The following is a 54411-nucleotide window of genomic DNA, read 5'->3' as shown; positions in this document are numbered from 1 at the left end:
GCAGCACCACGCCGAACAGCAACAAGATTAAACCAGTTCCAAGGTAGACAGTTTTAGTCGCTTTCTTCCCTTCGCCAAGCACCGGCTGACCATGAACCAGGGCAGCGTATACTGCCATGCCGGTTACAGCCAACGCCCCAATGCCAAATATTGAAAATCCAACGCCAGGGCCCATCCGCTCACACAACACCGGAAACAGCCAGCCCCACCCAGCCAAAGCCAATCCCACGACAGGCGGAATCGCACTCATGCCGTACAGAAAGCCTTCCAATCGAGTGAAGGACCTCATGAACCCAGAGTATCCTATACCAAGGACCGTCGCAGGGAAAACCGAGGAGAGGTATTTGTGCCGATCACCATCTCCCAGCCCCTGAAGTTCGAGCGCCGCCATTCCCGCCCATAGGGACAAGACAAGCAATCGCCACACACATGCCGAACGCGATCTCGCATACCCGCTCACGACTAATTCTTTCATGAAGGCTTTCCCAAAAAGAATATCGTCCTATGAGGCCGACATGGAAGCAAGGCGCTCCGGAAAGCCGATAAGGTCCGTTATCAGCTCAACGCGTCATCGCTGTTACCCGATTTCTACCATCTCACCAGTACGCTTGAGCCAAGCTTGAGGTTGTGTAACGATCTCCACAACAGGAGCCCTCAAATGCTTTACTACACCATATTCGGAATCGATGAAAACGGACTGGCCTATAGCTTTTCCAACGAAACCCAGGATTGGGCCCTCCGAGGAGCGCGAAGCAGTTCCCAGTGCTTCGGCCTGTGCGAAATGTCCTCCTACCAAGGCGAGCGCAGTAGAGTGGCTGTCCGATACGCATGGAATCCAATAGACGGCTATCAGTTCGACCCTTGCGGCGACATAGCGAAGGCTTACGATGATAGAAGTGCTACACAAATGCGGATTTAACCTATCGTCACGGGTGAACCCTTAAAAAGCTTCTCCGCGCGTGTAGCTGCGGCGCTACAGATCGGTGCATTGCCAAACAGCAAAATAGGCCCCCGCAGGCAAGCTTGTCGTATTCACGGTTCGTTGAGAGGATTGAGAAAAGCTCTTCAGCGAGAAGTCATTCATGAACGACCTCAAATTCGACCACTATTTCGGCGTGGCAATCACCCTGAACACCGACGGCCTCGCTATCTACAAACACGCGCTAACGTCTTCAGGGCTTTGTGTCGGCGCTCTTTTAAAGAGCGACGCAGATGGTTGGAAGGGGCTCGTGCAAGCTCCTTACCTAACGCGCACCGTCTCGGACGAATTCAAAACTCAGGAGCAAGCACAAACCTGGATCACATCTGAGATTGCCAAACAACACGCGGTCCAGGCAGCTGATCCAGACCTCGAACAATACCATTTCTTCAAAATTCGCAATGGATGCCGGGCGTCGGAGATCATCGAAATCCTTAAAGTGTTTGAGGAATTCGGCGCGAACGTTGGCTACCTTGCCGATGCCGACGAATACGAAGGCACCAGTGCCATGGTGTTTACCGCTCCCCGTATGGCTTTGCGCTTCATCCCCGATGCCATCAACCCCGAAATCGACAGTTGGGGTGTACGCGGGCGTTCCTACCTGTGCGACAAGCCGGAAGCTATCGAAGCGGCGATGGCTGCATTCCCACACGATGTCACAGCGGAACAAGACATCTATCTACCCCTCAGCAGTCTTTCCGACCTCCGAGCAACAAAGTCCTCGATTGCGGCACTTCATCAAAGCTTCCTGGATAGGGAAACCGAAAAGAAGACTCCGAAGCTATAGTCACTGCATCCCCGAGTGACGGTCGATAACACCCGTTATCAAGGCTTAATGAATCTTGATAACGCGAAAGACATGGACCGACCGGAACACGTCACCCTTTCGACCCCAAAAGGGCTCCGGTCTTTCGACGCTTAACCATTGCTGGCCCACATTCGGTCGTTGCCGCATACGCCGCCATAGATGACATTAGAGTCCTTACACTCTGGTATATCTATGGCTGAAATCATTCCCTTCAAAAAACACGTTCAAAATCATGAAACAGACGAATTCGGCGGCCTACCCGACAAGTGGAGGCTTCGCGAGTTCTCACACGCCAGCGCCGCGAAAGCCGACAAAGCCGTGATCGCACTTTTCTGCGACGTCGAGGACCTGCATGAATGCCGCTTATTTCACGTTATCAACCCGCTTGGAGAAATGGCTGCCTCTTTTGCTGTCTTGCCGTCCAGAAAATGGGTCGAGCGTACCGCCTTCAATAGCAAGATAAATGCAGGTGACACACTCCAGGCGCTGGCGGGATTGTACCGTTATAATGGCTGGCTAACGGAGTTCGAGTGGTCACGTGGATATATCTTCGGCGAAGATGGAAAATCCTACTCCGTGAATGCTCTTCCGGATGCAATCGAGGTTTACGGGAGCGTGTCCATCAAAGATAAAACCGGACTTTTCTTACCGCCGATGTTCTCCACAATGGGGAACTTGGAGATTTCCAACACCACGATAGCGAGAAGCCCTCGCTACATAAGATGCTTCGATCTCCGCGTTTCCGGCTCGTCCATGTACGAGATCGCAAGAAGGATCGCGGTTATAGGCACCTTGGAAGTAGCCGACAGTGCTATCAAGCGACTCTGCCACACCGCAATCATCAATAACGACCTGAAGCTCACTCGCCTCAAACGAAGGATTGCGATGCCGGAAGCCTGCACCATCGCTGGCAACCTGACGCTCGAAGATGTGAACCTGGACATTTTCGACCAAAACATCGTTATCGGCGAAATCAGAGAGCACTACAGCAACGGCAATTCCGCATACCTTGGCAAGGATTTCCTAGGTCAGCTGCTCGCGCCAGGAAGTGCGGTGAAGTTCCTCAATTTGATCGAACGCGACCGACACGGCTACCCAATCAACGTTCAGAACACAAACGGCACCTACGGAACGTTCGTTGGTCGGAATGATGATGGCAGCTACCTCTGCATTATTGGCTCTCAACAAGAGCCCAGGCAGTTCGTAGACGTCTGCCGACTGGATGTCATCGGCGTTCGGAAACCTCCGGCACTGCCCACCCTGTAACCCGCCGACCGAGCGCCTTACGAGACTGTTATCGTCGGTAGGCGTCCAGAAAGGACTTGACCTAATCACCAGCTAGATCGACTATGAAACTGGCTACCATATGGGTGTGGCCATGCCTTCCAACTTGCGCCACGGCGCATGCGACGCATGGTGTAATCGCCGGTAGTGTCTGCCCCCGCCATAGAGCGGGGGTTTCCATTTCTGATATCCGCCCATGTTTGTGAAGAGACGACTGATGACACATGAGACCGCCATAGAGGCCGCCTGCAGAGCCCTACACGAAGCCCAGGGGACCGGCGACGCCGACGCACCACTCCACAGCCCTTACCAAAACAGCTGGGAAGAGCCCGATACAGTTCGTTGGAAACAATGGATAGAAACCTGCGAAGAAGTCATTTCCGCATATTTGAAAGCGCGTAGCGCCATTCTCTGTGACGAGAAGCCTATCGCCTGGTCAAACCCCGAGCACATGTTTCTTGATGACCGGGTGAGCACGTTGACTGCTTCGAGATGGCGGCCGAATGAGAAAGATCACGTCGCGCTCTATGCCGCTATCCCTGACACCCAATTAAAATCTTAAGTTCCACGCCTAACAGGCGGCATAGAGATGCAACCGCAACCTACCGCGTTCCAGGGCCTGGCACTGACCCGATATCCTCAGCAGGTTCGACACCATTATCCGGAGCGAGCCAGTAGCCTTCGCGTTTGAAGACAGCTTCGTCGCCAGCCACGATGAGCCTTTGTATTTCCCGAACGCAATTGGCAACATCCCGACCGCACCCGTCGTATAGCCGTCCTTCGTATATTTTGAAGTTTTGAAACCCCTCGATTGTCGCAGTGAACCGCGCCAGTCGTGGTGTTGAATGATCTTCTGGATCATAGCTTTCTGTAATCGTGCATCCAGAAACCCAGCGCTTATTCCGACTGATAACTTTCCACATTTCATGCTCCGCCAGCTGACAACTGAATACCGCGAATATGCCGCCCGATGCTAGCAAAAGACAAAAGGCGGCTCGCGGGCCAGCGGGCCCAAAGTCTATTCACTCACCGCTCAAATTCAAAGGCACATAAGGTCGATAAGCACGATTATCGGCCGATAGCAGGCACAACGGCTTCCATTGTCCCGGGGAACTCCTAGATATCGAGGAGCGTCACGATCTCGCGCCGGTTCACCACAGGCTTCCACGGGTCGTCCGTGGGTGTCTCAACGGTTCCGAACGCGCGGGTGATCACTTCATTATCCAGCTGCACAGTAAGCGTGACTCGCTCCTCCGTTCCCGTCATAGCAGCAGGGTATTGATACCCCACGTGCTGCGGACTGCCGGAGATCGCGTGAAGACCCATCGTGAGGATTTTTGAATGCACGTCAGTGATCTTGCTGCCTACCAGGTTCATATCTGACCCTTCCAACTTCGAGAATTACACTTACGCCACGATTTCCAGTGTTTCAAAGCCTGGAAAGTGCCGGGCCAAAAGCTCAACAGCCGGTGCACAATAGAACGTCTTCCCAGCCTTTCCGAGGAGGACACCAACCAACTGACCGCCATCGGCCGCAACGATAGACGATCCACCGTCACCAACCTGAGCCACGGGCGCTCCTTCATCATGATCGGAAATTTCGAACGCTCCCATGTAATGCTGAATTTCATGGCCGGACTTCAACAAAAAGGGACCGTCTATCGACACGAGCATAGCAGCCGTGTGCCCCATAGCTTCAGTCTTGAAGAGACGACGATTGAACACCTTGATTGGATCGACAGTCTCCAGCCGAGGACGCTTACTCACCTCAATAGGCGCGTAGGAGAGGAATTTCACGACTGAAAATGCATCCTCAATTTCCATGTATCCATGCCTAAGCTTACCCGGCGGCTGCCTGATAATGTTGCCGACCAAAAGGCCGGTTCCTGCTTCCAGGACGTTTGCTTCCCCTTCGAAGGTGTGATTGGGCACAAACCCGTACCAGCTCCCTTCAATGAGAACTAAAGGACCAACCTTACTCAGCTTACCCTCAGAGTTTGCGAGTGACGCGCCGGGGAAAATCGCCATTTCTTTACCTTGTCAAAACCGGAGCCCGGCATAGGAGAAGCGGGCACTAAAATATTCGTCACGATAATATAGAAGGAATTCTCGGGGGCGCAATGGACCACGGCGGCTTTGTTGATAGTCGTGGTCGCGAGTGACCCAAATCACGCCTACCAGAAAACATTGATAAAAGCTATTATCGGCGCAGGACTACCCACCTATTCGAACGCCTCAGGCGACCTCAATTGATCTCGATCTTTTTAGGTTTCGACGGGAATGTTCTTTCGTTGATTTGGAACAGAACGACCTGCGCGGCCCTCTCGTCGAGCGGATTTCCATCATCATCGAGGGGGATGAGCTTTGTCCCACTGGGCGACGAGGACACTTTTATGAAATTGCCCAATTTAATTGCCACGGCCTCGCGCCTTTCCCTGGTTGCGCAACAGTTCATCGCATTTAGCTCGCGGCACCAAGGAACTCAAGCCTCTAGGGGCGGCATTACCGAGCGACTAGCACCCCCCTGATGCCGATAAAGGCAAGCCAGCTTCCACCTCTTGCAAGCGCAGCTAGCGCGCACTATCGCCGAATTGACACCGCAGATTAGCTCAGGCGATCATGGAATTGAAAGCAGGGTACCGAGATATGACATACGAACTTGCAGTCGAGATCGAGAACCGAGCATGGGAAGTCGCGCGGAAGCTAGGAATCGACATCGATGATCTCTTCATTGAAAAGCTTGCCGCCATGAAGGCCCTCTACGACAGCGGCCAGTGGCCAAACTGAACTCATTGGCGACACAAACCGCTTACCTCGGCTTTGTGCGGATTCCAATGTGATAGCGGAGAATTGGATGACAGCGGACGAATACAAAGCTGCACTTCAAAGCATCTTGTCGGCTCACGCTCCTGGGACTTTGGAACGTCTCAACGCCATAAAGCATTCCCTTCCGCAAAAAGCCCGACAGGTCAAGGTTGGAGTTCATCCAGGGCAAAGCGAAGAAGGTTTCTTCGATATTGCCGTTCACCTAGAGGGGCCAGACCTTTACGTGCTCAACAAGACGATAGCATCACATCGCTTCTTATTTGAGGTAAAGTGCGTCGACGGTCAAATGCAGCCCGACGTTCCCATGTTTGACCCGGATGAAGTCGCCTTCTCTGTAAACGACGTCATCGTAGACACCTGTATCGAGTGGGTTGAAAGTCTTTGGCAACAGCTCGGCGGCGTTGGCCTACCGGCCGTCATTTTTGGAGATGAAGGGTACGGAACTACAGACAGTAAACCGTTGCTTCCTTGACCGGGCCATCGCCCGATAAAGGTCATTATCACGCAACAATTTCGGCAGATATTTGCGCCACTCCAGAATGCCGGTCATGACGAAGCCCAGTCCAACCAGACCGTGTTGACACATCTACATTCTGCCTTCGTAATTGTGAGACCTCAATACCAGGGATCATCCATGACCAAGTGGGAACAGCTCAGCAAAGAAGGACTCATGGCAATTGCCGAGAGTGTGCGTGAAGGAAATGCATACGTACCGCCGTATCAGGGGAGATATTTCACTGCTCGCCCACAACAATTTGGTCCGCCGCCACACCGTGCCGAACCTTGGACTTTTGAGGGTAACATTCAAAACTTGCCTACAGACGATAAAATTGCAGAAGTTCTCGCTTTTGACCCCCGTGCTGCTGAGCTTATGGCCTTTTGGAGAGAGGTCATTGATCGGTCATTTCCTGGTTGGAGCGACGGTTCTGTTTTCAATGATTTCGAGAACGAGACCTCTGGCACGGACAGGGCCATGAGGCTACTTCAGGATGATCTAGAAAGACACGAACTCACACCAAGGAGAGATTATCTCAATTTCGAGATTTTCCTCAACCGGATGACTCCTGATCCTCGTGATCACAGATTGCATGCCATTGACGATGCCGAAACGATCAGAAGCTTGACCCACCTAAATGCCGGAGAAGCGGTCATTTTCTTAGGCGCGCATCGCCTAACTTATGATGGGCAGGACAAAGACGGATTGCCACGACTCTCAATGGCACTAAGTGAGTTTGGACAGAAGAAAAGAAGCAGAGAAAGCTCAAATCCATATTGGACCTGGCATTTCTTCCAAAAGTACATGCTGCGCAGGTCTGTAACGGTTTCAGGGGACAGCGATCTATTGTGGACACTGTGCGATATGGCCTCTCAGGGATTCCGCAAAGCATTCCTGAAGAACTGCGTCTCCAAAGGAGGCACATGGACGATTGACCTAGAAGGCGTCCGCTTTCTTCGCGACGCAGCGATGCGCGTAAGAAGCGTGGTCTACCCGCATAACCTAGCGATGAAAGCGATGGTTCAAGAACACCTTCCTTTCACTCATGAGCAACGTTTTTTTGTAGTCAACGGCCGCGTTGTCGCGTCAGTATGCTCAGATCGGAACTTCTCTACGCTGGATCAGATTCCAGGTAAAAGACTCGATCATCGGCTAGCGGCTCTGGCGACCCCAGAGATCGAACATGGCGCATTTGATCGAGGCGTTACAAGTCACGTCACAGACCGAAAGATGGCCGCACGTTTTGCCCGACTTGCGCGGAAGATTGCTAATGACGCACGCGGCCATGGCATTCTCGACTATGTCGTCGATATAGGCCTAACATCAAAGGGTCCAGCTGCAATCGAAGTGAACGAACTCGAATTGTCGGGACCCTACAGCCTCAACAGAGACTGGGTCGCGAAAGCGTATGCTCGAAGGCAAAGGTCGAAGCCAAGTAGTGACGTGGCCGCAGCTGCTTAGGCAATAGGGTTTGCGCGCGGAATGGGCTTTTGAACACAAGATAGCACACGTGAACCCGACTGTCAGATCGAGATCACCGGTGGCATCAGCACTCGCACGCGACGTTGCACGCTTCTCGCTGGCGCAAGCCAGGCATCGGCCGAGACGGTGGTCAAATGTGGGAGGACATCGCTGCCAAGTACGAATCCAAGCATTCCGGTGTCGATATTCAGCTGCAGTTCCTGGAAAACGAGACGTTCAAGGAACTGCCGATAAAGGCCATTATCGCGTAATCGGGCCGGGTAAATGTTGGCGATTGACCAGCACCACCCAACGCTTCAAGCTGTAGAAACCTGACCAAGTGCGCGCGATCTCAGATCGGCAACAAGGATAAAATGCCCATCACAATCAATATTTCGGAGAACCCTATTCTCAAACGTCTTTTCGACCAGGGTGTACGCGACGGTGCAGCGGACTTCTGCATTATCTACTCGGAGCGCCGTGGGTTCACCATCAGTCAGGAGGATCGCACGACTATAAAATCCTTTACTGAGGCTCAGTCGGACACCTTCGTGGACGTCCTTACTGACACGAAACAATTCGACATCGCCTTAGCAGCAGCTATTTCAATGTCATGATGCCCTAAACGACGAAATGGCGATAAGGGCCATTATCGCGCCCTGCTGCCTGAAATTGTTCCTTTCGACAAAAGGCGAAACCATTGTCCTAACACCAGGGAGCCGCCGCTGTGAAAGACGCTTTCTCACCCATTTACCAAGAGTATCTAGATGCCTTCCAAGTTGGCTACCACCAAATGGCCGAGCTACAAGTCGTCTGCCCATGCTGTCGCGAAGCAGTTTATCGAGCTGAACGCGAATATCCTACAGGTCCCACAGCGTATTTCTCACACTATGGAGCAGCAAAAGCCTTCAATGCGGAATGCGAACGTCGTGTGGCCTCTATTTCGTCGTCAGACAGAGAGCGGACAAACCAAGAATCCCGCAATCAGTCTATAGCGATCTTTCGAGCAGTTCTGAGAGATGCCGTCGCGCCCATAGCCGTCAAAGGAAGGCTTTTGGCGGAACAAGATCGATCTTGGGAACTAATAGAGTTTGGCCACCGCCTGTCGAGGTTAGTGCTAGCTGTGCTTCGTCAAAACGTTCTGTCTATTGGTCGTGATAAGATGCGCGATCTGACCTTCAGCAACGCCAAGCGTCTTCTCAAAATCCGAGGCATAGATGTTAAGTCAACCGCCAGACCCTCAATTCGCAGCAATATTGCCGCAGACCTTGTGATATCGATGCTTTCCGACCACTCTGACCGCACATCAACCTATCTATTGGCTCGAAGCATTTTTGACTGCTTCGATAAGAAGCCAGGGAAACCAGAAAAAGAATTCCTCGGATGGACTCGCGCGCTGCAGGTCGCACTCCATAATGATCCAATTGAACTGACCCCAGGTATGACATCGAAGGATGACATGGACGTCATAGTAATTCTTGATTGCATGCTGCGCGAACTTGAACGCCTACCGTACGAAAAGATGATCGTGAATGCGCGAAAGGGCCTAAGACCCCTACAGGGCGTTACAATCGACGATTATCTTCCAAAACAGGAAAATCCGGAGCTTCAATATGCCATCGGGAACATCGACAAGATGAAGGTTGCGAAGTTCGACGCAAGCCTTGAAGGTAAGACGACTAGATTCATTCCACCGGGTGAACGTCTCTTTGTCGATCCACCAATCGACGATGATGACTATGTAGCGAGCACTCCGAAAATCTAAGAGGGAGTCTCATCTAAGAAATAACCAGATTTCGACCTGAGCAGAGAGCCGACAGTGCGATACCTCGATATGACATATTATCGAGCCTTAGCGCGCCGCTCCGCTTAAAGCTCACAACAAGACTAGCCGGAATAATCACCTCTAAGAAAACGCTCTTCTTCAGTAGGCTGATCTTCAATTTCAAGCTCGGCCGGGATCGCAAAAAATGTCGCGTTTCTCCACGCAAATTCGCGACCATCAAGAGTGAGAATGCGGGTGGGACTCTCCCGCGAAGTGCGACTACTACGCGAGCCCTTCTCGACGAGGTACCCCACCGCGTCAAGGTGCGCATCATTATTGGCCCAGAAGGTCGTTCCTACCTCGAAGATCAAGTCGCCTAAGTTCGGATGCTTCATCCTCTGGTAGATATCATGCGTTTTGCCACTTGGCGAAATCATCGTCTCGTAGGTGTTAAAACCAAAAAATCGGACCACCTTGGCAAGATGGTTGAGGGAGCAGACCTGACCTTCTGCGGCAAATTCCTTCGCCCTCGAAACTAGCTCATCAGCTTTGCCTACTTCTCGCTCACCTGGAATTGCGTAGAAAAGAGAATTCCTCCATCGTTCCTCCCCACCGTCAAATCTCTGTATCAAAGCCTCGTCATTCTCTTGCTTTATCAAATATCCGACAGCATTGATGTGCTGATCATCAGCCGCCTTGTAAGCTGTGGTAACCTCAAAGACCAGATCACCGAATACCGGCGTTTCCATCCTTTTCGCAAAGCTTCGCAACTTAGGACCCCGGCTAAAACGAGCGACCTCGGAGACATTTGATCCAAACAAGCGGATTGCCTTCGCGGATTGTTGAAGGATTGAGAGTTCGACCATTGAAAACCACGAAACCTTGGAAAGACCAAACAATCATGGTGCCGAACACGACACCTGTCCAGATTTGGCTGGGAAACTGCGCGTGCCCACTGACGATAAGGCCTATTATCGCTTCATTGCCCATCCCAGAGCTTCAGCAGAGAGCGGCTTACACCGCATACTTACTCGCGCCTACGGCAAGAATTTGCAACAGGACAAGAATAGCGACTGTCGGCGTTCCGAAGACAAGCCATAGAACCCTATTAGTCAGCGTGTAAAAGGACGCCAGGCTACTCGCGATGAGACCGACGAGCAGCGACAGAATTGCTATTATCGCCCCAATCCCAAACGGGTTGAAAAACAAACCCGAACAGGTAGCCCCGATCATCTCATTTCCGCATCCATACCAACGATATGCGGATAAGAATGGAATAAGACATATTCCAAAACTTGCATAGAGACTGATTGCTGTGAACCATAGCATCATTCTCCTTCGACACACCTTCATTCGACCTCTCAGAACACGCCATTCCCAAATCGGAACGATCTCACAAACACCGAGAGGCTGCCAGAGCCGATAAAGACCATTATCGGGCCATTTATGCGGAGGATGATTCACATCTTCGACGACATCGAATCTTGCACGCAGTTCATTCACGGTGCTTTTAACAACAGGAGACAACACCGTGCACGAACGTCAACCAAGCGATTTCTTCAACCCGATCATTTACCGAAAGATTCAACAGCACCTAGCTGACATACGAGCTTCTCACATCAACAGCAACGAAAGCATTCTATACTTTCCGATCACCCAAGCTGAGATCGCGCCGGAGGCGGAGCCTCTCGAATTCGCCGTATCATTGGGCAGGGTACTGCAGAGCCTTCCAAAGGTTTTTCTTTATGATGACGGGTACGCCACACTTTCCTACTATCCTGGATTGGACAGGAGATCGACCCAGAGCCGATAATTACCGTTATCGCATAGTATCTCGCCACGTTCTCTAAACTCCGAAACCGATCTACCTCTCGGCAAGCTGTTGCCCTCCAAAGCGCCGACTGCGATCATTAACCTGCGGGAGGAAAAATATGCCGAACACCTTGATTAACGCCTTCAACAATCGACGCTGTGTCGAAAATGCGTATGCTTTTGACGACAACCGCCCCGAACGGACTATCGTAGCCGGTCAGAACATAAGTCTGACCGAGCCTGTTCAGAGTGTCCTTATCGAATGGTGGTCACGCCACCAGGTTCAAGAGATCGAGACCGCCATCTTTTCTTTGGACGCCAACGACAAGGCAATCGGTTTATTTCCAGTCGTACACAGCCAATCCGAGCCGTCACCACATTGCCCCTTGAAGATCGTTTCCTCGGCTGTTCAGAGGCACCCTGGGAAGTTTGAGACGCTGCTTCACGTTGATTTGGCCAGGGTTGCCTCAGCTGTAAAGACGCTCTCCATCGCGTCAACCGTCATACCGCGCCCGAATGCCACAAACTTTTCAAACGTGGAGAAACTGAGGGTTACAATAACAACAGCTAACGAACTGATTAGCTTTGAACCGCGTATTGAAAGAGCCTCGGAAAGCTCGCTGATCCTGATAAATCTCTACCGCAAGGAGCGCGAGTGGAAGGTGAGGGCGCTTGCACAAGGTTTTAAAGAGGGGATCGCTCCCCTAGCGCAATGGTACGGCATCCCAAACTTCAGCTACGACGAGACCTCGGACCCGCAGTCGAGCATATTTGAAGGAGTGCCGGATGAATACCGGCTAGACGTTACACCTTTCGCGGCCGATAAAGACGGCCCTGACGTGCACTACCAGCCATCTCGCGAAGGCGATGGAATTGCCGTCGATGCTTGGATCGAGTACGTAGACGCGTCCGGCAAGGCAAGTCGTCGGCTTATTTACATCAACAAGGTATTCCGGAATTCAAGTGGCGGCTGCGGAGTGAACGCTTTCTGTACACACCGCAATGCTTTCCGAACCTTCCTTCTAGACCGGGTCAAGTCCTTCGTCGACGCCGGGACCGGCGACGTTATCGGTGATGTCGAAACTTATCTTTTTGCAGCCGCCGCTCATTCCCCTAGGGCACAAACTGAGACAGCGCTAGAGAAACTCGCAGACCCAGTTATGGTATTGTCGTTTATCTCCCGTGCCGACGGCTCTTTCCAAAAGAAGGAAAAGGAAGCCATTGCTCGTTTCGTGGTGAATCAACATCCAGACGCGTCCCATAGCGTCGTGTTGAAGCTGCTTAACCCGTTCTCGCCTTCGCCTGCAGATTTCCGCCGGTCTCTAAATCTGGTGAAGAATAAAATCGTATTGCACCGCGACGTCCTGAGCGCAGTCGACGAACTTGAACGAACGTCAAAGAAGATAGACGCCGTTAAAGCCCAGGCAATTTCTACGGTTCGCACAGCACTCCTTTAATGACCAATTGGACGCGTGCCGCCTTACGCTCTTGGGCGCAAATTAATCAGACAGTTAAGAAAAGGTAGCTTTATGGACATTTACAACGAGATCGCTGACAACTGGGTGGGTCGGAAGTTCTCCTTTAAGAACGAACCTTGTCTCAGCCTGATTTACCAGGAGCTAGCGGCCTCTGCGGCCGAGAAGGCGCGCGCACGCCAACTATCCACAGGTTCAGGTGAAGCTGAAAAATTCGTTACGACTGTTCTTGGACAATCTTGGAATTACGTTAAAGGTGTTCTGGTTAAATTTCCTGGTCAAACAGAAGAAATTTGTTGGTCGCACAGAGAAAATCTCGTTCGCGAGGTGAATCTCAAAAAATACCTTAACGGAAAAGGCGACGTTGAAGTGGCTGTGGCAAACTACCTGTCATCCCCCATTCGCTCTTCCACCCTTGACCGAACTTTTATAGACCTCATAGTTGCGTTCGACTACAGCGACTATCGTGAAGCGCTATCACCTCAGCCCGGCGATTGGATGTTCGGATGGCTGGGATCAACTAGACCAAGGCCATTTCTCGTGTGGTTTGGGAACTTAGTATTCACATTGCTAGCAGCTATTATTCTGTCCATAGCTCCCATTCTCCTCGGGGTTGTTGGTCTTTCTACGGTAGCGGGTTGGCTCATCGGCATTATCTGGGTACTGGCATTTTGCTCTGTAGGACTCTCAACGCTCTACATGCCTGTGGCGATTTATAAAGCGTCAAAACTCAACGGGATGATAGCGCGAGCAACCCTTGCTGCAGAGGGTATTTACGCTAAGTTATATAGCAAAGGTCCAGTGAGCGCCCGCGAAATCTCTTTATTGGTGGACTCAGGGACTGAGAATCTCTTTATGTGGTGTCCAGCGTTAGCCTCACTTCTCGACGATGTTAATCGCCGAGAAGGAAGATTCTAAACATCGATCCAGGAAGAGCGCCGCAACGGCGATAATGTACGTTATCGAGTGGAGACCAGCCGATTCTCTCACATCAGACTATTGTTTTTAACGGGAATTCTGGCAGCATCCCAAACATGCACACGTGTGTAGTGGGAATACCGATGAAACCAATAAAGAACCTCGTTAGTCTTATCAAAAATTATTACCGCGATGGAGAGGCGAGATACCCGGCAGCGCGGCCCGCTGACGGCATCTATCCCATCGAGGTCTCCTTACGCGGGCACAGATTCGAGCTGAGTTGGTCAAAGAAAACTCAATTCTCTTTCACCGACCCTCACTCGCACTTATCATACTCAGGTCTGAGTGCTGATGGAGTTTTTATCATACTAAGGGACGCACAAAGAAAACTTCCACCCGAGACCTCTACATCCGCAGAACCAAAAACACCAGCTGAGCCAACTTCGAAAGACGCGGCCGGAAGAAACGGCAAGGCTAAGACCGCCTCATCCGCTAAGCGCACAACTGTTAAGAACAAATACGGCCCAAGGGCGACACGTTCAAACCAGCCGACCGCGAAACAGCTGGACTATGCGCGGGCAATTGCTGAAACACTCGGGGTACCCCTGACTTGGGATGGGATTAAACCGACGAAAGCCATGGTCGCACTCTTTATCACTTACTACAAAGACCGCTTTGAGCAGAAGCGTAGCGAATTGAGAGAAAAGCGGCTTGAGGGCTCATATGTCTGGCTTCAGACGGAAGCATTCAAGGAAGGCTGGTGAGGAAACCATCTAAACGCTCGCCAGGTGAGCCGATAATGTAGGTTATCGACGTCCTGTTTCAGGCTTTTGCTAATCATCCCATATCTGCCGCCGTTTCGCGGCGTATCTAGTTTGTCGCGCCTTCACGGTTCGCAAACTTCTCTCAAATAGCCACATCAGCGATCAGTTTTCCTTGAGACCGCTACCACGGTCACCTAGATACGGGCAGTTGAGATGTCGTAAACACCAAGGATTAGGCAGATGAAGTTCTCGATAAACCCTGAACAGGATGACGCTTCCGCATCTGTCGCAGTCACATCGCCACTCTTGGACGTGTTCGATACGTCTTTCTCCTATAAGATCGGGACAGGCTTCACCGATCCGTTAGCCAATCTCCTTCGTTCGCAACGTCACGGCACATCTAAAAATGCTTGGGCGAGGGCGGCGGTTTGGCTCGCTGCGGAGATAGAATGCGCATCCCAGGTCGACCTACACAAAGGTGAGATATCCAGTGTTATCGCCGAGACCTACGAAGTTTCAAGATTGCGCGACGGTAGGCGCGAGCTTTTGGAATTGAAAGAACGGGCAAAGCGGGCTGATACATCTCCCAGGGACAAGCATAAAGCCTTGAGCGACGCAGCAATGACGCAACGTGCACTCAATGAGATTGAAACGTCAGCCGTCCGCTTCTCTGACTACATAGACAACATCCTTTCGCTTAAGGATCGGATTGGCAATTTCGATTTCGGGAACTCGCTCAAGCCTTTCGAAAACGCGGCCACTGAATTTCAATCCACGTATGGCCCAGTGCACATCCTGAACATCGGATCACAGCGCCTTGCGGTTTCTCCAGGAGGTGTCAAAGGTGGGAAGACCATTTTAACTGAGCGTGGCCGCGTTTTCGTCAATTGCGAGGTCTCTTACGCAAACGACGTACTATCCATCGATACGGGGTGGAGACGTAACATTGCTGGTTTTAGGCCCGACGAAGGATTCGACGACGAGTACCTCACTCCGATAGTTTTGAATATTGTCCAGCAGTACCTTGCGAAGGAGCCCGATTTGGAGGTGGCGCTGAGACGAAACTCCGCTCTCATGAGCAGAGCTGAAGCTTGGGCGCGGGAAGTCCTGAATGAACGGTTGAAGTTCTGGCTACGAGAGGAAGCCGCAAAGAAGGCCCATTGGAACAAGCACAATGTAAAGATCGCGAACGCTAGCTTCTACGTGACGCCCAGGCCTGGCGACTGTTACGAGGTCGAAATTTCGTCACTCGAACCAATTAGGATCGGCAAGGAGACCGTTCGAGCGTACGGGTCTAAGGCGAACGTATACGATCTTGGCGATGGCCAATTCGGAGTAGCTTGGCCTCATCTGTCCTTCAATAAACGTTACTTCGCTCCAGAAAATGACACCACCCGCCACTTCCGGGAGATGGTATCGACAGCGACAGAGCAGGTCGCTGGCTTAGACTCCGGCCGTCTCCGCAAGTCGGACCAGGTGTTCACCTATTGCCGTGTCCGCATTGACAAGGACTGTGCAGCGGGCTTGTCCAACCTCGGCCTCACTGAAAAGGTTGAAGAGATAGAGAACGCTCTGCGATCACTCTCAACAAATGAACTCCTTCTGCCCCCTGGTGCGACTAAAGAAGGCCCTGTGACTCTAGCTGAAGCTGACTTGTCGGTCACTCAACGCATCGAGATCAAACACCAGCTGGAAATCAGAAAGCTGGAGCATCGCTACGGCTTGCCCCTCGCCGAACTTGAACACAACTACTTTAAGCTACGGGAAACACGCCTCGATTTACCCGGTTGCCTGGCAGTAATGACTACTCACCTTGGAATGAAGCCCACGAGCGACTTCTCCAAGTTCGAGACGGATATTCGTGCAATCCGACAAATGCTACTTCCTGTATCCGATCCTAACCGCCTCATCGATGACACCAGGGCTCGGCAACTTCGCTCCGATTTTCGCAAGGCAGCAGGGCCGAAAAAGGTTGCAGCAACTGCCGACTCCAAAAAGCCACGTCGCGAGGTAGGCAGACCAACCAAGAAATCGCATGCGCAAGCCATGGCTAAACGACTTGAAAAGCTTGCGCGTGAGACCGGTGGAAAGTAGATAACGACTGTAGAGGAGTCGACACGTGGATCATGCCCCAATACGGTGAGAGCCAACGAGTAAGTTTACCACAACGCGAGGGCCGATAATATGGGTTATCGGAACTTCCATTCAGGTTTCGAACTTTTGCCAAGTCGGAGCCAAGAGTCGTTCACTGTACTGTGCCCGAAAGCCAGTTGACGATCAGGAATTCGCCCAGGACACGTGAAATGTCCTATCGGGTCACTATCTTTGTCATAGCCGACGTAAAAAATACGCCCGACGCTTTAACTATCGACCGTTGGGTCATCCTGGATTTACAAAATGACAAAGAAACACGCTCTCGACGACAAGGCAAAACAGGCACTGAAATTTCTCCTATCCGGCACCCACAGCTCAATTAACGCAGCTGTAATTGCCGCACTCGGCGGCAAAGACAGCACTAATGAAGCACAGATTAAGACACTGAAGAGGCTCTTCGCTCGGAAGGAATATCATAAACTCTTCAAGGCTGCGCAGGTCAGCGGCTCACTCACCATGGAGCAGGCCGAAATCATCGACTTGAGAAAGAGGGCCGCAAAATCGCTCGAAGAGACTGAGGAGCTTTATTATGAATTGGCCCTCCTGGAGGGGACAGCCGATTGCGCCGGAGCCGCGTCATTGATCGAGGACCTCACCGGCATCGTTGATAAATACACTGAGTACCATCTCGACACGGTCGAGCTTTTATCACAAGCCCTCATCGCGTCCCTGTCAAAGCTGATACGGAACTCCTGGAAAACCGGAGACACAGCCCTGGATTCGTTCGGAAACGAACTTCTTTCCCCGAAGTTAACGATTACGCTAGTATGCGACCCCAGTTCACCTGAACCCTGCACAAATCTTCATGTCAGGGGCCCGGGCGTCATATCAAATGGACGCGACACGACAATTCGCATTGAAGCCGCGACGCCAATCGACGAGGAGACTAAGAGAAAGAACATCCAAGACTGGGTTAAGGCGAATGATGAGCGACTCCAGGCGGAAGGGGCGTAATATGTCACGGCCCCTTTCTATGGCCCTGATAGCCCTCGAATTCTTTTCCGTATGGTTTTTAGCCGCCCTTCTACCACTTGTCGTCGTCTACAGATGGCCAGACAGCCCTATAGCCATTTCACTTCAACGTTGCGCGAAGCTGGTAGGAGATGCCGTGGGCGAGTATCCAGCCATCGTAGCCACGCTGTGCGTCATCGCAATAGCTTTGCTGCTGCGGCCTAAGTGCAGCTGAGCGGAAAGCTCCCGACGCAGGCCGCCGGGAGCCAACACGCCAATCAGGAGATGAACCGATAATGCTGATTATCGCTCCTTATACGGACAACAGCGCGCCCTTGCGACACATCCGCTAAACCGCTACGTAGAAAGAATTCTGCCCGCCTACGGTCGAGAAATCCGATGCCAACCAGCTACGTCTGCACCTCAGATAAGCAAATTCCCCAGTATGAAGTCGAAGTCCTCGCGGCCGATAACGCGTGGAGCACTTACAAACGGCATTTGGGACTCGGGCACAACCAGGAAGAGGCAGCCCAGGTTGCCGAACATGCTTACGACCGGTCGGTGCGCGACAACCCATATTCCGGTGGTCGCATAGTCGACATTATCAGGAAGCTGGAAAGTTTCGACACTCCTTTCAACAACCACGGTGACGGCACAGAGCGATACCGCGATCCATCTCACCACTGCGGACAGCATCTCTCGCTTAACGACCTCTCCGAAACCTATGAACACGCCTTGAATGACACTCATTGCGAAATCGAGGCATCGTTGCGAAAATCCGAGGCCTTCGAAAACCACCGGCTTCCCATCTGGCGTGACCTCTATGATCGCATATGCGCCCATTATCCGGACGTGGCGCGTATTCCAGTCGCCGGTACCAAGGAAATCCGACACATTGTGCACGGATGCACGAGCAAATTCTCCATAGCGGACATACGCTATTTTCTCGCGGCCTTGCAGGGGAAACCTCATCCGATGGAGCAAATGAGAAGGCTCAGAATACAACACCGCTTAGGCTATCATCTCGGCTGGCGAATGAGCGATACGTCTCTGGAAATGATTGAGACCGCCCTTAACCTGTGACCTTCTGCGAAATAGATTACACCCGACATTCTGGCGACCACTCACTCGATTACAGGTCGATACTCCACCGGATCGAACACCAACGGCCCGAGAACCGGTAAAGTCTGGCTATCCACTCTGAGTTTCTCTATATGAGAATCCAATTGATTAAGTTCTACAAATCAATTGACAGCCTTCAGGAGTTCCAGCGTGAAAACATTCCTATTGAAGATAAACTGCGAACTTCACTTAGGGGGCGCTGTCCCCCGCCCAGACGCCGCATCGCAATGGGAAGGAATCCAGGTCACCTTTCCAGAGCCCAAGCGGATCAAGCGCAGCGGAGGCACACTGGTAGAGAACGGCGACACGCTACTGATCTGGACACACGAGTATCCCGAATATGGCAACGGACGCGGATTAACTGCGAAGGCGACCGCGACCGACGTGAGGGTAGGCGGAGAGGGCATGATCGCCACCTTGAGCCAGGTCGAATTGCTCACGCCTCACTACAGCCATAGGGAAGCCGCAGCTCTGCCTACTGATAGCGAGGTGATTAAATATCTCAGGTCCATGCGACTGCTGCGGTCTTACGAACTTAATGAAGAGGAACTTCAGGACCTTTGGTCGGCAGTGGAGAAGTTTCAGAAGGGAAAGACCGCCACACTCGCGACCGACAGGTTCAAGAGCGAGGAAGACAAGGCGATTGATGCCGACCGCGAGGCCATCGAGGCAGGATATCAGCGACGCTTTACTCTGCAGGAAGTTCGGCCGGAGCAGGCGGCGTTCCGCGACTCTCTCATGTCCCTCTACAACAACAGGTGCGTGATTTCCGGCTGCAGCGTCCGCGAGGTGCTTCAAGCTGCTCACATTGTACCGTTTTCAGAGGCTGTGGCTTATCGCAATGATCCAGCTAACGGACTGGTCCTGCGCTCAGACATACACACACTGTTTGACCGTTTCCTCATCACAATCCATCCCAAGGACGGGAAAGTGATCATCGCGGATGAACTCAAGACGACCAGCTATCGCAGCTACACAGATCAGCCAATCAAGCACAAAGCAGAGAAGGCCTTCCTGCGGGAACATTACACGAAGTTTCGCGAACTGAGAGCAGTAACAGCTGGATAACCCGTGTCGGTCGACCTAAGACTTGCACGACACACGCCGCTTCACCACCATCTAACCAGGCTGAGAGAAAACAGAGTGGGTAAAGATATGTGCGAAACACGGGAGCCTCAAAAATCGGTGAAGATAACGCCGCCTGATCTTACCAACCTGAGTTCGGACGCACGAAGAGACGTTTACGCGATGGCCGGGAAAGAGATCGCATCGTCAATCGGAGCCCGAACCCTGATCACGATGCTGAATCGTGCGAATATGTCCCTTCTGGAACTTTCGGAAAAATCCGGCTTCGACATATTTTTCCTCACGGACATTGTTTCCGGCAGGCTCCCAGCAGGTCCTGATCTGTGGATGCTGGTTGCTCTCGGGGAGGCAATGGAACTCGACGTCAGCGTATCCTTCACCCCTCGATCATGCATATTATCGAATCAATCCCAGCGTTTCGCTTAAAATTAGCGGACAGTAAAATGTCCTTTAATGAGTTGACATCCTTTCTTTTCCGCCCATGATGGTTTGGCGGATAGAAGGATTTCCCATGAGTATTTTCGATATAATTCCGGGCACCAAAAAATTTCTTTGTGAGCGCGAAACATTCACCCTCAAAATCATTGCAACCGGCTTCTACGTTGGAGCGTTGACCGGTTTTCTATCTTTTGTACTAGCGACAATTAACGACATTGAAGTCGAGAGATCGCATGCTTGGCTGCTAACCTTTCTAGCCTCGATCATCCTTTATTGCTTAGGCGCAGAGACGAAGTCCTTGATCAAGACCCGAGTGGACGCTTGAAGCTTGGCAAGGTCATCGACTTTCGTCCTAAAGCAGTTGTAGAACCAGCCGCTGGGATCGAGGTCTTAGACATCTCGTTCAATGATCGCTGACTAGCCGCGTGATGGCTCGATAATGCATCTTATCGACGCCTTATACTAACAGCGCCGCCTCGCTCACTTGGTTGAGGCAGCACTCCTCAATCCGAATTTTCTTCACATCTTGAAAGCAGGGTCCGGCTCGTCCTCACTCGGCTTCTTCGGCACAAAACCGACGGTAAAGCCAAAAATCTTCCCGATTTTCTGCATCGATTCCAAGGTCGGATTAGCTTCGCCGCGCTCCATCTCCGCGATCTGGCGACGCGTCATCCGCACCAGGTCTGCAAATTGCTCTTGAGTCATTCCAAGCGTCTTGCGGATTTCCGTAACAGCGAACGGGTAACGCAGCGCTCCGGCTTCGGCGCGCTCCATCAACCGATTGCGATATTCGTTGATTTCGTCTCTCGTACGCTTCCTCAGCTTTGGCATCTTACAACCCTTTCGGCGTTTCGAGACCACGAACGATCTCGTCACACCTACCCATGGCGATCTTTAGCACTTCATCATCGACTCCAAGCGCTTTGGCGATGAGAGGGACCTCCTGCAGCTGTTCGGCAAATGTCTCCAACTCTTCGAGTAACCGAGCAGCTAGCGCAGCATCGTCCGGAAATATCACCTCACTGATCACCCGCCATTCCGGCGCATGATCACTGTGCTTGTCGAGCATGCTGTGCCAGCGCGTCGACCTAGGAATGCTCTCAGGAGCAAGCCGCATCGGGGCAAAATCGAACAAGGGCGAAAGCCGAATGTCGAGGTCTTCTGTCTTGCTGAAAGCAGTGTTACGACCATGGTTATCGCTATTCCCAAGCGCCTGGTTCGTGACTTCACGCTTCACATATTCCACGACGTCTTCAAACGGCGCAGACGATGCTCCCTTAATGAGTTCGATATACGCCTCATGCCGACCTAGATAACCAAACTCTGCGACATTTAAGGCCGATACGAAGCTCTCCTGGCCCAAGCGAATAACGCGGCCGTTCTGCAGCCTGCGGTCAAATCTGGGAATGACCAGAACACCGTTGCCGTAATCCGAGGTCTTGAAAACATTCAAACCGAGATGCTCTGCCAACTTCGAATAGATTGCCTCGGAACGAAGGATCATCTCATCGCGCGGATTATTACTTCTCAGCAATTTGACGATGACATGGTCAATCGCCTCATCGTCACCGACAAGCGGGTCGGGGTAGTAGAGGCCATCTGTGGCTTGAGTCATGGCGACCTTTGGCCACTCTCCCTGAAGGCCGCTCGAACCGGAAGCGATGATCGCAAAATAGTCGACGATCTCAATGAAGCGATCCGAACGTAGGAACATTTCCTCACGCGTAACACCTAGTCGCTCCACATCCGCCAACCGGGCACGCTCCTGCGCGGCCGCGTCCCTTATCCGGACGTTGCCGACGGGGCTGCCCCCAGCACGAAGAAGGAGAGGGATGTCAGAACTACGAGCATTTGGATCGATCCTCAGCGTTTCTCCAAGGCGAACACGCGCTCTTCCGCTTGGCAGAAGGTCGAGCATGAACGGTGGCCAGGTTTTTCTATGATGGTTTTCAAGGTCAACCGGATCAACAATCGATGCAGCACGAAGGTCTCTAATTACCTTGTCATCCCGCGTCTCAATTGCCGCATTGTGCAGCCAGTAATCAAGATCATAGGAGAGGGTGCTCGCCCCCAGGAACCCCAAGGCAGGGTTCTGAATCTTGATCCTTCCCGCCAGGTTCCATGTTCCGTTGTGGAAGATTTCGAATTCTAAGTCCATCGCGCACCCTTTAGTGGTTCATTTACACTTTAATATAGGCGCAAGCAACCCTCAGAATGGCTCACTAGACTATTCTTCGCTTCAAACAGCGAAAGCACGAGAAAACATCTCGCCTAGTCAACTCAAATAGTCGGGGCCGGATCGCTTTTCGGGACCCAGCCAGGTGCTGCCCCGAGCATCAGCCTCACCTCTGTCAACCCATATTGGTGCGCCAGAGCCAAGCGATGTCTTCCATCGATAAGATCGAGACCGAATTTGTCAGTCAACCTGGCGATTGGCGGGCATTCCGAGAGCGAAGCAACAACACCTTTCTCGCTCATCCATTGGCGGATACGCTCAAAACGCTCGTCTTCATCCTCCTGAGAGCACCCAGGCGTCGCGTCGAGACTGAGATCAGCGCCGACGGCATCTACAGGCAAGACAACCATGCGCCAGATGTAATCGGCCTCTTCGTCATACATCACGTATTCGAGGTCAGGTGCTGTCGTGAAAGGGTCTTCCACCACGTCGCCTGCCAGGAATAACTCGTACGCGTCTCTGACGTCCATGAATGTCACCAATCCACGATCTTCTCACGCCAGATAGAACGATACATCGCGGCAAGCGACCAATCCTATCAAGGTAGTGGAGGCGAGGGGAAAGCGGCGATCTTAGGGCGCATGGAGGAACCATCAGTATAGGAAGCCACCTTCTTTGGCGATCCAGGTCAATCCAGCTCAAAGCTTCATGTTTTGCGAGGGACGTCCCTTTGTCGCGGCGAACTCCAGCACGTCCTCGATGGCCTCAATAGCCTCTTCGGATATGGTTGGCTGAAACGGAATGCCAGTAGGCGTTTCAACTACACCGACGGCCTTGATGATCAACTCGTTTTCGAGTGATAGCCGCAACGTGACCCGTTCATCAGTACCTACCAAGCTTCCCGGATACTGGTAGGTCACGCCCTGAGGGCTCCCAAAGCTCGTGGTCAAACCCATCTGCAGGATTTGCCAGTCGATATCTCTGATATTTGCCCCGATGATTTTCACAGTAGCCTCCCGCGCTGGCACTAAGTAGCATTACATTGCCAGTCCCTGGCGCGACGGACAACCTTTGAATGCTGACGTTTCGGAGGTGAAGAGCTGATTAATGTAGCTTATTTATCGTCCCAATGTGCTGGAGCCGACCTCCACATTACCCCATACTCAGTGCAGGCGTCTTTGGCTCACGTTCGATATATGCCAGTTTCCCGAAACCAGGAATGACGTCTCGCTTGTAGTGGTAGGTGACCTTGTCTCCTACGGCGAAGTGCACGGCATCATCCTTGTGCAGGTAGATATCGTCAACCAACCCGGTATTGTCTTCGCGCTCGGCGAAGCGGATGTGCCACGCCTCCGAATCCAAAAGAGCCTGAGCCTGCATTCTCGGAGCATTATTTTCGACAAGCCACTCCTCGGTAACGGCGTGTGCCGAGATGACATACATTTCAGCGGAATATCCGTACGCGCCAAGATCAGTCTTCTCGCCCGGGTCAATGAATTTTGCCATCTGCCAATTCCCTGGTCTTTCAACTCGGCAAGTTTAGGGAAACCTCTCGCAACGGACAAACCTACCGATGAGGGCCGCTCTTCAGGGCGAATGCGGCTTTTGCCGAACCTTCAGCCGCTAGTAAAGTAGCGACCAATGCTCCCTTGCAACGCTTAATGCTATGAAATCATTGACTCTCTTGAAGCGAGGTAAAGCGTGCAATTGTCGTCCGGCTTTCGTATTCCGAAGCACTTGCAGAACGCAAATCTAAAGGCTCTTGTTGGCGCAGCCCCTCCTGTTTCACCTTTCTTCTCTATCGATGGGCGGTCTGAGTATTTCACCCGCGTCTTCGAGTGGGATGATTTCACAGCTCCTATTTGGATCGATCAGGAAGAAGGCTATTCCATAGAAGGCTTGATTGGTTACGATCCGGTTTGTGTAGGACTTCGTATCGCTGGCAATGTTGTCGGCTTTTATCTAGACGGAGGCTCATGGATTGACGTTGAGCATCGAGGCAAAGGTTTGTCTTCTAAGATGATCATCTGTGCCATCGCCTTCGCCGGTAAGCTTCCCAGAAGCCAGGAGAAGGGATTTTCAGAAGCAGGCTTCGCCGCTCACGCAGCCGCAGCAAGACTTCTGCCAAATGTGCGAGATGACCTTTATGACCATGCTGCAGTTATTGAGAACGGGCTTGGCACCAGCCTTAGGTCGATAGCCATGTAGCGAATTTGTTTCGCGCTTTACCAAACCGCTTGCGTCCATTCCACGTTTGCCTGAACCTGATATTGGGCAAATCTTGGAAATCCTGATGCGACGTAAGTGGGGCAATAATCCAGAACTCAAAGACAAACTCGAACTAGCCGGGTGGCGCTACGCCCAGCTGATTGAGATCGTCGATTTGAGAACCAATCTGCAGCAATGCATCGACGACGGTCACGATATGAGGGCCGATATCGAAATTACTTCCTTCATTGAGCAAGACAAAAAGGCTTACGGTCACTTTGTCAAAACGGCTGAACACAACGGCAAACCCTGTCCGGTATGGGACCAGGCAGAGGCTATCACTTTCGTTTCAGAGGTCGCAGGCGTCGATAAAAAGCTTGCCGAAGATTGGCTAAACCACGACTGGCCATGAACACTTTGGAAAGGCGGTAGTTTTCATTTTCGGCTGCAAATCGTCAGATGTTGTGGGCGGCCTATGCAGGCATGGACGCTCATGCTCAAAACTAATGCCCGTCAGGCCAACACACTCTTTTCGAAATCGCGATGCCGATCAGCACCACCACTCTGATCACGAGGATTTCTCTTGAAAGTTTTGAAGCCTCAGGCGATGCTTTAGAAAACGAGGGCCACTTAAATGATCAATAGAAAGACCACAACGTTCTAACTGTCTTCACCGGATCGATCTGTCAGAGACGCCTCCGCACTCCAACATGGAAACCGATCAAGACATGACTTACCTTGCGGAAGGCAAGCTGAACGAGGACTCAGAATGAAAATCTCGGCCGCGTTTGGGTGGTTGCTCGCCGGTAACAAATTGCCTCCCCCTGAATATCCCCGCTGGCCAAAGCGCGGCGAGATCGAGAACTGGATGCGTGGCAAGATCGCGCATTATCGTGAGCATCACCCTGCTCAGGCATACCACCTCTTCGAGCTTTCTTGCGGCGACTACCTGCCGAACACTGTGCACGTGGCAGGGAATTTCGGAGCGGACGAACTCGCGATTTATCGCAGGATGAAAGCAGAAAATCCTGACCTCGTAGAGCAAGCCCGCCAAAGCACGGGGCATCGTCTGTCTCGCTCGCTCATCCACGATCCCGCAGATTGGCCAAACGAGGGCATGCTCCCATGATGCGGCGAAGAGTGTCGCCGAAGAGGCTTGATAACCGGAGTTATCAGCCTCCTACGCTTTTTGGGGTGGGGAACCTCACGTGTTGCGGCCGTCGGATGCGCTAAGTACCATGCTGAATTAAAGAGGATCATAGAATGTCAATCAGACCAGAACTGGACGAGAGACTAAATCACGCACGCGAAGAAGGCCTAGTCCACATCACCGGAACACTCGCCGATCAACGATCCAGCTCCAGCATGGACACAAATGCAGACGAGTATCTGGTCGTCCTAAACAATCTGCTGCGCATCAGGGCAACCACGGTGAAGTCACATCATGGGAATCGGGATGACAAATCAACCGCCTAATGGACGATATCTTTTAACCAGGGATGCCCATATCGCATGAAGTTTGAACCCACAGCCATCTTGCCAACCGAGCGCTTCGTTGAAGTTTTCGTTGCAAAACTCGTTCATCGTGGCTGGCAAAGCCTGAGCTTACAAGACTTACAGACCCGGAAAGGCTTAGGCTCTGTGGCAAGACTGTTTGACCTAGCTATCGACGACTTTGAGGCGAACGAGGTTTCGTGGGCGGAGATCGGTCCATGGGTACGCGTCGCAAATAACCTTAGACCATCCGCTCTGGGAGACATCGAAAACTGGGAACACCAGCTTCGATCCGCGCAAGGATATCTGACCCGATTCTCAGCAACATATCCCGGAACAGTAGAACTGGCGATTTCAAAATCGACTGCAGATTTCGAGCTGCAAAAACTCACATCTGCCCAGTCGGCCCTAGTAGAAGCCACCATCCAGCAGTTTGACAACGAGAGCCGAGCTTAGAGGGCGCATCCGTCACCAATTTGCTCAAGCTGTGGCCATTGGCCAACGACCCAACTCCACAAGCTTGACCTTCAAGATGTGGGCAGGAACATGGGCTGACTGCCCACTCTCAGCTTTCTGCGATTTCCAATCAGCGCCGTCCAGCCAGCCAAATCTTAAGCCAAATTGTCCGGATGGACATGCTAGACTTGGTGACTTGAAATTGGCTACCAGATGATACCCTGCTCTGAATTTCTTCCGCCTTGGGCTGGACTTACCCTGGCTCCGGTTGCCGTAAATGCCATGCTTGTGTGTCGAGGTTTTGATCTCAAACGAGAAGTATGGATCATCTTCACAGACAATGTCTTTTTCAGTCGCCTGAGATAGCCCACCCCTAAATGGAACCGGCATAGCCGTCAACGACACAGCGATGAGCTTCTCAAACATCGACCCCATAGCCTGCGCGGGCATTTCAATATCAAGGCCGATCCTTAGTTCGCGCCTTCCAATACGGGTAGAGATCGCGTCCTTCCATGCCTCGACCGCCACATCGAAAAGCTGTGAGCAGGTCAAGGGAAATGCATCAACGAGGGTCTTTGTTACAGCGGGCCACAACTCAAAATCGAAGCCATGATATGGGGAGGGAAGCGACTGCTCAGCACTAGCATTAGCCGCTTCGTGTTCAAACACCTCGTCGCTAGCAGCGGCAGCCATTCATTGTTACACCATCATGCGATAGTGAAATGCTCGCACAAGGAATTCATCGGCCAAACTGAAAACAAAGCGGCTGAGACGGCCAGTCCAACCAACCAGTTGACAAATGTCGGAACGTCAGAACTCCTTGTCGTCAAAAAATTTCAGACACCGAAATCAAAGCCGACGATTTTGTCGAGAAGGCAGGCTGTAGTCGTTGGAACAGGCCCCAGTTGAGCAGGTCAGACGCAAGGGCAGCGATAATGTAGATTATCGGCGACCCGGCAAGTTTGCGCTAAGCTCTCCAGTCAAACACACTCTGACGATTGAATAGACACAGACGAGCCAGATGACCCTATCTCCCGACAGCTATGTACTGCGATGCCGCGACTATGGCCGCCCCTCCTTCGAGACAGTGGAGCGAATGTGCAATCTCAGCGCCAACATCGCCGCGAATCTCCCCGCCAGCTTCAACGATGAGCGCAAACCAATCTTCAGTCATCGACTACTCATGGAGTTGCAGCGTGCCTGGTCTTCCATGCCGTTTGCCCTCAATGAACTCAACAACCCAGCGAATTGGAATATCGACGCGCTGCTAACGGAGAAACTCACCTGGGATGGAGAGGTGAAGGCCTTGCGCCAACCCAAAATCGTTATCGACGTCGAGATCACCAAGCCTGGCAACCTGTCGGTCCGCTGGTTCCGAACCGATGAAGACATTAGAGAAGATGCATTCGAACGGAGAGATTTTGAAAGACCACCGAATGAGCTTTTGTTCGTTCGAGGCTTCAAAGATGCCTTTTACGACATCGACCGCAAAGGCGACACATGGAGGAATAAGTTTGCCTCCGCAGTGCTAGGAACTTGCATCGGCGCAGTCGAGGATGTCATCCATCTTGCCGGGGCCAATTTCAAAATCGAGCGCAATTGGAAGGTCGATTTAAAATATGTAGACGATCTAGTCGTTGGATTCGAAGAGACTAACAACCAAACCCGAGAACGCCGTCGTCTCGCCCCGATCCTGGAGGAGAAACAAAGGTTTGAAAGCGAAGTTGGTATGACCTGCGAAGCAATTGTGGGAATTAGCCGCGCTTACGAACGCAACGGACTATCGACTGCACGAATTGGAGCAATCCTTAGGGACCACTTCTCTCTTGATTTCGCTTCGTTCTCCCGCTTTTCAGCCACGAGAAAGAACGCAGAGCGACTACTTGGCGAAGTCAACTCTCAACCTGAAGAAGTACAACTCACCGACGAGCAGGCAAACCTATCACCGATTAATCCCGTTCGCGAAAGCCTCTCGGTCAGACAGGCACTTAATTCCCGTATCGCATCAGCCACCAGTGCTCGCGATCAAAACAACACACCGAAAGCTATTCCGACATATCCGAAGCGAGAACACCCAGCTTCAGATGAAGAGTTAGCAGCGATTGGAGTGTCTAGCGTTTCGGAGCTTGTCCAACGAGTCAACGACCACCTGCTTTCCTCCAACGATTTCCCTATTTCTGTTGGCGACTTTCCGTCGAACAAGCGTTTGTTCGACAGACTCGTCGCGCGCTATGAACGTTTAGGCTTGAACCAGCAGAAGCCAAATGACGTGATCCAACCCAAAGTAGGGTAAATGGACCAGATGACCGATCAAGTGAGAGAGGCAGAACCGCCGATAAGCAGCACTATCGTCACCACGAGACTGACTCCATCTTGCCCGTTGCCGCAGCGGCTGCTGTTGATTGACAAGACATGAACTCCCTGCTCTGTTTCCTCGGAATTGCAGTTTTTACGGACGCGCCATGCCCCAGGTATATCTGAGCAATGAGAGATATCAGATTTTCAGAGCGCGCCTCGTTGATGCAATTAAGATTGTTGATGGCCGCTCCCTAAGTCCTGACGAACTTACAAAGCTCACAACGGCAATGCTGAGGACTACACAGGAAGAGCAAGGCACCTCAGGCGTCGTCAGCTTGCCGGACGACCGCGTCCCGAGCAATGAACGCGAAGCAAGGGGCGCGCAGTATACGGAAGCCCTGGAAACGTTCGGATTTGAGTTTATTTCCGAGGAGATACTAGAACTCGCAAGTCCCACCGGCGACGACGAGTTTGAACCCTTCTCCTGGCTTTACAACAGCGGATACAAGCACATCTCGTGGCCCCGCCATAAGGGAATGCTAAAATGCGTGGCCGCGTCTCAAACGATGAAGAAGCTCATCAGACTGATCCAGACGGCCATACAGGATGAAAAAGGTTATGCGGAGCGTTGGAGCTACTACCACTATCGTGATCAAATTGTCTCGTACCTGTTTTTCCTGGATGACCTGATCAAAAATGTAGATCACCCGGCATGGATCGCCATCGCTCTCAGCTCAATCCGTGTGACTGTCAAAAACGTCGAAATTCCCAGTTTATGCGACGCTCTCGATTCAGGCGATTTCGACGTAGTATGGCAAAATATTGAAGCCCTGTCCGAAACCGACATTGCAATTATAGCTCACGTTTTCATGCAAAATGGAGCAAGCCTGATCGCGCGGAACGGGCACCTGCACGGGCGCTTTGATGAAACTGAAAACGATGCTCTTGGAGGTTTAACGAAGCTCACACCATGGTCCCCAAGGGATGGACGTTTCCGCTACATCGATTTTTTCGACGAGCGAATATATATGGACGGCCCCTGGCACAAATTCTATTCACTTGCAGAATATGATGATTGCCAGATTGACGGGTTCTGCCCTGTCACAGACGACGAGCGCGAGGCCTTTCCCGAGTGGTATTACTTTCTACCCTCATATGCGAGTGATGCCGGAGGTCTGTTCAAACGCCTCATTTCCGATCCAACCATTTCAGACCTTGTACCTACATCCGAGTTTGCGAGCCTCAACACTAAAGACCAACACGGAGGCGCTGTAATCCTCGCGACCCCAGGTGAGGACAAACCGACCATCCTCGGCTCCTACAAAGTTACCCACACGGCAAACCCCGACAGCCATGATGCATCTCATACTGTCACAGTGAGCGACTTACGTCTGACGACGACAGACACCAGCGCCCATTCGTGTGCGATAATAGCTGCTATACACATGGACCTGGAGCACATGGCGGAGGAATGGTATCGAAGCGTACCAATCCACACAGAGGTGAAGCTGCACATCAACCTACTCAAACTGGATGATGCGTTTGCAACTCGCCTATCAGATGCACTCGGCATGTTCATCGAGAACAACGAAGAATCGAGACCGGGTCTAACATTCGTGCCTATTATTAGATTGAACGGCAAGAGGTTCAGGACCGACAGTTCTGGTGGTAAAACAATCCGTCGATAATTCACATTATCGACGTATCAGCTCAGCCACATCTACCTCCATCATTTTGGGAGGCAGCCTCCACACTGGTCAAAGTCCTGGCTCTAAGGCTGCCAATCCTGTATGCTTGGGCTGAGGAAATTCGACAACTCGGATCACCGACAAAAGGCAAACCTTTGACAAATTTCGAACGGAAACAAATTCTCCCAGCCCTACTTCGTCCCGGAATGTACACCGGCGAACAAGGAGACAGGACGCTAGCTGAATGGCATGCGGACGCCGTTGCCGAATATCTTAACGCGATGCTTATCCTTGGAGAGCGCCATTCTAACCGGGTAACCGCTAGCCCTGCCGACGGAGAGTCACAGCCGATCTCAACGAACCTATAAGGGCCAAGATCGGTCTGCGAGCATACAAAGTCCGATTGGCATCAAGCGACCGACACCTTCTGACAAAAAATTGCAAACTAAAGTTCCACCACTATGTTTGTAACAGTCGAAACTAAAATTGGCCTCGAAAATGACCCTGTACGGAATTCGTAAGATTTATAATGACAACGTTTACCCGCTCTCCATTCTTGCTCAGGCCGAGCTTAGTGGAGAGACCGGTGAAGGCCTGAGTTCCAAGAAGTATCTTGAGGTAACCGCAGGCGTGGCGTTGACGACACATCGAAAGACGCTCTTCCTATCCGAGGACCTTAACTTCGTCGCCGAACTGTACCTGGACGGAGTTGCCTGGGATTTCGATGAATATTTCGAGTTCTCGCGAAATGGCATCAACACGACCTACGAGGTCTATAACGCCATCACAGGTGAAAAAGTCGAGATCGACATCAACGACCCAACTTTAAGCGAAGCCAGAGCCAACATTGAGCGCAGGCAGCAGCAGCGCGAACAGCAACGCCAATTCGAGGAAGAGCAACAGCGCAAGAAAGCAAATCTCGGATAGACTAGCAGTCGCGACGACCGCCTGTTGGCCCCGAACAATCAGGAGCGCCAACTGGCGGTGGCATCACACGCTCAATTGCTACATCGCCAAGCCTGCACTTCCACGCTCCAGCACCGTGTCACGCGCCCTTCGAAGGTCATCCGACCATTTGGCAAACCACCGGTCATCGAACGATTTGTTATCCGAGAACACGATCTCTCGCAGGCGCGCAGCCGACACGGGATACAGGTCTCCGCCCGAACCGACCGTGTTATCCCAACAGTAATTCTCGATCACATGCTCCAGTTTAACGGAACCGTCGACATCCAGGAGCACACCATCATGCAGGGCGACAACGTGCTTCCACACCGGAATACCGTCACTCGCCCCCATTTGCACTTTGCCATCCGCGCCTTTTAAGCAAATCAACGCCAGGTCCACCTGCGGGAAAACCTCCTTCAGAGCAAGCGCAAAGGTCCCACATAGGCCAGCCGTGCCCATGTCCGCGTCGTACTCATCGAATTCCGCCGCCGCGATGACTTCCGCTATGTCCACGTCTTAGGCCTCCACACCGTCATCTCAGACTTCCATCACCACGCGCTTGCCACAAGACCAGCAACTTGAAGGCTACCCCCTTACAAGCTAAATGACCTTATATGATTGACGCGGGGGAGAGCCATCACATGAAATTACAGGTCACGATCCTTACAGCCTTGCTGATGCCGACGCTGGCTACAGCGGCAGACGTCACTGTCACCAAGAAGAAGGCATGGTCGACGGCCGGACAAAGCGGCTACGTCGTCGAATACAAACACGATGGCAAGCTTTGGAAAAACGCCAAGGTTTACTGCGTGAGCGTGGGCAAACCGATCTACCTGATCGAGAACCTGGATCGCGGGGATGGTGTCAAACTGGGCATCAGCGTGGAAGCCGACCAAGGAGGTCTCGCGACCGAAATTGCTCCAGGCTACATGAGCTTTGCCATCGACCTGTGGAAGCAGGCTTGCCGCTAAGCGGTGGAGCCGCTCCCTCACAGATGTGTGAGGGGCGGCATTCCCGAAACTGGCACATGCTGTGCGGTTTACTCCGCTTATTCGGACCGCTTGGCCATCTTTGACAACGACCACCTGACACGAATGCCAGAGTCTGAGCCTTGTCACCCGAACCGGGCAAGGCTTTACTCGTCGTATGGGCAGGATAGGCTTTCCAGGTCGAGGGAACAACCAACCGGCCGATGAGCATCTAGCCTCGTTACCTACCAGTCCTTTTTGCGGAAATAATCACTCAATGAAAGCCCGAAAGGCCGCTGAATCACGCCAAGGACGGTGATGAAAGCAACGACCACTACAGCCACCGCAGCCAGGATCAAAAGCGCGGCGCTCCCCTCGTAGCCGATAATCTTCAGCTCATCCGCAAAGCTCGCGAGCACGATGAAGATACTGGCAGTCGCCACGTCAATCAGGAGGTTCACCCAGAACAAAGGCAGGCGCAATTTTCGTTTAAGCGTAAACATCAAAAGTAACTCGATCCTTCTCAGGCCCTGGATCAAGTCTGTCCACCATTCCCCCGCAACGCAAGGAGTTCCTCCCGATAAATTCATGCGCAGGAACATTGAAGGATTGAATAGTCGAGCGAATTCCATACGTATGGGTTTTAAGCCAACTCATTTCATGAACCCCTACATCCAGGAGAACGGCTATGCAGGCCAAGCTCACTTCCATCACTTTCGAAACGGCATCTGCCGCAGTGGCAGCCGAAGCTTGGCCATCAAATGCGAACCTTCCTCAACCGGCTATCGGACGCGTTGCTTACCTTCTCGGCCGTCATTCAGAGGGCAGGGGCAGTGTATCCCAATTCAGACATGCGCGTCTGCGAAACTGCTGCCGCACAAATGGTGCTGGATCGCCTGCAGCAGTTCGACAGGCTGCTCGAAGAGAACGAGGCATTAAAAGCAAAGCTCGCCTCACTCGAAGCTGCTTAAGCGCCTAACCCGGTGGTAGGTTGCACCTCAATTTGCGATGGTCACCGCATCGTAATCGAGAACAATCATATGGACATCCCCGCTCTCATTCGAAGCGAAACTGCGAAAATCATCAACGGAAGCTTCCAGTTTGGAGCGTTTTCTCCATGGCACATCAACACCGGCTGGTGCTACGAACTTTCGCGTTCAGTTTCTGATGCCTTGAAAAAAGCCGGGATCGAAAATGAAATTCTCGACAGCGAATGGCTAATCAAGCGCGGTCCCATGGATGGCAGGCCGAAGGGGGTAGGGCTACTCGGCTATCACGAGTTCGTTTACGCTCAGGGACGTTATTACGACTCCGAGGCTCCGGACGGTGTTGAGAGTCCATACGACCTACCCATCGTCAAGGAAGCCGTTATCAGTCGGCAAAAGGACAAACTCCTCCAGGCATATCTGGACGATCCAGCCTCACACGACGAGTTTCCATGTCCGAAACCAATGCGCGACGCACTTGTCCAGAACCTTGAAGTCTACCGACAAGCTTCTCCACCCGACGAGAAGCAGTTTCGAGCAGCACATGTCGCGGCGCAGATGCTGTGGGAGCCAATCCACGGTCACTTAAGCTCAGATGCAAGCCGCCTTGCTGAAACATTCGCACGAATTCTCACTTCCTTCGGCCTCTCGTGCGAAGCAGAAACAGGACAAGCACCAGCCGCCATGGGGATCGAGGGAGAACATCACTGGGTTAGGTTCAACGACGGCACGATTTTCGAAGTCGCTTTTGATAGATCGCAGCTATACGATAAGTCGACGCTTGGAGGTCGAGTACGCCTCATCCATCCGCTCGACGAAATGAACGACCAATACAGACCTGCAACCAGCCTTTCCATCGCGATGTGATCGACACCTAGGAAATCGCTTCAAGTTGCGACTGGGCCTTGACGATTGAAGCGATTAGCCCAACGATTTCCTAACAACTTCATAGGAATTCTTTATGGGTATTATCGGTCTCATCCAATTCTTGATCGACCTGCCAGCACTGATTATGCTTGCTGCGCATTTCGGAAAGGATCATCGGACAGGCAAGCGGACGGCGTTCGCATTCCTCGCACACACTATTGGTCTTGTTGGCCTGATCGGTTTCACGGTCGCGCTCGTCAAGAACCTGGACAAAGTCGATACGGTGATCTCCCTGGCCATCATCGGCATCGCAATCTTCACACTCGTGATGGCTGTCTGGATCATCGGGATCATAGTCGGTCGTCGTACGCAGCCCTGACGGCGAAGGAGCAATCATGACAGAGCAAATACTCAAAACCTCCGAACAGTGGCAGGCGGACGCGGAACACACCTATGTCGTTCTCGACCCGGACGGTTGGGACCGCTCAAATTTTGAGTTTTCCTTCTACGAAGAAAAGATCACTGAGCAGGAGTTTATGAAACGCCTGGCAAGCTCGACACTGATGATCAGTGCCAAACAAAAGAGCATGTTCGACTAACCGGCTACGGCTCCTGAAGCAGCGCAATCATTTACTGGCCCTGAAATACCCATCGTCATGGACCTCGGTGACCAGGACTTTCTCCCACCGGCCGCCTTCATCGTATTTGACGCGCACGTATTTACCGACGGCGATCATGTCGCCGCCATGAACCTGCAGGAGTTTAGGGATGTGCCGATCTTGCAGGGACGGCATTTCTCATTCCAAGGTTTGCCCACAACACGCCCTCTGAAGCAATGATCTTACCTATGTGGAACATCAACTCTTCGTCGGCAAGTGAACTTGTCTGACACCGTACATAAAATCAATTCCTGGGGCTGCGATTTCTTCCACTCGATACTCAGCCGGAGCCGAAGCAAGGCGGACGCCGCCACCATGCCCACCTAAAGGGGTGGACCAATTTCTGTCGGCTTTCCTGATCGATCATCAGTCGCGGCAGAGGTGAGGAACACCGGCAATATATGGCCGACATCGAAAGAGGTGCTAACCGGTCTTTTTCGGCCGGTTATTCATCGTCGTCGTCCGATAAGCTCGCTTCGAAATCTTCGAATGTTTGGATATCAGCTGGCTCGAAAACCCACCAATAGCTGACGAGACCTTGTGACATGATCTCATTTAACGACGATGATGTCAGCTTCTGAAGCAGCGCCTCATTCTGTTCGATTTCCTTGCGATACCGATCTCGTTGAGCGCCAAAATTCTCGTCCCTGATACGAAGAACGGTTTTGTCCTCGGGTGTGAGCTTTCCGACAGCAGATTCCCGCGCAATGGTACTCGCAATTGACTTCTCAGCTTCGACGTTCGCTTTCTTCAACTCCTTGACACGACGATCAACGATTGCCCGGTTCCAATCGCCCAGGCGAGCTTTCAATACTTCCGCATCCACCGATACCAACTGAGCATCATCATATGGGTTCCAGGTTTCCGCACGAGCGTTTTCATCACGATAACCGTATCGCATCATCACGATTTTCTGGACGTTATGCATCAAGGAATTCCTTCACTGTCTGTGCGAAATTATGTTGATGAATATCGCAGGCGCGTCAAGAGGTGTAGGAAAGTCCAGGACTTAGCGCGAGTGTGCGACCCGCCGCCGACGATAACTTCCATCAATCGCCCCTCCTTCTATTCAAAATTCCTTTGCGGCCCAAAAATTTCCCTCCCTAGAATGTTTCTATCAGAGGGAGTAACTTCATGAACTACAACAGCAAACAGATCGAATACGCGTCCTTCCTACGTCGAGTGGGAGCATCGCTAATTGACACCATCGTTCTAGTCTTGATTACCATCGTCGTCAGCTTCGTATTTGGCATATTCAGCTACTTCTTGTTCGGCCCCGGAGCTTCTGATGTCGTCGGTTTCTTCCTAGGACTGGTCGTGGGATGGATGTTCTACGCTCTCTTTGAAAGCTCCGAGCTTATGGCGACACCAGGCAAGCTCGCACTTGGCATCCAGGTTCAAGACGAAGACTTCCAGCGCCTGACCTTCGGCCGCGCGACTGGACGACACTTTGCAAAAATATTTTCTAATGCCACATTGGGCATTGGCTACCTTTTCCCGCTCTGGACCGAGCGCCGCCAGACGCTCCATGACATTGTCGCAAAGACCGTTGTCATCAAGAAATAACTCGAAGGTGTGAGCTATGCCCAACCGTAGCGTAGCTCACACCGCCTTGTTGGCTCCTTGCTTAAGGCGAACAAACTCAATACGACCTACGTCTTGCAGGCTTACCTAATCAAAGCGGCGCAATCTGGCGGGCAGATCGAATTGCCTGCGTAACAGTACCTTCGACCCATGCAACGTTGAGCGCACGATCAACGACGTCTGACGGCTCGTCGACGAGTACGACTGACCCAAGTGACACGTCTGCCCGACCGTGCTGCCTAACGGCCCAGCGGCCGATTTCATAGGCTCCTGTCTTACCACGGAACCGGATGACGATCTGACCGGAGGCCACAATCCCTTTCAACTTGGTCGTCCAAACCCAGCAGGACAAGATGTCCACCCCTGGTGCACTGCTGACCCGCTTCTCAAATCGACGAAGAGCCTCAAAGCACTGCCCGATGTGCAGGTTCTGCCGGGCGACAGCAAGATGTTCATCCTTCAGGAGGCTGATAGCACTAATCGATTTTGTGGCCTCGACCTTACTCACGTCCGCACTCCAGATGACCGGGTCACGAGCCTGGCACTGCAAGCCAGGACGAAATTAGATATTCCATTCGACGCGATTTTACTCACCACCATCAACGCGCCGTTCCAAGGTGATTTTCCCTTTAACGATGATGACATCGAGATCGGATTGATCAGGAACTCGGAGGATCGGAGCGGCTTTGAGCGTGTAGCCCATACCAAACATCGGCACGACGTTCTCCCGGAACACTTTCTGCTTCATCACCAGCGTGTGGTTCCCGTCATGATTACAGTAGGCGACTACCGGCAAAAACAACTCATCGGTCCGCTGATCGATGATGTCGAAGTCCCTGGTATTGATCGATATCTTAGCGAGAATTTCTCGTGCCATTCATCCACCTCGAAGCATAAAAAACCTCCCCGGTTCGCGTCTGCAAGAGGCGTGGGCGGCGTTATCTTAATCAGCTTGCTAGGTGTTCCTACGTCAGTCAACATCAACCAACTGAAATCTACCAAGGCTCTTCACGATGCAGGCGAATGAGACGAATTCCAGAACCTCCTCAGCAGGATGGACGCCTATTGAGCATGCGGACTGGGCGGCTCTGGGAAACACCCCGGTCTGCATCAGGACCAAAGACAATGAGGTCTTCTTCTTTTCAGACGCCCGGCAAATCGCAGCATCGATACATGAGAACGGCGGGGCAGGGGGTGCGGTTGCTGTGCGACCTGTAAAACTCGGAGCTTTAACAAAGTCAGACGTCGATCCTACAGCCCCTCGATGGGTGACTGCCGAAGAAATGCCGTCCATGCCGCGCGGATGGTATTGGGCCGCACTCCCAGGCGGCTGGGAATGGTACTCTCCCGACTACAACATGACCCAAGGAATTTTCCACGGCGATGTACGCTGGCATTCCTTGATGTCAAAACGCTATTGGGGACCATTCCAGGGGCCACCAGTCGAATGAATCTAGCCGCCCTCGGTGACGCCTGATTTTGCGTCTACACCAGGCAACTCTCCGACAACTTTCAGGGCCTGCTGAATTTCTGCCGATTTGTATCCACCACCGAACATCTTGTTCGCACAATCAACCCGCCGAGGGAGGTCGCACAATTCCAGAACTTCCTGAGCCGTAGTCAATGACACAAACCGCGCGAGACGAGTCTGCCCGTTCTCCACTGGGTACTCTTCATCCAACTCCATCAATGCTTCGTAACACTTCCAAGGACCTTTTTGGTCAAGGCAGAGTTTGACCTGATCGGAAATCAGCTTATCAGCGGCTATTTTCTCTTCCTGCCTACGCTCCTCGATCCGCTTGTTCACATCCGGATGACCTGCCGCTACAGCAATCAAGAGGAACGGGGTAATAACCCCAAACATAATCCACGGGCTTTCCGCCATTGACAGGACTCCAAAAAGAATTCCTTGCTGAAAACCACAATTTAACGAAGTCGTCAAGGATTCGACAGCCAGAAGATAGAGAATTCCTTGCAAATAGCACTGAGCAGCTGCCAATGAGCCTAAGATATTGACACCGACATGCTGGCGCGGCCTCTCGGTTAACCCATGCGGGCAACTGAGATGTGATACCTCCACCGGCACATCCGTCACACTGGAGAGACCGAGCACGTTGGTCGTCGGTCTCTCCCTCACATGCCATAGCCGCTAAGCTTAAAAGCACTTCAATTGGGGGAACGGTCAAAACTGCAAGGCGACAGTTCTGTCCTTGATCGGCAGCAGCTCGACTGCCTTTTCCTGAAGATTAGCGATCTCCTTCGCATATTCCTCGCGCAAGGCAATCGAACTATCACCAGCAGGTGATGTCGGCCATTGCAGGCCATCAGTGATATACGAGCCCATCAAAAGCAATTGGCCCTGACCATTGCGAAGTGCCACCAAACCTTCAGGCTGCTCCGGGTTTCCCTCAGATATGCCACCCGCTTGATAGAGACGACGGATATCGAATGATTTACATTCCCACATCGCCCTTGCCAGCTGCTCAGCCGTCTTCAGGTGCAGCCAGTGTCGTCCGCCACTTTCAGGAACGACGAGCGCTCCTTCCGGGATTTCGTACCAGGTTGGTTCTTTGTTCTCGTCCATGACTGCTGCTCCAATCTATCGACCTTACGGTTAACGACTGCAAAGCGAGAGACAAGTCTTGACTGGAGCGCAGCCGCCTGACCACGCTCCAAAAATCAATTAGCAACCCTTAAAGGTCAGAAGCCACCTTGGTTCTTCTTCGATTTCCAGCTTGACACAAAGCGCCTTGAACGCGTCAGCCTTCGCCTGATCCAGCTTGAATACACCCGGCAACTCAGTGACGAGAGAGCCATAGTCGGCCGCAATTTCCGTACCCTTCAGGAAGAGAATACCTCCCTCACCGATGAAGTACGACATCAACTCGCCGATGTCATCTCCACCAACATCTCCGAGGCGTTCCTCGAATTCATAATAATCAAAACCTTCTTCACCGAGATCGACGCCGTAGATGATGTGCGCGGAAGATTCATAACTCATTTCAATTTTTCCAAAGTTTCGAGACTTCCATGGTGAATCCGCATCAAATTGGCTGCAAGCTCAATGCCGCAAATCGAACTACCAAAACAGACCACGACTCTCCGAAACGAGAACTCCTTGTCCTAAGCGCCCTTTATCGCTACGGTCTCAACATTTAGATTTCCGAGAACGATGACGATGGTAGATTTCAAGAAACTAGCTGAAGAACACTATAATAACGCCACACCGGAGGAGCGGGAGCGCATAGACGCATACCGTGCACGCGAAGCAAAACTTGACGAAACTAGGCGCGACATAGCAGCCACTTTCACAAACCTCGAAGAACGGCATATCGACCAGGGCGCGGGCCGGAAACCAAAGTACGATCTATATCCTACCAGGGTGACCTCAAAAACTATTGAGATGAGGATCGAGGACCGCACGTCTTTCGATGGAAAGCCATACGAAGTCCTCCAGTTTATCGGGGCAGTTACCGGACATGAAGCTTTCCCGCTGCGCGAAGACTTCATCGAGGGCCTGACCAAGACCTCAGAAACCGAGGAAGAAGACATCTTCTCGATATGCTGGGGAAGCGCAAAATATAATCGTTGCGACGTTTCAAAATCGGCCGTTGCGGAATACCTCAGAGAGGTCCGGCCGGAACTTTTTGCCGATGCCCCGGCACCGGCTCTATAGATCAGAGGAGGCGTTGACAACGACGCCCCTCATGCAACGATAACAAGCACCCACTGCGAGTTACCGTATGTCCGCGATCCAGAACCAAGCCACGAGCTTCAAAAACAAACTATTCCTGAAGGCAGCTAATGTGTTGAACGACCGGCTGCCGCTGAAGGCCTGGCATAGGAGCTTATCATTCGCGATCCAGGCAATCCTCTACGCCTACGCCATCCCAGGACTTTTTGGCACCTTAATGATGGGACATCTGGACTATACGCCTGACGAGCTGGGTGGCATCCTTCAGAACCTTGTCCACTTGATCGTTTTTGCGATGCTCCTGAACCTGGCTTTACCGTCGCGCAGGAGCTTTCTTGCGTACCTCGGTTACTCGGCGCTAGCAAACTTGGCACTCATCGTCGCCGCATTCACATACATGGCGACGTTTACCTGAGCAGCACCCACCCGATCAGATTCCCGGGCTCGCTGAATACGACGCGAGCGCCAGGTCCCTGATCGCATCCCTGATCCAAGCATCTCCCGCGACGGTTTTGTCCTCTCCCCGCAGCACGTTTGTAACCGTGACTTTGTGCTCACCAGTTAGCTCTGCACGGATGAATTCTTCACCGTCGCAATAGAGGCTCACGCGATTGACGATATCGCTGTCTTTCGCGAAACGAAATTCAGACACTCCAGTCAGAAGTTCCTCAACTCGCTCAAGGCCTGTAATTATTGCTGGTAGTCGGAAGTCCGTAACAATCCTTTCTTCTAAGTCATCGACCGGCTCAAGCGTGAACCCGGACTTTTCGATCTCGCGCATGATCCGATCAACCGATGCTTTTGCGTCATTCGTCAAGAATATCGGTTCGAAGGCACCTTCAAGTGTCCCATGCTTGAAACCCAGTCTACCAACGGGAACCTCTTTGAAAACGTAGTGATTTATCGCAGCAGCGCCCCAGCCGCTTCCATAACTTGAAACCTGCACCTTCACTGCAAGTGTGCGCCCCGCCTGTGTTCGGAACACGATCTCATCGTCATAAAGCCCGGGATCATCGTTGCGAGCCGGACGAACCTCCAGACCGTGCTCCTTAAGCTTTGCACGGCCATATTTGCGAATATCATCCAGGACAGATTTCAGCGTCATGTGAAGCACCAGCTTTAGATGGAAGGGCCGTCGTTACGGTTGTCGAGGATCATCTCGATGTTACCCTTGATCTCGATGATGATTTCACCATCCTCCACGCCCTTTGGCGTATAGGCGATGTCGGTGAGCAATTCGCTCCCTACCAGCTTTTCAGCGAACATGTCCAATGCTCCTTCAAGGTTCAAACCGATCAGATCATTGATATCGACCGAAATGGTCCCGACGATCTGGCCGTGCTCACTGACCTCAAATTCTTTACCGTTATCAGCTACAAACGTATCGGACATGTCTCACTCCTTTTGTCTCTGCATCGACACTGCCGCGATGCAACGCATTTCACCACTCGCGTGGAAAAGATAAATTTGCAAGCGGACTGACCGAGCTTGAATACCGTCCATAACCAGCTAGATGAGTGGGACGTCTTATGGTTGGGGAATGATCGCCATGTCACGCTTCGGAAGCCTCGGCATCGATGGAATCCAGAAGATAGCCGCAGACCAGGCAGCGGTCCGGCAACTGTCGAATTCCGTCCCAGCCGCAATAGGACAGCTTTTGCACCTTGCAGGCAAAAAATTCACCAACGACGCCAGACTGACTACAAAAGACATAATCGATCTGTTTGATGGCATGAATGCCCAAATGACTGCCGACTACCAATCATTTGCTGCCATCAGGAAAGCTGTTCCTGCAACGCGCGTACATCCAAAGGGAGAGAAGCGCGAAACGATCTACCTATCACTGACACACGATCAAGCCACCAGGTGCTACCAGTTGACGTCCTTGCGCCTGGCAGCCACCGCCAGGAAACTGGAATACATCTTCATGTTGTTACCCTTCTCGATCAGCGAACATGCGGTTCAACGACTGATGGAACGAGTACCTACTGAAAAGGAAGCTTTGAAAGTCGTCACGGAAAGCATGATTGAATGGATGATCCATCTCATTCCGCTTTTGCCAATCGCACAACAGCGGAACAACGGACATATGGGCATCCCGGCCAGCGGGAAAATCGGAATGCTGTATGGAGACTTCATCCCAAACGAAGCCATGGACTGCGCGTTCGGCTCCAAGTGGGATAACTTTGGCGAGATACCGATCAGACCGAATGCCGCACTAATCAACGGCCCCACCTTCCTAATCAAGACGTTCGTTCAACCGACCAAGCTCCGGCCCGATCAGATCACCACTATGGAACTAATGCATGCGTATCAGCTGGAAAACAAAAAGATCGCGGACGAGTTTCGCAACGTCCTGTTTTGGCCTGACGCCACACTCATCAACAAGGACCTCCCGAAGGACCACGACGAACAAACGCAGGCACTTTCCGACACGTTCGTAAAAGTTTTTGACGATCCCGTTCTTCTCAAGGGCTTGAAGCGGAGCAGGGATTATGAAATCGGCCTCACGGCCACTGATTTCGCCAAGGCACCTTTGAATGAACCGACCGTTAGCCAGCCCGCTAAATGAAGGCCCCGTAATGACATCCGAAATTCCATTCGCAGAAAACGACCACATCGAACTCCTGGAGGACTGGACGATCTCGTTCACCAATCACTACACCAAGGAGAGGATGTGGGACGCCCTTGGCTGCAATGATGACCCGGTACACAAAGCAGCTCGGGCGCGCGGAGATCGAGCCATTGCCGAAATACAGGCCCTCCACAGTCGCAGCATCGTCGTCGAGAAGCCTTCCAAGACTTGGGACACCGCGACAAAGCAATGGATTACGTCTCCAACCAGCAGGGAACCCCAGGGCAAGGATGCCCGACGCATCAAAGCTCTTCAGAAGCAGCTAACAGCCGAGGAAGGCCTGCGCACGGTTGCAAAGGCAACGCTGCCGAAGGGCACAATCCTGCAGGTTGCCAGACTAACGATTTTTGAAGATTTCGAGACCGCAGCCATCAAGCTCAATATCGTCGAGACGAGCCATCCGGGACTGCAGTTCAAGAAGCACGGCGGCACGCTCTCAAATGGCAAACGCAACATCCTGGTCAGGGGACATGACTTTGCTTCGGCAAGGTTCATCATTTGCGAACCAGAATCCGGATTTTCTCCGTCCCCGTAAGAGTGAAGGAATTCATTTACCCACTATGCTGTTGCAATTTGAGGCAGTTTCAAGCATGGTCCCGCACCCAAGCAATAAGGAGATACACTTGGCTACTGGCACTGTGAAATGGTTCAATTCCACTAAAGGCTTCGGCTTCATCCAGCCTGACAATGGCGGCGCGGACGTATTCGTCCACATCTCGGCCGTCGAGCGCGCTGGACTCAAAAGCCTGAGTGATGGACAGAAAGTGAGCTATGAGATTGCCCAGGACAGGCGCACAGGCAAGTCGTCTGCGGATCAACTCCGCGCTCTCTGATTTCCGACTGGAAGAAATCGATTTGGGCCCGTTTGGGCCCTTTTCGTTGTCCTAAGAAGCGATTTCGAGACGGTCGCATGTCTCAGTCGCCACCGCCTTCAGGACCGTGGGACTTTCACCCTCACACCAAACGGGTTTGTAACGTCGCCCGCCCACCGATACAGCCTTTTGCCCGACATTCAGCCAGTCGACGGAAAGATTTCGGTGGCGACGCACTTCCAAGAAACGCGCCCGCACTTTCAACCATAGCTCGCTTCGTTCGTTCGGCAGGGCGACAATGATCGCTCCCTTCGGGGTTTCCCTCTCCGCCGTAGCAAGCAGGCCCAACCGAAAAGCAGTCTTGAGAGTCTCGCCATAGAGTTCGCACGGGAAATCTCTGGCAACAGCACGCTGCACAGCCGACTTCGACAGGAACTTGATGAGTTCGGCACGGACCATAGGCGACCTGAATTCGTTCTGCTCAGGAATGAGCGCTATCCTCCAATTTAAAGAGCGATACAGCGCATTCCAAGCCTTGCGCCGATTGCAATAGCCAAAATCCCTGTTTCCGGTCCCTTAAAGGAGAAAGGGAAAGGAGACTTTCGTGAGCACATTGACCAAAGCAATCGATTTCGTCTGGCAGAACACACGCATTGGCAGGAAACTTGGTGGAGGCGAGCTGACACCTCTCGAAACGGAGCTTGCAGCGCAACTCGACGATGCGATGGCACACGCCTCGGCAGGACGCCGAATTGCTACAATCTACGCGATAGGAGAGATCGTGCGCCTTCTCGATGGGTGATCTCGACAAGGCGCGATAACAAGCCTTATCGACCCATTCCGACTGCCGCGAGGCCGTCGTATGCAAAGCCGTAGGAGATGCTTGAGGCACCAATTTGTTTTGATGCGCCATGCCCCCTTTGTCACAAATTTCCGAAATGACCCAGACGCAGAGCAAGCCGGTTAACGCCGAATGGAGGACACTCCTCGACGCGATCAAAGAGATGATCGAGGAGCATGGGATCGAAAAGTCGGTCGTGTTCCATGGCACATCCACGAAATGGTTGAAGAACATTCAGGAAGATGGCTTGTGCCCGACCGAACTGGGCGACGCCTACTTCAAGAAGCGCATCGACTATGATGATCCCGACTTCGGCCCTGAAGGATCATTCTGGGGCCAGTTATCCACTGCAGCCTGGTACGCAGAAGACACCGTGGCGGAAAGAGACAATGGCGAGACCCAGCCCATTTTGATCGTCGCCGACGCTTTCGAGCTTTCTCTCGAATACCCTCTTTACCCCGACCGAGCATCTCTCGAAGGGCCGGTCGACCAATCGCTTCCTGTCTCGACTGACGAAAAGCTGGCCGACACCTGGTGGAAACGTGGAGCACGCTTCAACTGGGAAAGGGGACTGGAGGAACTCGGCGCTATTTTTGCCGTCCACACTGATTATCTCGACAACGATAAGATCGGCATCGTCCAGGACATCGAAGACTTCAGAAACTTCCTCGTTGCAAAGAACCTGATCAGCGAACCGGCAATGGTCCTTGGCTGAGGTGCATCGCTCGTGCCTTTACAAACCGTGAAGCCGCCGAAACTTCACCTGCTCGATTAGCATGAGCCTCTCCCACTGCTCGTCCGAGCAATCATCAGGCGCGTCCTGCATCAAATCTACAGGGAGTCCCTTGGGCGGCGTCTTTCGACCCTCGGCCGTGACTTCTTTCGACGTTATAGGAATCCCATTGTGATCATAAGCCAGAATGGTATCCGCGCTTATCGGCTGAGACCTTGGGGGTTTCTTGAACGCCGGAGCTTCGATCCTGCCGGGTAAAGGCCTGGGTATGTCGTAGCGCCCCGACCTCCCACCAGGTTCATCGAACCTCTCAAAAATGTCCTCATACGAGCAAGAGGCGCGACCTTCGACTTTCTGCGCGACCACCTCTTCAGCGACCAAGTGACCCCTCTCTTCTTCCTCTTTCTTCTTGACCGCAGCCTCCTCAACGCGCTTCGTAATCGACGTTTGATCGGCGTCGAGCAAAAATCTCTGACGTTCGGAAAGGGTATCGAGCCTGGCCGCGCCCTGCACACACACTATACGGTCACTGCAACCATGCTTTATCGTGAGGTCACTCCTAAGCAATTTACGATTCTTGAGCCTTCGCACCAGTACCGCATCAACGACCCATATATCGCCGTGAAACACACCTGGATCACGTTTAACGAGAATGATCTGTCCGCTATATTCCTCAACGACATATCCCCGTTCGATGAACGGCAAGACATCTTTATAATGAGAAAGAACCCCCTTCAGACGGCGATAATCCGTGATGAAGTAGCCATGAGCCAGCATATCGACCAGGAGTTCGTCGAAGTCATTATAGTGATTGTCAGCGAATGGCTTTAGCAACTTCGGTTGCGGATATCGCTTTGAACCGAAATCGATTGGCTTGCCGGGAAAAGATGTCAGTTTTGGGCCTCTATGTCGAAAGACCTCCATCCGCTGCATATCCGGAACGGTAGCCCAATGGTACCGAACGCCAAACCAGCAGTCCCGGTTGGTAACGAGCATCCGCTCAGCCCGCCGGTCGAAAACCCTGATCTCTGTTTCTCTGGCCATTACTCAACTCCACGCATCGCGCAGGTTTTATAGGACCGGCCGTCTGTCAAAGGAAGCCCCGAAGGGACCTCGACCTACTCCTCGTCGAATATCGAGAAAGTGTGGCCAGCATTGCCGCCAGCCGCCTTGTCAGCCATCTCCTTCAGCTTCTCCTCCAGGACCTCGTTCTCGACGTTTTGCAGGAACTTGAAGATGAAGTAGTGCGGATTTCCATGCGCTACGATCAGGTCCGCGTACATGCGCTCCGCCGCATGGCGCTCAATGGAGACTTCCTTGGTGACTGACATAAGGCTTTCTCTGGAGTGACACTGGTAAAGTCTTGCTCCAACCAACCCGACTGGCAAGACGCTCGGCGACTGACGCAACTTGAAGCTGGCACTCTCGTTCTTCATATTGGAAGCAATTATGACCATGAAGGCGAGCAAATGATCGATCTCAATGCAATCCAGGCCGCAGTCGACACCACACTGAAAGCGGAGCTTGAGAAAGCTCGTTCCGGTCGCGCCGGTTACGTTCGCGGTTCCAGATCAAGATTCCTTTTACAGGAAGAGATTGCAGGCGTCGCACGAACCGCTGTTAAGGAAGCCTACAACTTCAATATCGCAGACCTTCCGGCCTATGTGGCGGACCACCCCGATTTTCTCTCCATGGAAAGAGAGAAAGGCCCTGTAGGTGTAACGCTCGCCGAAGCCTTGATCGTGCACCTGGCGAAAAACGCCGCCGAAAAGTCACAGCGCACCGTTCTTGCCACAAACATGCCCGTGTCACCACACGACGTCTTGGCAGACCTTGAGGACACGCTGAAGCTCGCCGCTGACCTTGGACCACATAACACAAGCCACAGCCTGGCCCGGGCAAATGATCGGTGCATGGAGGAACCCTCGGTCGAAACCTACCGCTCCGTCGCGATGGAGGCAGCCGTTCTTTCCGACAGTTCAAGGAAGTTGGCCTACAAGCTGGATATCGGCGATCCGTCAAGGGCTATCCTGGCAGGCCAGATTTACCGTCGTCTTCTGGAAGCGGCAGACCAGATCGAATTTATGCTGGAGATCGAACCTGACGACACTTTTACCAGGGAACCCGCCGCCCTCACACCGTGATGCGGCACAAGCGGTCGCACAGGTGTGCTTTGCGTCCTCTCACAGCATGATGGGAAGACCATGTCGAGTGAGATGAGCAGATGAAAGCCGAGTTGCGCAGCCTGATCGATGAGCAGGAACAGAGCATCAAAGACGAAAACCCCGACGCTTACGATCTTGGTGATGAGCCAGACGAGGAAGACAACCTCGCTGACGACGGCGAGACAATCAGTGTTTTCCCGAATGGCGATCATGCCGCGTTCTGCACGAGCTGGGCGGATGACCTGCGGGAGCGCCTGGGCTCGGAGGCCGTCGCATTGTTCGGCTTCTCAGCTGATGAGAATCCAGACTCCCACGTATCGAAGATCGCCGACGGCCACGACTTCGCAATCCTGCACAAGCGCTATATCGTTGATGGCTGGACCACCAATGTGGAAAGCATCCACCCGACGGGAGTGATGGATATCGAGGACGACGACGACCTTGAAGAGATCATCCGCCTCTATGGAGACCCTCGACTGTGGGAGCCCAGAGCGAATGAACTTGCCGATCCCGACAACCAAATCGCGGCGGCGTTTGCCGAACGCCTCGAAACCTTCAAATCCGCCCCAAGACTTAGCTAATTGCCCTAATCGAAGAGAACACCATGTCACGCTGCTACATCACCGTTGAATTTACGCGCGATACCCACAAGGACAAAATGTCCGGCATCAATACTCTCAGCCCAATCGCGGTTGAAGGCGTGATCAGAAGGGCCTACGGCCTCGGACGAACTGACGGTCTCCCATCTTAAAGTGCTCTCCACATCGACGTATCGAGCAACGGCAGAATTGCCCGTCTACCCGGAGCAGGGCGACAGCGTATCATCGCTCCTCGCTTACAAACTACTCCACTTGCAACGGCAAGCCATCAAAGGCAAAGGATCGTTCGATTTTGTCGTTGCAAGCATCTCCTTGAGCGAAGCAACCTATCAAGCCAGCGACGTGCTCAACGCGATGAAAGAAGACCAGGTTCTGGCATTCTCGAAGCTGCGAACCGCGACAGAGGACGGCATTAAAGCGACCAATGGTTGGCTGACGCGTTTGGTGCTCGTCGAAAACAAAGGGACGAAGGCCATCATAAAGCAGATCAACGAGCTATTGGCCTTGATGGAGCCTTCATTGCACCTGGAAGGCGGCGACAAGCTTTCGCCAGAGCTTGGTTTTACGAATACGGATTTAGCTGTCCACAAGACACTCCAGGCGCACGCACCAAGAATTCTCGAAACAGTGTCCGACAACTGGATAAAGTTCTCTGGACGAGAAATCTGGCAGGAACTCACCCTGGTTCGGGAACGTCTCAATCGCCTGAACCACCTTCACCTGTCACTACCGGAAAATTACGAGATCGACGGGGCAGATATCACAGCGCTCGTGGAGAAATTCGCGAATTCAGACGAGGCCGCCATCACCAACCAAGTCCTTCGTGACCTGCTCGACCAGCACGATCCCAACACTACAGAGGGGAGGGCATTCCGAAGGGGACTTCTTATCGCATCTCAACTTGCTCTGGAAAATAGCCAGCGACGGAAGGGAGCGGCCTCAGTCGAACTCCTTCATTCGGACCTCACGGCATCTCTTATGCCGAATGATCCTCTTACGATGTAATGGCTAAGTAAGGAAATCACCGTTCTTCAAATCCGGATTTCCTCACAATGTTGACATTTATCTCGGATCACCAATATTAGGAGCGATATGCTTTAATCCGAGTAGGGGTTCCGATGCCGAAAATCAATCCAATCAAGATCAGCACCAGAGGCGTCGGTAGCCTGTATTTCTCGCATTCCTACCCCACCGATGTCTTGAGCACGGGCATTTTCCAGACTTACATTCCTGACGATCAGGTTGAAGTTATCCGGGGTTTGGCAGAGCGCGACGATCTCAAAGGCGTCGACTGCACCACCAACCGCGCTGACAAGCCCGTCCTGCAGGCGACGGAGCTGGCTCCGATCCAGCGCCTCCTCGAAGCATACGGCCGCACCCGCGTCGAAACAGTCGACCATACCGACCTCATTCTCTTCTATAAGCTCAACTCGAATACCCGGTATGTCGTGGGCGCTGACGGCGACGTCCATCCCGATGGGGTTGGCGTGGAAGGCTACGAATGGATGAACCCAGGGCAGGGTAGCCATATGTCCCGCCTGGACTACTCGGTCGGCGTTACTGCTCGTATTGTGGCCAGGAAAACCTCGCGTTTTTCAGGCGGCTTCCACATCAAACATCTCAACCCCGAGCTTCCGCGCGAAAGCTTTGGTGGACGACTCAACGCGTTTACCCACGTCGACTATCCAAATGAAGACTTCTGGAGCGCGGCGGTCGAGGGCGAGCGACGCTACCCACTGCGCGACGACCATCCTGACGGTTACAAGGTCTACAGCAACACCGGTTGGCAGTTCATGCCCTACACCGAAGAGAACGCAAGGTTCTTTTACGAGATGATGCTGAACATTTGCCGCCTTTCGGAGCGAATCTCACAATATCTCGGTGCCGATCCGAAGGCGCTCAGCGAAAACATCGCCTCGGCCAAAGCACTTCCGAAGCTTTAATGCACTGCAACAATCTGCGCAGAAAAATACCAAACCCAAACGAACACGAGCCAAGCCATGAACATCAATACGAAGGTGCGCGTTAAGCTCACCAAGGAAGCCAAGGAGATTCTCAGCAGGAAGGACCTCTACGAACTGGCAAATTCTGACGTATTTGAAACCGAACTCTGGTACCTGATGAAGGTCTTTGGTCCACACCTATATCAAGGCATGACGTTCAACCTTTTCGAAGGCAATGAAATCGAATTCATTGAAGAGCCATCGCTGACCCCTTAACATGGACGGACGTCCTCCATTACCGTTTACAGATTAACTAACTGAGACGCTTGCTACAAGGTCGCGCGCTAGACCAGCACCTAACTTCAATACTTCCCTTGAGCACCTCATCGCCGCGAACTATATAGCCCTCACCCCACATAGAAAGGCCTGCGTATGTCTAGTGCTGCTTACCTCAAATTCAAAGAAGAGATTCCATTGACCGAGTGGGCAGCCTTCTGCGAAGAGCATTCAATCCGCTACAGCCCCAATACTGTTGGACAGGCCACGTTCTATGGCGGTTCGACAGAGATCAGCGTCACGCCGCAAGGGTCCGTCGAACGTGACGAACGCAACCGCCCCATCTGGAGCACGGCCCAGCCCCCAGCATTCATCTCGCGTATGACCGTTGGCACCTTTTATCAGGGCGACCTAGGGTCGGTCGGAAGCACGATCAACGCTATCGCCTCTCGCTTTCCTTGCACTGCGTCGTGCGACCCAGAACTTGCCTACCTTCTTGTCAACGTTCCACAAACGCATGAAATCGATGAGATGAACGACTTCATCTCGACGGATTTCGTCGAAGCCTGGACGTTCCTCGACGACGCTTACACACTTTCAGTACCGGCAGGAGATGCTCGCGTCACAAAATCTGGAGAAAACTGGGCGGTTGAATTATCCGGCATCAAGCGCGGCACCTTTATCGACCTCAACCACGCCTTCGCTTTCGCGGGCCGCGCGAGCTGGAACTGGTGGTATGGCCCACGTCCGGAAGAACAGACCCACACAAAGGCTTTGCCCCACGGCTGAAGACAATTCAGCTAAATGCCATCATTGTAGCAATTACGGCTCGTTTTCTCAGCTAAGTGCCAGGATATTGGCATTTAGCGTTTGACGCCAAGTTTGGCCCCCAGACCACGGTTTCGAGGCCAAACCAACTTGATGAATTCTTCCGCCGGAGTTACCTTAATTTTGTCACGGGCCACCACACGTCCTCCTGGAGTGTAAAAGGGTGGCTCTTCCTGTTTCAGGACCTTCCGGACATTATCTGGACATGCTGCAGCCACTCAATAGTGAATGTTGTTTATTAGGAAAATTCCGTAAACCTCTGATCATCAATCGCCATTACCTTTACCTCGGATTCCCTGTGTGGACATTACCCGGACATCAGCCCCCAAGCTAAGCTTCCTTATCATTGACGGTCGACGGCTTCGCTCTCATCATTTTCTAAAGGAGACTGCGATGCCACTTACCATCACCGAACTCGACGAAGCCGATCTTCCATTCTCGCTGGAAGAGATCGCGCCCTTGCTGCTGCAAGCAACAGTAAACAGAGCCGCCATCAATGATGAATTGCGAGCGCAGATCAGAGAGGAGTTAGAGCCCATCCTTGCCGAGTACCAGGGCCTTGACCAACTTCTGGATCACCTCGACAAATACGCGCTTGAGGATTTGATCGAGGCCTACCACACATCCATGGACCAGGCTCAGGTCTTTATCGCCGGGAATATCGGCTACATCGGTCACATCTTGTCGAAGATCATCAACACGATGTACCCCAGACCGGTCAGCCAGATTTTTGCATTTTGTCTTCTTATCAAGTTTCCCGAGCTGGATGGACGCGGCTGGGATAGCAAAGGCATCAATACGAATGCCAAGATGATCGCGACCTTCAACCAGTTGCGCAAGTCTCAGACCGTCGAGGAATTCTCGGCACGAATGAATAAAATGCTGGGTCCAGGGAATTTTTCGTTCGAAGACTGATCTAACGCCTTATCATGGGAGCCAAGTTCCCCTATGTGAGGGCTTAAGTAAATCTGAGGAACCGACATGAGAGACCACCAGCTTCGAAAGATAACGGTCGAGCCCGGACTTCCAAGCGACTTAGTCCGCAACACCCTGGAAGGTGCCATGCTCTGGGGGATACTGGATTTGTCTCCAGAAGACGAGCCGTCCAACGGGATCATTGAGGTTTCTCACAATGCCGTCAAAGGCGTGGGCGTCATCGCTTATAGTCTGGGCGGCGGCACTGCAGCGTACTGGATCGAGTTGGCAAAGCTGACTCGAAGCAAATTTGCGAATGCAGCCCTGGAATTCTTCAGCAAAGGGGACGAGTTCCACAAAGGAGTCTTCGATCTCAACCGCTGCGTGGACGAATGCGGCATCAATCCCCTGTCGCTCACGAAAATTCTGCAGTCGATCCTCATCAACCACGGCGACAAGGTCGAAACTGACCACTTCATTGTACGCATCAGCCCGACCGAGTTTGATGAAGACGTTTCCTTTGGCGCTGCCTTCATCACCGCCGACAAGATCACGCATCTCAATATCGACCGGTGGATCGAGAAGATGAAACGCGACCACAAGTCAAAACCTACAGAACCCAGCCTGATCTTCTGAGTGCGAGTGACAACAGTCGCAAGTCATTAACGTTGCGTTTTCCAGTCATCACCATTATAGCTCCAGCCCGCATCCACCCGGACGAACGCCTTAATGCTCTACGAAAACATCAAAGCTTACATATCTGCGGCCATTGAAAAAGGCGAAACACTGAAACTTTTCCATATCGACGGTGGTAGCCATATCCAGGATGACCCGGTCGATCCTAAAATAAGATCGGAAGGCGACTACGAAGACATCGTCGCACTGGTTACGGAGTTGAGTCAGGGCAGATACAAGGTCAAGAACATCGTGTTCGGGGTTCAAGCATCCCGTTGGGATGAGATGCTCATAAAGCCGCGAGCTATCGACTAACCTCGGCCGACAGACGGTAAAATCCTAACAAATGAATATGTTGATGAACAGCTCGGAACTCCTTATATAGGTGCGATAGAGAAGGAATTCCTTATGGAAATAACAATTCAGCGAGATGGTTGCATTGCCGTACGCGAGCACGGAAACGATGTGTATTTCGCAGACCCCGACGATCAACTGGCGATCTTCGAACTGTTTCGCGCACACACCGTCTTCGAAGATGGCTTGACGCTGCGCCAACTCATGAAGGCGCTGCGGCCCTGGAAGAATGTACTGAACAAAGCAGCGTGGATGAATTTCGACGCATGGCTCACGGCCGCAGATAAAACACACGTCACCGACGCTGACGACAGCGATATCGATGAAGAGATCGTATCGGTCGAAATCTACTGCATCCTCGACCTCCATCGCTTCGACAATGGAACGCTCAACATCGACTATCATTGGGATTACCACGGCAAGTTCGCCAAACCTATTGATCTCGGCACCGGATATCTGACGGACACTTGCGGGCTCACATTCATGTCCCCCAAAAAGTTTGTCAATGTTCCGATCATCATCAATTCGATCCCGAGCATCCACGACATCGCCGTGGGACCACCGGAAGGGAAACGACCGATACTTTCGGAAACCAGCCCGGGCGCATACGAACGCATCGAGCTGACACCCACCCTCTTTGAAACCGTTATCCTGGGCCTGCTGGACCGCCTCAGCTTCCATGGCGATCCCGAAGTTGCAGAGGAGCGCGGAGAGCAGATCGCCGGGATGGTCGCGGACATCAAGGCCAGAGAAGAAGCGAAGGACGAGGTTCAAGCGGAATACGAAGAGGCCGACGATCAGCCCTCCGAAACGGACGCTGTCGACGAGGCGGAAGAGGGCGGCAGCCTGTCGATGACCTTCGAAGAGTTCGACGCCATGATGGGCATCAAGCGTGATCGCGAGCGGGAAGACGCCGTTTTCTCCCTCCACCGGGTGCTCAAGGCTGTCACAATGCCCGACGAAGAGATTGCCGACCTGCTGGGCCTCACGCTACTTGGACTCGACGAAATCAAGCGAGGTATCACCGCGCACTTCTCGACCAAGGCCATCGTCCAGATGAAAATGACCGTCCTCACCAGGGAACAGCGGAAGAAGATACGAGAGATGCATCCCGATCTGGCAACGGAAGAGAACCAGGCATGACGGGATTCGTAAACAATGACGGCGGCCGTGCTGCCGCTGGCTTCAAGCCGAGCGGCGGCGATTGTGTCGCGCGCTCAATCGCTATCATCACCGGCCGCCCCTATATCGAGGTCTACCGCGAGTTGGC

General features: G+C 52.5%; 73 protein-coding genes (2 of these 73 cut by a window edge). 49 read left to right on the top strand and 24 right to left on the bottom strand.

The window, feature by feature from the left end:
• A protein-coding gene (locus FFR93_RS01640; RefSeq protein WP_138391597.1) for a hypothetical protein crosses the window boundary here: on the bottom strand, positions 1–475 show its 5' portion. It extends 167 nt beyond the left edge of the window; the window shows 475 of its 642 coding nt (coding positions 1–475); it begins with the start codon at positions 473–475; the stop codon falls past the left edge of the window.
• A 607-nt stretch (positions 476–1082) separates the two neighbouring features.
• Between FFR93_RS01640 and FFR93_RS01635 the strand changes: the two genes are divergently transcribed.
• From FFR93_RS01635 to FFR93_RS01625, 3 genes are all read left to right on the top strand, one after another.
• Positions 1083–1766 (top strand): hypothetical protein, encoded by a 684-nt coding sequence (locus FFR93_RS01635; protein WP_138391596.1) that lies wholly within the window; start codon positions 1083–1085, stop codon positions 1764–1766.
• Positions 1767–1979: 213 nt separating this feature from the next.
• Positions 1980–3053: a hypothetical protein gene (locus tag FFR93_RS01630; RefSeq protein WP_138391595.1), complete on the top strand. Its 1074-nt coding sequence runs from the start codon at positions 1980–1982 to the stop codon at positions 3051–3053.
• 235 nt (positions 3054–3288) lie between these two features.
• Complete coding sequence (locus tag FFR93_RS01625) at positions 3289–3633, top strand: hypothetical protein (RefSeq protein WP_138391594.1); 345 nt, start codon at positions 3289–3291, stop codon at positions 3631–3633.
• Positions 3634–4187: 554 nt separating this feature from the next.
• Here the strand turns inward: FFR93_RS01625 and FFR93_RS01620 are convergent.
• Together FFR93_RS01620 and FFR93_RS01615 are read right to left on the bottom strand one after the other, a co-directional pair.
• Positions 4188–4448 carry a hypothetical protein gene (locus FFR93_RS01620; RefSeq protein ID WP_138391593.1) on the bottom strand — a complete coding sequence of 87 codons (261 nt, stop codon included), beginning with the start codon at positions 4446–4448 and terminating at the stop codon, positions 4188–4190.
• 30 nt (positions 4449–4478) lie between these two features.
• The gene (locus tag FFR93_RS01615) at positions 4479–5099 is read right to left on the bottom strand and encodes a hypothetical protein (protein ID WP_138391592.1); all 621 of its coding nucleotides are present in this window, start codon (positions 5097–5099) and stop codon (positions 4479–4481) included.
• A gap of 618 nt (positions 5100–5717) precedes the next feature.
• Here FFR93_RS01615 and FFR93_RS40620 point away from each other — a divergent pair.
• The 5 genes from FFR93_RS40620 to FFR93_RS01595 all read left to right on the top strand — a co-directional run bounded on the left by FFR93_RS40620 (position 5718) and on the right by FFR93_RS01595 (position 9619).
• Positions 5718–5858 (top strand): hypothetical protein, encoded by a 141-nt coding sequence (locus tag FFR93_RS40620; RefSeq protein WP_171049020.1) that lies wholly within the window; start codon positions 5718–5720, stop codon positions 5856–5858.
• Between the two features lie 67 nt (positions 5859–5925).
• Complete coding sequence (locus FFR93_RS01610) at positions 5926–6369, top strand: DUF6389 family protein (protein WP_138391591.1); 444 nt, start codon at positions 5926–5928, stop codon at positions 6367–6369.
• A gap of 162 nt (positions 6370–6531) precedes the next feature.
• Entirely contained in the window at positions 6532–7854 is a 1323-nt protein-coding gene (locus tag FFR93_RS01605) for an ATP-grasp domain-containing protein (RefSeq protein WP_138391590.1), read from the top strand.
• A gap of 374 nt (positions 7855–8228) precedes the next feature.
• Entirely contained in the window at positions 8229–8471 is a 243-nt protein-coding gene (locus tag FFR93_RS01600) for a hypothetical protein (RefSeq protein WP_138391589.1), read from the top strand.
• A 110-nt stretch (positions 8472–8581) separates the two neighbouring features.
• Positions 8582–9619, top strand: coding sequence for a hypothetical protein (locus tag FFR93_RS01595; RefSeq protein WP_138391588.1), 1038 nt, complete (start codon positions 8582–8584; stop codon positions 9617–9619).
• Between the two features lie 122 nt (positions 9620–9741).
• On the opposite strand, the gene FFR93_RS01590 is transcribed toward FFR93_RS01595, so the two are convergent.
• On the bottom strand, positions 9742–10518 hold the full coding sequence (locus tag FFR93_RS01590) for a hypothetical protein (RefSeq protein WP_138391587.1): 777 nt from the start codon (positions 10516–10518) through the stop codon (positions 9742–9744).
• Between the two features lie 1032 nt (positions 10519–11550).
• Between FFR93_RS01590 and FFR93_RS01585 the strand changes: the two genes are divergently transcribed.
• The 9 genes from FFR93_RS01585 to FFR93_RS01545 all read left to right on the top strand — a co-directional run bounded on the left by FFR93_RS01585 (position 11551) and on the right by FFR93_RS01545 (position 20664).
• The gene (locus FFR93_RS01585; protein WP_138391586.1) at positions 11551–12888 is read left to right on the top strand and encodes a TerD family protein; all 1338 of its coding nucleotides are present in this window, start codon (positions 11551–11553) and stop codon (positions 12886–12888) included.
• A gap of 72 nt (positions 12889–12960) precedes the next feature.
• Complete coding sequence (locus FFR93_RS01580; RefSeq protein ID WP_138391585.1) at positions 12961–13824, top strand: hypothetical protein; 864 nt, start codon at positions 12961–12963, stop codon at positions 13822–13824.
• Positions 13825–13967: 143 nt separating this feature from the next.
• Entirely contained in the window at positions 13968–14588 is a 621-nt protein-coding gene (locus FFR93_RS01575; protein WP_138391584.1) for a hypothetical protein, read from the top strand.
• Between the two features lie 240 nt (positions 14589–14828).
• Positions 14829–16682, top strand: coding sequence for a hypothetical protein (locus tag FFR93_RS01570; protein WP_138391583.1), 1854 nt, complete (start codon positions 14829–14831; stop codon positions 16680–16682).
• 303 nt (positions 16683–16985) lie between these two features.
• On the top strand, positions 16986–17696 hold the full coding sequence (locus FFR93_RS01565) for a hypothetical protein (RefSeq protein ID WP_138391582.1): 711 nt from the start codon (positions 16986–16988) through the stop codon (positions 17694–17696).
• Between the two features lie 396 nt (positions 17697–18092).
• A complete protein-coding gene (locus tag FFR93_RS01560) occupies positions 18093–18776 on the top strand; it encodes a hypothetical protein (protein ID WP_138391581.1) in 684 nt (227 codons plus the stop codon).
• Between the two features lie 189 nt (positions 18777–18965).
• Positions 18966–19883, top strand: coding sequence for an HNH endonuclease (locus tag FFR93_RS01555; RefSeq protein WP_138391580.1), 918 nt, complete (start codon positions 18966–18968; stop codon positions 19881–19883).
• A gap of 75 nt (positions 19884–19958) precedes the next feature.
• A complete protein-coding gene (locus FFR93_RS01550) occupies positions 19959–20327 on the top strand; it encodes a hypothetical protein (protein ID WP_138391579.1) in 369 nt (122 codons plus the stop codon).
• Between the two features lie 85 nt (positions 20328–20412).
• On the top strand, positions 20413–20664 hold the full coding sequence (locus FFR93_RS01545) for a hypothetical protein (protein WP_138391578.1): 252 nt from the start codon (positions 20413–20415) through the stop codon (positions 20662–20664).
• Between the two features lie 194 nt (positions 20665–20858).
• Here the strand turns inward: FFR93_RS01545 and FFR93_RS01540 are convergent, their stop codons facing one another.
• The 5 genes from FFR93_RS01540 to FFR93_RS01520 all read right to left on the bottom strand — a co-directional run bounded on the left by FFR93_RS01540 (position 20859) and on the right by FFR93_RS01520 (position 24021).
• Positions 20859–21113, bottom strand: coding sequence for a helix-turn-helix transcriptional regulator (locus FFR93_RS01540; RefSeq protein ID WP_348640311.1), 255 nt, complete (start codon positions 21111–21113; stop codon positions 20859–20861).
• A gap of 58 nt (positions 21114–21171) precedes the next feature.
• A complete protein-coding gene (locus FFR93_RS01535) occupies positions 21172–22497 on the bottom strand; it encodes a HipA domain-containing protein (RefSeq protein WP_138391577.1) in 1326 nt (441 codons plus the stop codon).
• A 122-nt stretch (positions 22498–22619) separates the two neighbouring features.
• Positions 22620–23045 carry a hypothetical protein gene (locus FFR93_RS01530; RefSeq protein ID WP_138391576.1) on the bottom strand — a complete coding sequence of 142 codons (426 nt, stop codon included), beginning with the start codon at positions 23043–23045 and terminating at the stop codon, positions 22620–22622.
• A 168-nt stretch (positions 23046–23213) separates the two neighbouring features.
• A complete protein-coding gene (locus tag FFR93_RS01525; protein ID WP_138391575.1) occupies positions 23214–23522 on the bottom strand; it encodes a hypothetical protein in 309 nt (102 codons plus the stop codon).
• Between the two features lie 145 nt (positions 23523–23667).
• Positions 23668–24021, bottom strand: coding sequence for a hypothetical protein (locus tag FFR93_RS01520; RefSeq protein ID WP_138391574.1), 354 nt, complete (start codon positions 24019–24021; stop codon positions 23668–23670).
• Between the two features lie 195 nt (positions 24022–24216).
• Here FFR93_RS01520 and FFR93_RS01515 point away from each other — a divergent pair, with 195 nt between their 5' ends.
• The 5 genes from FFR93_RS01515 (at position 24217) to FFR93_RS01500 (ending at position 26673) form a co-directional block, all read left to right on the top strand.
• Positions 24217–24723 (top strand): hypothetical protein, encoded by a 507-nt coding sequence (locus tag FFR93_RS01515; protein WP_138391573.1) that lies wholly within the window; start codon positions 24217–24219, stop codon positions 24721–24723.
• An 85-nt stretch (positions 24724–24808) separates the two neighbouring features.
• Positions 24809–25135, top strand: coding sequence for a hypothetical protein (locus FFR93_RS01510; RefSeq protein WP_138391572.1), 327 nt, complete (start codon positions 24809–24811; stop codon positions 25133–25135).
• Positions 25136–25492: 357 nt separating this feature from the next.
• Positions 25493–25852 carry a hypothetical protein gene (locus FFR93_RS01505; RefSeq protein WP_138391571.1) on the top strand — a complete coding sequence of 120 codons (360 nt, stop codon included), beginning with the start codon at positions 25493–25495 and terminating at the stop codon, positions 25850–25852.
• 134 nt (positions 25853–25986) lie between these two features.
• Positions 25987–26199, top strand: a complete 213-nt coding sequence (locus FFR93_RS40615) for a hypothetical protein (protein ID WP_171049019.1) — start codon at positions 25987–25989, stop codon at positions 26197–26199.
• A gap of 36 nt (positions 26200–26235) precedes the next feature.
• On the top strand, positions 26236–26673 hold the full coding sequence (locus FFR93_RS01500; RefSeq protein ID WP_138391570.1) for a hypothetical protein: 438 nt from the start codon (positions 26236–26238) through the stop codon (positions 26671–26673).
• A 24-nt stretch (positions 26674–26697) separates the two neighbouring features.
• On the opposite strand, the gene FFR93_RS01495 is transcribed toward FFR93_RS01500, so the two are convergent.
• The gene (locus tag FFR93_RS01495; RefSeq protein ID WP_138391569.1) at positions 26698–27366 is read right to left on the bottom strand and encodes a ScaI family restriction endonuclease; all 669 of its coding nucleotides are present in this window, start codon (positions 27364–27366) and stop codon (positions 26698–26700) included.
• Between the two features lie 328 nt (positions 27367–27694).
• Between FFR93_RS01495 and FFR93_RS01490 the strand changes: the two genes are divergently transcribed.
• From FFR93_RS01490 to FFR93_RS01480, 3 genes are all read left to right on the top strand, one after another.
• Entirely contained in the window at positions 27695–28966 is a 1272-nt protein-coding gene (locus FFR93_RS01490; RefSeq protein ID WP_138391568.1) for a hypothetical protein, read from the top strand.
• A 169-nt stretch (positions 28967–29135) separates the two neighbouring features.
• Positions 29136–30659 (top strand): hypothetical protein, encoded by a 1524-nt coding sequence (locus FFR93_RS01485; protein WP_138391567.1) that lies wholly within the window; start codon positions 29136–29138, stop codon positions 30657–30659.
• Positions 30660–31157: 498 nt separating this feature from the next.
• Positions 31158–31586 (top strand): hypothetical protein, encoded by a 429-nt coding sequence (locus tag FFR93_RS01480; RefSeq protein ID WP_138391566.1) that lies wholly within the window; start codon positions 31158–31160, stop codon positions 31584–31586.
• Between the two features lie 78 nt (positions 31587–31664).
• Here FFR93_RS01480 and FFR93_RS01475 read toward each other — a convergent pair whose 3' ends face one another.
• Entirely contained in the window at positions 31665–32120 is a 456-nt protein-coding gene (locus FFR93_RS01475; protein ID WP_138391565.1) for a hypothetical protein, read from the bottom strand.
• Positions 32121–32248: 128 nt separating this feature from the next.
• Here FFR93_RS01475 and FFR93_RS01470 point away from each other — a divergent pair, with 128 nt between their 5' ends.
• Complete coding sequence (locus tag FFR93_RS01470) at positions 32249–32578, top strand: hypothetical protein (protein WP_138391564.1); 330 nt, start codon at positions 32249–32251, stop codon at positions 32576–32578.
• 242 nt (positions 32579–32820) lie between these two features.
• Here FFR93_RS01470 and FFR93_RS01465 read toward each other — a convergent pair whose 3' ends face one another.
• Entirely contained in the window at positions 32821–33114 is a 294-nt protein-coding gene (locus FFR93_RS01465; protein ID WP_138391563.1) for a hypothetical protein, read from the bottom strand.
• Between the two features lie 222 nt (positions 33115–33336).
• Between FFR93_RS01465 and FFR93_RS40610 the strand changes: the two genes are divergently transcribed.
• From FFR93_RS40610 to FFR93_RS01450, 4 genes are all read left to right on the top strand, one after another.
• On the top strand, positions 33337–33546 hold the full coding sequence (locus FFR93_RS40610; protein ID WP_171049018.1) for a hypothetical protein: 210 nt from the start codon (positions 33337–33339) through the stop codon (positions 33544–33546).
• A gap of 69 nt (positions 33547–33615) precedes the next feature.
• A complete protein-coding gene (locus FFR93_RS01460) occupies positions 33616–34428 on the top strand; it encodes a hypothetical protein (protein ID WP_138391562.1) in 813 nt (270 codons plus the stop codon).
• 94 nt (positions 34429–34522) lie between these two features.
• A complete protein-coding gene (locus tag FFR93_RS01455; RefSeq protein WP_138391561.1) occupies positions 34523–34807 on the top strand; it encodes a hypothetical protein in 285 nt (94 codons plus the stop codon).
• 16 nt (positions 34808–34823) lie between these two features.
• Positions 34824–35027, top strand: coding sequence for a hypothetical protein (locus FFR93_RS01450; RefSeq protein WP_138391560.1), 204 nt, complete (start codon positions 34824–34826; stop codon positions 35025–35027).
• A 27-nt stretch (positions 35028–35054) separates the two neighbouring features.
• Here FFR93_RS01450 and FFR93_RS40605 read toward each other — a convergent pair whose 3' ends face one another.
• Positions 35055–35222 carry a hypothetical protein gene (locus FFR93_RS40605; RefSeq protein ID WP_171049017.1) on the bottom strand — a complete coding sequence of 56 codons (168 nt, stop codon included), beginning with the start codon at positions 35220–35222 and terminating at the stop codon, positions 35055–35057.
• A 310-nt stretch (positions 35223–35532) separates the two neighbouring features.
• Positions 35533–36015 carry a hypothetical protein gene (locus FFR93_RS01445; protein WP_138391559.1) on the bottom strand — a complete coding sequence of 161 codons (483 nt, stop codon included), beginning with the start codon at positions 36013–36015 and terminating at the stop codon, positions 35533–35535.
• Positions 36016–36221: 206 nt separating this feature from the next.
• Between FFR93_RS01445 and FFR93_RS01440 the strand changes: the two genes are divergently transcribed.
• Positions 36222–36653, top strand: a complete 432-nt coding sequence (locus FFR93_RS01440; RefSeq protein ID WP_138391558.1) for an RDD family protein — start codon at positions 36222–36224, stop codon at positions 36651–36653.
• 109 nt (positions 36654–36762) lie between these two features.
• Here FFR93_RS01440 and FFR93_RS01435 read toward each other — a convergent pair whose 3' ends face one another.
• From FFR93_RS01435 to FFR93_RS01415, 5 genes are all read right to left on the bottom strand, one after another.
• Positions 36763–37179 carry a hypothetical protein gene (locus tag FFR93_RS01435; RefSeq protein ID WP_138391557.1) on the bottom strand — a complete coding sequence of 139 codons (417 nt, stop codon included), beginning with the start codon at positions 37177–37179 and terminating at the stop codon, positions 36763–36765.
• Between the two features lie 78 nt (positions 37180–37257).
• Positions 37258–37548: a hypothetical protein gene (locus FFR93_RS01430; protein WP_138391556.1), complete on the bottom strand. Its 291-nt coding sequence runs from the start codon at positions 37546–37548 to the stop codon at positions 37258–37260.
• Between the two features lie 576 nt (positions 37549–38124).
• Positions 38125–38556, bottom strand: a complete 432-nt coding sequence (locus tag FFR93_RS01425; protein ID WP_171049016.1) for a hypothetical protein — start codon at positions 38554–38556, stop codon at positions 38125–38127.
• A gap of 297 nt (positions 38557–38853) precedes the next feature.
• Entirely contained in the window at positions 38854–39255 is a 402-nt protein-coding gene (locus tag FFR93_RS01420) for a hypothetical protein (protein ID WP_138391554.1), read from the bottom strand.
• 99 nt (positions 39256–39354) lie between these two features.
• A complete protein-coding gene (locus FFR93_RS01415) occupies positions 39355–39672 on the bottom strand; it encodes a hypothetical protein (RefSeq protein ID WP_138391553.1) in 318 nt (105 codons plus the stop codon).
• Between the two features lie 177 nt (positions 39673–39849).
• Here FFR93_RS01415 and FFR93_RS01410 point away from each other — a divergent pair, with 177 nt between their 5' ends.
• Both FFR93_RS01410 and FFR93_RS01405 read left to right on the top strand, forming a co-directional pair.
• Entirely contained in the window at positions 39850–40347 is a 498-nt protein-coding gene (locus FFR93_RS01410) for a hypothetical protein (RefSeq protein ID WP_138391552.1), read from the top strand.
• A 67-nt stretch (positions 40348–40414) separates the two neighbouring features.
• On the top strand, positions 40415–40780 hold the full coding sequence (locus FFR93_RS01405) for a hypothetical protein (protein ID WP_138391551.1): 366 nt from the start codon (positions 40415–40417) through the stop codon (positions 40778–40780).
• A 15-nt stretch (positions 40781–40795) separates the two neighbouring features.
• Here FFR93_RS01405 and FFR93_RS01400 read toward each other — a convergent pair whose 3' ends face one another.
• A complete protein-coding gene (locus FFR93_RS01400; RefSeq protein ID WP_138391550.1) occupies positions 40796–41470 on the bottom strand; it encodes a hypothetical protein in 675 nt (224 codons plus the stop codon).
• Positions 41471–41484: 14 nt separating this feature from the next.
• Positions 41485–41757, bottom strand: coding sequence for a hypothetical protein (locus FFR93_RS01395; protein ID WP_138391549.1), 273 nt, complete (start codon positions 41755–41757; stop codon positions 41485–41487).
• Positions 41758–41914: 157 nt separating this feature from the next.
• On the opposite strand from FFR93_RS01395, the gene FFR93_RS01390 reads away from it, so the two are divergent.
• The 3 genes from FFR93_RS01390 (at position 41915) to FFR93_RS01380 (ending at position 43833) form a co-directional block, all read left to right on the top strand.
• Positions 41915–42937 carry a hypothetical protein gene (locus FFR93_RS01390; RefSeq protein ID WP_138391548.1) on the top strand — a complete coding sequence of 341 codons (1023 nt, stop codon included), beginning with the start codon at positions 41915–41917 and terminating at the stop codon, positions 42935–42937.
• A gap of 10 nt (positions 42938–42947) precedes the next feature.
• Positions 42948–43535 carry a hypothetical protein gene (locus tag FFR93_RS01385; RefSeq protein ID WP_138391547.1) on the top strand — a complete coding sequence of 196 codons (588 nt, stop codon included), beginning with the start codon at positions 42948–42950 and terminating at the stop codon, positions 43533–43535.
• Positions 43536–43623: 88 nt separating this feature from the next.
• Positions 43624–43833 carry a cold-shock protein gene (locus FFR93_RS01380; protein ID WP_138391546.1) on the top strand — a complete coding sequence of 70 codons (210 nt, stop codon included), beginning with the start codon at positions 43624–43626 and terminating at the stop codon, positions 43831–43833.
• A 51-nt stretch (positions 43834–43884) separates the two neighbouring features.
• Here the strand turns inward: FFR93_RS01380 and FFR93_RS01375 are convergent, their stop codons facing one another.
• Positions 43885–44271: a hypothetical protein gene (locus FFR93_RS01375; RefSeq protein WP_138391545.1), complete on the bottom strand. Its 387-nt coding sequence runs from the start codon at positions 44269–44271 to the stop codon at positions 43885–43887.
• 145 nt (positions 44272–44416) lie between these two features.
• On the opposite strand from FFR93_RS01375, the gene FFR93_RS01370 reads away from it, so the two are divergent.
• Positions 44417–44614 (top strand): hypothetical protein, encoded by a 198-nt coding sequence (locus tag FFR93_RS01370; RefSeq protein WP_138391544.1) that lies wholly within the window; start codon positions 44417–44419, stop codon positions 44612–44614.
• Between the two features lie 136 nt (positions 44615–44750).
• Positions 44751–45368 carry a hypothetical protein gene (locus FFR93_RS01365; RefSeq protein WP_138391543.1) on the top strand — a complete coding sequence of 206 codons (618 nt, stop codon included), beginning with the start codon at positions 44751–44753 and terminating at the stop codon, positions 45366–45368.
• An 18-nt stretch (positions 45369–45386) separates the two neighbouring features.
• Here the strand turns inward: FFR93_RS01365 and FFR93_RS01360 are convergent, their stop codons facing one another.
• Positions 45387–46430, bottom strand: a complete 1044-nt coding sequence (locus FFR93_RS01360) for a hypothetical protein (protein WP_138391542.1) — start codon at positions 46428–46430, stop codon at positions 45387–45389.
• A gap of 74 nt (positions 46431–46504) precedes the next feature.
• A complete protein-coding gene (locus tag FFR93_RS01355; RefSeq protein WP_138391541.1) occupies positions 46505–46717 on the bottom strand; it encodes a hypothetical protein in 213 nt (70 codons plus the stop codon).
• 138 nt (positions 46718–46855) lie between these two features.
• On the opposite strand from FFR93_RS01355, the gene FFR93_RS01350 reads away from it, so the two are divergent.
• The 11 genes from FFR93_RS01350 to FFR93_RS01300 form a co-directional block, all read left to right on the top strand.
• On the top strand, positions 46856–47530 hold the full coding sequence (locus FFR93_RS01350) for a hypothetical protein (protein WP_138391540.1): 675 nt from the start codon (positions 46856–46858) through the stop codon (positions 47528–47530).
• 80 nt (positions 47531–47610) lie between these two features.
• Complete coding sequence (locus FFR93_RS01345; protein WP_138391539.1) at positions 47611–48132, top strand: hypothetical protein; 522 nt, start codon at positions 47611–47613, stop codon at positions 48130–48132.
• A 207-nt stretch (positions 48133–48339) separates the two neighbouring features.
• Positions 48340–49155, top strand: coding sequence for a hypothetical protein (locus FFR93_RS01340; protein WP_138391538.1), 816 nt, complete (start codon positions 48340–48342; stop codon positions 49153–49155).
• Positions 49156–49268: 113 nt separating this feature from the next.
• Positions 49269–50093 carry a hypothetical protein gene (locus FFR93_RS01335; RefSeq protein ID WP_138391537.1) on the top strand — a complete coding sequence of 275 codons (825 nt, stop codon included), beginning with the start codon at positions 49269–49271 and terminating at the stop codon, positions 50091–50093.
• Positions 50094–50150: 57 nt separating this feature from the next.
• A complete protein-coding gene (locus FFR93_RS01330) occupies positions 50151–50369 on the top strand; it encodes a hypothetical protein (RefSeq protein ID WP_138391536.1) in 219 nt (72 codons plus the stop codon).
• Positions 50370–50525: 156 nt separating this feature from the next.
• Positions 50526–51158 carry a hypothetical protein gene (locus FFR93_RS01325; protein WP_138391535.1) on the top strand — a complete coding sequence of 211 codons (633 nt, stop codon included), beginning with the start codon at positions 50526–50528 and terminating at the stop codon, positions 51156–51158.
• 432 nt (positions 51159–51590) lie between these two features.
• The gene (locus FFR93_RS01320; protein WP_138391534.1) at positions 51591–52112 is read left to right on the top strand and encodes a hypothetical protein; all 522 of its coding nucleotides are present in this window, start codon (positions 51591–51593) and stop codon (positions 52110–52112) included.
• Between the two features lie 66 nt (positions 52113–52178).
• Positions 52179–52748 (top strand): hypothetical protein, encoded by a 570-nt coding sequence (locus tag FFR93_RS01315; RefSeq protein ID WP_138391533.1) that lies wholly within the window; start codon positions 52179–52181, stop codon positions 52746–52748.
• Between the two features lie 93 nt (positions 52749–52841).
• Positions 52842–53102, top strand: a complete 261-nt coding sequence (locus tag FFR93_RS01310; RefSeq protein ID WP_138391532.1) for a hypothetical protein — start codon at positions 52842–52844, stop codon at positions 53100–53102.
• A gap of 93 nt (positions 53103–53195) precedes the next feature.
• Entirely contained in the window at positions 53196–54284 is a 1089-nt protein-coding gene (locus tag FFR93_RS01305; RefSeq protein WP_138391531.1) for a hypothetical protein, read from the top strand.
• On the top strand, positions 54281–54411 hold the 5' portion of the coding sequence (locus FFR93_RS01300) for a hypothetical protein (protein ID WP_138391530.1). The gene runs 316 nt beyond the window's last position; only the first 131 of its 447 coding nucleotides appear in the window; its start codon is at positions 54281–54283; the stop codon falls past the right edge of the window. The genes FFR93_RS01305 and FFR93_RS01300 overlap by 4 nt, the downstream gene beginning before the upstream one ends.

The organism is Rhizobium sp. MHM7A (assembly GCF_005862215.1).
Classification (GTDB): domain Bacteria; phylum Pseudomonadota; class Alphaproteobacteria; order Rhizobiales; family Rhizobiaceae; genus Rhizobium; species Rhizobium bangladeshense.
The sequence above is the reverse complement of the archived record's forward strand: the minus strand, read 5'-3'. Positions and strand labels throughout refer to the sequence as shown.

Coding starts and splice junctions, on each gene's coding strand:
- FFR93_RS01635 (WP_138391596.1), top strand. CDS start 1,083: ATGAACGACCTCAAATTCGACCACTATTTCGGCGTGGCAATCACCCTG.
- FFR93_RS01630 (WP_138391595.1), top strand. CDS start 1,980: ATGGCTGAAATCATTCCCTTCAAAAAACACGTTCAAAATCATGAAACA.
- FFR93_RS01625 (WP_138391594.1), top strand. CDS start 3,289: ATGACACATGAGACCGCCATAGAGGCCGCCTGCAGAGCCCTACACGAA.
- FFR93_RS01620 (WP_138391593.1), bottom strand. CDS start 4,448: ATGAACCTGGTAGGCAGCAAGATCACTGACGTGCATTCAAAAATCCTC.
- FFR93_RS01615 (WP_138391592.1), bottom strand. CDS start 5,099: ATGGCGATTTTCCCCGGCGCGTCACTCGCAAACTCTGAGGGTAAGCTG.
- FFR93_RS40620 (WP_171049020.1), top strand. CDS start 5,718: ATGACATACGAACTTGCAGTCGAGATCGAGAACCGAGCATGGGAAGTC.
- FFR93_RS01610 (WP_138391591.1), top strand. CDS start 5,926: ATGACAGCGGACGAATACAAAGCTGCACTTCAAAGCATCTTGTCGGCT.
- FFR93_RS01605 (WP_138391590.1), top strand. CDS start 6,532: ATGACCAAGTGGGAACAGCTCAGCAAAGAAGGACTCATGGCAATTGCC.
- FFR93_RS01600 (WP_138391589.1), top strand. CDS start 8,229: ATGCCCATCACAATCAATATTTCGGAGAACCCTATTCTCAAACGTCTT.
- FFR93_RS01585 (WP_138391586.1), top strand. CDS start 11,551: ATGCCGAACACCTTGATTAACGCCTTCAACAATCGACGCTGTGTCGAA.
- FFR93_RS01580 (WP_138391585.1), top strand. CDS start 12,961: ATGGACATTTACAACGAGATCGCTGACAACTGGGTGGGTCGGAAGTTC.
- FFR93_RS01575 (WP_138391584.1), top strand. CDS start 13,968: ATGAAACCAATAAAGAACCTCGTTAGTCTTATCAAAAATTATTACCGC.
- FFR93_RS01570 (WP_138391583.1), top strand. CDS start 14,829: ATGAAGTTCTCGATAAACCCTGAACAGGATGACGCTTCCGCATCTGTC.
- FFR93_RS01565 (WP_138391582.1), top strand. CDS start 16,986: ATGACAAAGAAACACGCTCTCGACGACAAGGCAAAACAGGCACTGAAA.
- FFR93_RS01560 (WP_138391581.1), top strand. CDS start 18,093: ATGCCAACCAGCTACGTCTGCACCTCAGATAAGCAAATTCCCCAGTAT.
- FFR93_RS01545 (WP_138391578.1), top strand. CDS start 20,413: ATGAGTATTTTCGATATAATTCCGGGCACCAAAAAATTTCTTTGTGAG.
- FFR93_RS01540 (WP_348640311.1), bottom strand. CDS start 21,113: ATGGAGCGCGCCGAAGCCGGAGCGCTGCGTTACCCGTTCGCTGTTACG.
- FFR93_RS01535 (WP_138391577.1), bottom strand. CDS start 22,497: ATGGACTTAGAATTCGAAATCTTCCACAACGGAACATGGAACCTGGCG.
- FFR93_RS01530 (WP_138391576.1), bottom strand. CDS start 23,045: ATGGACGTCAGAGACGCGTACGAGTTATTCCTGGCAGGCGACGTGGTG.
- FFR93_RS01520 (WP_138391574.1), bottom strand. CDS start 24,021: ATGGCAAAATTCATTGACCCGGGCGAGAAGACTGATCTTGGCGCGTAC.
- FFR93_RS01510 (WP_138391572.1), top strand. CDS start 24,809: ATGCGACGTAAGTGGGGCAATAATCCAGAACTCAAAGACAAACTCGAA.
- FFR93_RS01505 (WP_138391571.1), top strand. CDS start 25,493: ATGAAAATCTCGGCCGCGTTTGGGTGGTTGCTCGCCGGTAACAAATTG.
- FFR93_RS40615 (WP_171049019.1), top strand. CDS start 25,987: ATGTCAATCAGACCAGAACTGGACGAGAGACTAAATCACGCACGCGAA.
- FFR93_RS01500 (WP_138391570.1), top strand. CDS start 26,236: ATGAAGTTTGAACCCACAGCCATCTTGCCAACCGAGCGCTTCGTTGAA.
- FFR93_RS01495 (WP_138391569.1), bottom strand. CDS start 27,366: ATGGCTGCCGCTGCTAGCGACGAGGTGTTTGAACACGAAGCGGCTAAT.
- FFR93_RS01490 (WP_138391568.1), top strand. CDS start 27,695: ATGACCCTATCTCCCGACAGCTATGTACTGCGATGCCGCGACTATGGC.
- FFR93_RS01485 (WP_138391567.1), top strand. CDS start 29,136: ATGCCCCAGGTATATCTGAGCAATGAGAGATATCAGATTTTCAGAGCG.
- FFR93_RS01480 (WP_138391566.1), top strand. CDS start 31,158: ATGACCCTGTACGGAATTCGTAAGATTTATAATGACAACGTTTACCCG.
- FFR93_RS01470 (WP_138391564.1), top strand. CDS start 32,249: ATGAAATTACAGGTCACGATCCTTACAGCCTTGCTGATGCCGACGCTG.
- FFR93_RS40610 (WP_171049018.1), top strand. CDS start 33,337: ATGCGAACCTTCCTCAACCGGCTATCGGACGCGTTGCTTACCTTCTCG.
- FFR93_RS01460 (WP_138391562.1), top strand. CDS start 33,616: ATGGACATCCCCGCTCTCATTCGAAGCGAAACTGCGAAAATCATCAAC.
- FFR93_RS01455 (WP_138391561.1), top strand. CDS start 34,523: ATGGGTATTATCGGTCTCATCCAATTCTTGATCGACCTGCCAGCACTG.
- FFR93_RS01450 (WP_138391560.1), top strand. CDS start 34,824: ATGACAGAGCAAATACTCAAAACCTCCGAACAGTGGCAGGCGGACGCG.
- FFR93_RS40605 (WP_171049017.1), bottom strand. CDS start 35,222: ATGCCGTCCCTGCAAGATCGGCACATCCCTAAACTCCTGCAGGTTCAT.
- FFR93_RS01445 (WP_138391559.1), bottom strand. CDS start 36,015: ATGCATAACGTCCAGAAAATCGTGATGATGCGATACGGTTATCGTGAT.
- FFR93_RS01440 (WP_138391558.1), top strand. CDS start 36,222: ATGAACTACAACAGCAAACAGATCGAATACGCGTCCTTCCTACGTCGA.
- FFR93_RS01430 (WP_138391556.1), bottom strand. CDS start 37,548: ATGGCACGAGAAATTCTCGCTAAGATATCGATCAATACCAGGGACTTC.
- FFR93_RS01425 (WP_171049016.1), bottom strand. CDS start 38,556: ATGGCGGAAAGCCCGTGGATTATGTTTGGGGTTATTACCCCGTTCCTC.
- FFR93_RS01420 (WP_138391554.1), bottom strand. CDS start 39,255: ATGGACGAGAACAAAGAACCAACCTGGTACGAAATCCCGGAAGGAGCG.
- FFR93_RS01415 (WP_138391553.1), bottom strand. CDS start 39,672: ATGAGTTATGAATCTTCCGCGCACATCATCTACGGCGTCGATCTCGGT.
- FFR93_RS01410 (WP_138391552.1), top strand. CDS start 39,850: ATGGTAGATTTCAAGAAACTAGCTGAAGAACACTATAATAACGCCACA.
- FFR93_RS01405 (WP_138391551.1), top strand. CDS start 40,415: ATGTCCGCGATCCAGAACCAAGCCACGAGCTTCAAAAACAAACTATTC.
- FFR93_RS01400 (WP_138391550.1), bottom strand. CDS start 41,470: ATGACGCTGAAATCTGTCCTGGATGATATTCGCAAATATGGCCGTGCA.
- FFR93_RS01395 (WP_138391549.1), bottom strand. CDS start 41,757: ATGTCCGATACGTTTGTAGCTGATAACGGTAAAGAATTTGAGGTCAGT.
- FFR93_RS01390 (WP_138391548.1), top strand. CDS start 41,915: ATGTCACGCTTCGGAAGCCTCGGCATCGATGGAATCCAGAAGATAGCC.
- FFR93_RS01385 (WP_138391547.1), top strand. CDS start 42,948: ATGACATCCGAAATTCCATTCGCAGAAAACGACCACATCGAACTCCTG.
- FFR93_RS01375 (WP_138391545.1), bottom strand. CDS start 44,271: ATGGTCCGTGCCGAACTCATCAAGTTCCTGTCGAAGTCGGCTGTGCAG.
- FFR93_RS01365 (WP_138391543.1), top strand. CDS start 44,751: ATGACCCAGACGCAGAGCAAGCCGGTTAACGCCGAATGGAGGACACTC.
- FFR93_RS01360 (WP_138391542.1), bottom strand. CDS start 46,430: ATGGCCAGAGAAACAGAGATCAGGGTTTTCGACCGGCGGGCTGAGCGG.
- FFR93_RS01355 (WP_138391541.1), bottom strand. CDS start 46,717: ATGTCAGTCACCAAGGAAGTCTCCATTGAGCGCCATGCGGCGGAGCGC.
- FFR93_RS01350 (WP_138391540.1), top strand. CDS start 46,856: ATGATCGATCTCAATGCAATCCAGGCCGCAGTCGACACCACACTGAAA.
- FFR93_RS01345 (WP_138391539.1), top strand. CDS start 47,611: ATGAAAGCCGAGTTGCGCAGCCTGATCGATGAGCAGGAACAGAGCATC.
- FFR93_RS01335 (WP_138391537.1), top strand. CDS start 49,269: ATGCCGAAAATCAATCCAATCAAGATCAGCACCAGAGGCGTCGGTAGC.
- FFR93_RS01330 (WP_138391536.1), top strand. CDS start 50,151: ATGAACATCAATACGAAGGTGCGCGTTAAGCTCACCAAGGAAGCCAAG.
- FFR93_RS01325 (WP_138391535.1), top strand. CDS start 50,526: ATGTCTAGTGCTGCTTACCTCAAATTCAAAGAAGAGATTCCATTGACC.
- FFR93_RS01320 (WP_138391534.1), top strand. CDS start 51,591: ATGCCACTTACCATCACCGAACTCGACGAAGCCGATCTTCCATTCTCG.
- FFR93_RS01315 (WP_138391533.1), top strand. CDS start 52,179: ATGAGAGACCACCAGCTTCGAAAGATAACGGTCGAGCCCGGACTTCCA.
- FFR93_RS01310 (WP_138391532.1), top strand. CDS start 52,842: ATGCTCTACGAAAACATCAAAGCTTACATATCTGCGGCCATTGAAAAA.
- FFR93_RS01305 (WP_138391531.1), top strand. CDS start 53,196: ATGGAAATAACAATTCAGCGAGATGGTTGCATTGCCGTACGCGAGCAC.